We start from the raw sequence: 42,335 nt of genomic DNA, 5'->3' as shown, positions 1-42,335 counted from the left end.
TGGGCGCTGCTCCTTGACACCTCAACAGGCCGGCCCGGCTCGTACTCCTCGGCAGGCTGGTCAAGAAGTGGCAAAGCCGTCAGAACGGTGCAGGTTGTGAAGGGTCCTGCCCGCGAGCGCGGGGGTCAGCCGGGCGAGCTGGGCCGATGGTGTGGGTCGAGCCGGTCCTCCCCGCGAGTGCGGGGGTCAGCCGTCGGTGCTTCGCAGCATCCGGGACGTGCTGCCGTCCTCCCCGCAGGCGCGGGGGTCAGCCGGAGTCCGGACCAGGTCGTCTGCATGAACAGGTGTCCTCCCCGCAGGCGCGGGGGTCAGCCGCAGGAGAACTTCTCGTCCGCGCGGTCCGCGAGGTCCTCCCCGCAGGCGCGGGGGTCAGCCGGGCCACGAGCCAGGAGAAGTGGTCGTCGTCGCGTCCTCCCCGCGAGCGCGGGGGTCAGCCGCGGTGGTCGGGGCGTTGAGTTCGGCGTCGCTGGTTTTCCCCGCGAGCGCGGGGGTCAGCCGACCGTCAGGAGAGCGGTGAAAACGTCGAAGAGGTCCTTCCCGCAGGCGCGGGGGTCAGCCGCAGCTGCAGGCCGCGTTCCTGGAGATCTACATGTCCTCCCCACAGGCGCGGGGGTCAGCCGTCCGCTCGCACGACCTCTTCATCCTGGACGCCGTCCTCCCCGCAGGCGCGGGGGTCAGCCGTTGGTCTGCTTCGCCAGTGTGACCGGCCCGCCGTCCTCCCCGCACGCGCGGGGGTCAGCCGGCTTCGGCGGTGACGGTGTCGAGCGGGGTGGGGGAGTCGGCGGTGATGCGCAGACAGCGGGTGGTCGGGTCGTAGCCGGCGAGGTGCCAGTGGGCGGCCGCGTCGGGGCCGACGATCGAGGGCCAGTGGTCGCGCAGGCCTCCGCCGGCGGTGCCCAGGGTCCAGCCGTGCGCGGCGACCAGGGCGAGGAACGCCTCCGCGAGGGGTGCGGGTTCGCGTGGACCCCGGTGTACGGCCGCGGCGGGCCGGACCGGGCGAACGGTACGCCGGGCGGGGGCGGTGCCGTGGGCGCGGGCGTGGTCGGCTCCGGTCTGGGGCTGCGTCATCAGGCGTTCACCACCTCCCGCGTGCGGATGCGGTCGGCGCGCTCGCGCAGCGCCCGGACGGTGCCCAGGCGCTGGAGGAGCAGGTGCCGGGCGGTTGTGGTGCGGGCCTGGCGGGCTGCCTGGTCGGCGGCGTCCCGGGCAGCGGCGCGGGTGGAGTGGCGGTGGGCGGAGCGCATCGCGGCGGCATGGGCGAGTTCGGCTTCGGCGTCGGCGAGCGGGGAACAGGCCAGCAGCGAGAGGGCGCTGGCGCGGTACTCGGCGACGGCGTTCTGGGCGGTGAGCAGGTTGGACGCCCGCAGGCCGGCCGGATCGGCGCCGGCCGGGCGGGGCCGGCGCATCTCCTCGCGGAGCTCGTTGTGGACCTGACGGGCAACGGCGTTGACGTCCTGGTGGTCGGCAAGGTCCGCGGATCCGGCGAGCGCCAGGTCCACGCACTCGCGGACGGCGGTGCGGGTGGCCCGCACGCTCCAGCACCCGGCGCACAGGCCGGCCGCGTCCTCGGTGCCGCAGTCCTCGCACGGCGCCGCCCGGCGAGCGGCCTCGGCCGTCTCGGCCTGCGCCTGCCGTACGGCCCGGCGTGCGTCGGCCTCGGCCCGCCGTTGCGCGGCACGCTGACGGTCGAACACCTGCTGTTCGGCGCGCAGCATCGCGTGCCGGTGCAGGTGCTGGTCGACCACGGCGCGGCGCTGGTCGCCGGTGGCGCCGGCCGGGAGCTGGGCGACGGCCTCGCGGACCAGGGCTCGGCGGTTCGAGCGGCGGTCGGTGAGCTGCTGCCCGCAGGTCATGCAGTCGGTACGGGTGTCCAGGCGGAGTCCGTCGTCGCAGGCGGGGTGGGCGCACTCGGCGCGCTGGGGCAGGCCCTTGGCGAGCAGCCAGCCGACCGGGTCGGTGACCAGCGCGCTGCCGCCCTGGTGGCGCAGGCGGTGCTGCAGCCGGTCGGCCAGCTCAGCCGCGGCGCCGGCGTTCCCGGTCCACTTCCCGATCCGGGCGAGCTCGGCCCGTACGGCGGCCACGATCCGGCGCCGTGACCAGGGACGATCCAAGCGCTCCCACAGGCACGCCACCGGGGCGAGGGCTTGGGCCAGGTCCTGCGGCGGCTGCGGCACCGGTCGGTGGCGCCCCGGCCCAGCGTGGACCTGCTGCTTCTGGTCGTGCTGGTCGATCGGGCTGGGGTTGGGCTTGTCCCCGCGCAGCGGGCCACCCGCACTACCGCCGACGGCCGGCCAGCCGTCGACCTGTGCGACCAGGGCAGTGCCGATGTGGTCCTCGCGCGCATCCGCGCGCTCCGGCCGACGTTGCTTAGCCACGACGGCGGCTCCGCCGGAAAAGCCACGATCCACCTCAAGATCACCACTTACCTCAACCACTGAAGGGTGAGAGGTGTGAAGGGGGGTCGTAACGCCGAGGTCTGAAACCTCGGCTCCGCCGGTCACGTCCGCCTCGCTGACCTGCGGATTCTTCTCCGCCACGGGAGCCCCACCCAGGGGGGTCGTAGCGCCGAGGTCGCCGACGAAGCCGGCAGGGGCCTTGCGGACGGCCTCCCGGCGGGCGGAAGCGCCCTGATCCGCCGACACCGCCGTCGGCGTCGCCCGGTGCGCGGCCGCCACCGCGGGCAGCACGATCCGCGACCGCGACAACAGCCCGCTCACGCCACGCCGCGGCCGCTCCACCAACCCGGCCTCCGCCAGCCGCGTGAGCACCTCCGCCGCCCCGGCCGGAGTACAGCCCAGCATCCGCGCCAGCGTCACCGCTGGCCGACCGGCCTCGGTGTCCACCACACCCCCGCACAGGCGCACCTGCCCGCGCTCGTTCGCCTCCAGCACCAGCAGCAGCGCCGCGAGCCGGTCCGTCGCCGCACCCCGGCCCGTCCGCCCGGCCAGCGGCCCGCCCTCGGTCACCGTACCGTCCCGGTGCGCCCAGCCCGGCGCGAACAGCGCCTCCACCAGGCCGTGCAGCACCGCGAGTTCCTTCTTCGTCAGGTTCAACGGGTGCCCCGTCACCCCGCGGGCCGCCGACACCGCGTCCAGCCGGCACTCCAGCGCCTGGTCGACCCGGTAGTCGTCCGAGAACGTCTCCACCGACACCGCTCCCGTGTCGCGCACCTGGCGCACCACCGCCTTCATCCGGCCCGCGGACAGCCCCAGCCACCGGCCCAGCTCGCCCTTGCGGATCAGCACCGAGCCGGTCTCCTCCGGTGTACGGGACAGCAGCACCACGGCCGCCAGCCGCACCGGATCCGGAGCGCTGGCCAGCCCGGGCTCGGCGAGCAGCGCCCGTACCGCGCCGCGCAGCCGTGACCGCATCACCGCCGTCAACGCCAACGGCGTCAGCACCGGACGCGGCCCGCCGGCCACTGGCCCAAAGGGCGTCCGGCGAGGACGCGGCGCCCCGTACCCGGAAGCGGGCCCCGACGTGGAGGGTGAGGGCGAGGGCGAGGGTACCGACTCGGCCAACGCAGCCGCCCGCTGGCTGGGAACGAGCGGGGCGGCCGGATCTACACCCGGGAGGCCGTCAACGGCGCCCCCGACGCACTCACCCGAACGTGTGATGTCCGCCACAGTCCCGGGGCTGTGGGCGCCCGGTTCGCCAATCGGTCCGCCAACCGGTCCCCCGACGAATCCCAAGGCAGGACGGGGGGAGGAGAACTCTCCCCCCGTCCCCCCGGCATAGTCCGAGCTCAAACCGGGGACACCATCCGCCGCGACGGGGACACGGTGGGACTGGAAAGGCCCGCTGACCTGCTGCAAAATGACAACGCTCCCTGCTGCTACATGGGGACGCAACGGCGCCCCCTCGGGGGTGCTCGCGAGAAGCACCCCCTGCGGGTGTTGGTAAGACCCCCTCCGGGGGGTGCCGAACTGCCTCCTCTCTGTCTCGCTCGGGTTCGTCTCGTGCGGGTCGGTCTCGGTGGTGGTGCGGTGCAGCCGAGGCCCCGGCAAGGGCCCCGACTGCGGAACTGCGAAGGCCCTGGGAGGGGCCGGCGTAGTGCGTACTGCGACCGGTCTTGGATGACCGGTGGTGGTGCTTGGTTCTGGCGAACCGGTAGTGCCGCTGGGGAATCGGTTGGAGTCCGATCTCCAGCAAGCCCGCTCAACGGTGTGGAAGCCCGAGAGCAGGTACAGCAGGACGGCCGCGTTGATCCGGGGTGGAAACCCCGGGGGAGCGGCCAGCGGAGCTAGACCCGTGGAACGGTCAGGCACCGCAGACGAGGGCTAGGTCACGGAACACCCCCACCTCAGGGGGCCGCCGTGGCCGGCCACACATACAGAGACGGCACCCCGCCGGAGCGAGACCCGGAACATCCCGGTCGACTCCACGGCGGGGTGCCGCGCGTTCATGGGGGGCCCGACACGGGTACCCTTCATCACGTCACCACCCCTTACGTGGTTGACCGGGACGGGCCCCTGGCAGGGGGCGCCGAGCCACTTGAACGCCGTCCGGACCCTCGGGTCCGGGCGGCAAAGCTCATTTTGGATCACTGACGATGACAGCCTACCCCTGTGGACAACGCGCAGAGTAGCCGTGAGTGCACCGTGTCGATCTGACGCGCCAGACCTCTGACGCCCAGACAGACCGGTCACGCAGCGCTGCTCTCGTTGGTCACGGTGCACTGGTCGGCGTGTTCCTTCGCCTGCTGGGAGATCAGCCGGTCGTCGAGTCGTTCCTGCGTGGTGGCGTCCGACCGGCGGTTGCAGCCCCGGCAGTGCCAGGTGTAGGCCTCCATCCAGCAGTCGGTCAGGACGAGGACCTCGTTCCCGGCCTGGGTGGTGAACTGATTCTCGATCTGCAACCGCATGGTGTTCCTCCGGGGCTCTTCGGCTTGGCTGTCAGGGTCGGATGGTGCAGAGCACGGCCGTGGCGTCGTCGTGGGTTTTGCCTCGGAACGTGCCAGCTTCCGTCGTCGACTCAGCGGCGCGGGTTGCGTCGATGATGTGCGTCGGTCCGTTAGACGCCAAGTCGGCCATGAATCGCTCCCAGAGCCAGCCATATCGTTCAGGGAGCCGGCTGGCGCCGTCGGACAACACGGCAACGGTGCTGACCTCCGCGACGGGGACCGACGCGAGCACCGCCCGGTCCGCTGCTTCCGGCTTCGTGCTGGCGACCCAGAACCCACCGTTGTCGTTGTTGCGGAACCCGCGGACGGCGTCTCGGGTGTACGACGAGAGGTGGGAGGTTCGGTCGTCGACCACGACCTGGACGCTGCCGTCCCTTCGTTGGACAGCGACCGGCGAGTCGGCCAGGGAGAGCACCTCCAAGACGTCGCCCCGCGCCCGGACCATGGCGACAGTCGACGACGGGCTGTCGGGGTTGGACATGTCGCACGTCTGGCCGTGGTCGGCCACCAGCTCGCGGATCGCCTCCCTCAGGATCTCGCGCAACTCCCCGTCGTTCGTCAGGAGAGCGGAAGAGAGGCGCGCCGCCAGCTGACGCACGTACCAGGCCACGGAATGGATGCAGCCGGTGGGCGCCCCGGTTGCGGTCGCTCCGTCGAGCACGACCGCGAAGCCCGGGCCCGTGACGACGGCGTCCTCGTTGATTCCGCCCGGCGTCGGGGCCGTGGCGTGGGTGATCTCCAGGCGTGTCATGATGCGTACTCCTACTCGGGTGCGTCGAACTCGTAGGCGAACGTGTGGCGGTCGCCGGCCATGATGGACTGGAAGACCTCGATCGGCCGGTCCCCGGCGAAGGCGACTCGGCGCAGGTGTACCACCGGAACCCCAGGGCGCAGCCGTAGAGCGGAGACCTCTGCCGGGGTGGGCATTTGGGTCTCCAGCTCCTCGCGGAACCGGGTGAGGTGGAATCCGCGCTCCTCGAGGCGGGCGTAGCCGCCGCCCGGCCCGGTGTTTTCCTCGCGGATGCGCGTGCCAGCCACGGTTTCCAGCTCGTAGTAGCTGTCGGCGAGCTGAGTGGGGGTCTGCTCGATCCACGTGCGACGGCGTCGAACGAAGACCAGCGCGTCCACGGGGATGCCGAACCACTCGGCGACCCATGCCGGTGCCGGCACGTCGGCCAGCTCGAGGACCTCCTGGCGCCACTGCAGGCCCATGAGCTCGACCTCAGCCTGGAACGGGGCCTTGCCAGCAGTCCGGAGGTGGCGGGCGTAGCGGTCCGACCCCACTCGGATCATCGGGGGGCGCTGGACGACGAAGACCCCGCGGCCGCGCCGCCCCTCGACCAAGCCTTCGCTTTTCAGCACGGCGATGGCCTTGCGTGCCGTCTGAGGTGCGGTCCTGTACTGCTCGACCAGTTCGCTCTCGGACGGCAGCCTCTCGCCTGCGGCGATCCGGCCGGCCTTGATGGCCGCCCGCAGGTCGTCGGCGATCTGCTGTGACGGCGGTCTGGGGTCGGTGGGGTCGATACTCATGGACACATCCTAACCTCGGTAGAGAGGTATTGAACAACCCCCACGCGGGGTGCTACGTTCGTCACGTCGGAACCTCGGTAGAGAGGTTGTGGGGTAGGGATACTGCCTGCTATGGCACATCTCTGACCTGCGACCTTCCCAACGAGGCTCCAACACTCAAAACAGCGGCGTCACCCGCCCTAGGGCGGTGGCGAGGTCGAGGGGTCGATGCTCTAGCTCCCCCAAGCGTCAGACGACCGCACCTCATAGCAACACCAGAACGATCTTTGAGCAGTGCTGCTGCACTGCCTGTCCGCCAGGGCCACCCGACATCGGGCCGGCCCTGACGGGCGGAGAGAGCAGCAACCTCTCCCCTCTCCCCTCTACCCCCTGGAGGATCCCGATGTCGACCCGTACCCGCTCCCGCCGCACCTACGGCCGCGAGCCCCTCCAGCTCAGCCAGCTCAACCCGGCCGACATCGACATGCTGCCCGGCCTGCAGATCTCCATCGTCTGCCGGAAGTGCAGCAGCTGGCACCGCCTCGTCGGCAAGACCGACATCAGGGTGATCCAACACGGACTCGGCAACGGAGAGCGCTGCCCCGGCAGCAACCGGCAGGTGCAGGTGGACCTCACCCCCGAGCGGTGGCTGGCCCGGCGGCGGCGCCAGCAGCAGGACGCGCTGCGGGCGGAGACCCGCCGCCCGACCACCGTGTTGAAGAAGGTCACGGCGCCAAGGCCGCCGGCGCTCCACCAGCTCGACCTCGCGAAGCCCACCGCGGACACCGCCCGCCGGGCCCTGGAGGCGCACCGCGCCAGGTGCGAGGCGGCGGCCTGCACCAGCAGCAAGGAGAAGAGGAACGACGACCGGCGCCGTGTCGAGCACTGCCCCGACGGGGAACGCCTGGCCCGCCGCTACCTCTCCCTGCTGGAGTACGAGCCCTACCGCCGTCAGGCCGCGGCCGTCCGGCGCGGTGAGCGTGAGCGCCTCGACCGTGAGTCGGCTGCCGACTTCCCCCAGCGCCGCAAGCGGGAGTGGGAGAACGTGCGGCGACTGGTCGAGGACGCCGACGCCGGGCGGGCCAAGCCGCTGGAGGGCGCGCGCGGTCCGATCGTCGCGCTGCCCCTGCCCGATGGCGTGGCCACCGAGCCGCCCCGGAAGCACCGGGCGCGGAAGGGCCGCCTCGCCGCCTGACCCACCAGCACGAACCAACACGGCCGCCGCCCACCCGCGATCTGCGGGGTGGGCGGCGGCCGTCGCTCTGCCCCGCACCGCATCCCCGCCCGCCCCGCGTGACCGATCCCGAGGAGACCGATGACCGACACCCTCACCCCCCAGGCCGCCGCGATGCTCGCCGAGGCCTACACCTGGTACTCGACCGGCCTGCGCGACCTGGTCGTCGAGCTGCTGGACGAGGCCGGCCTGGACGACACCACGGTGGACACGGCCGACGACCTGTGCGGTGACCTGTGCGGTGAGCTGTGGCTGCACGCCGCCGCGTTCACGGCGGTCCGCAGCCTGTCGTTCACCGAGATCCTGGACCTCCTGGACCGCACCGCCGACCTCCTCGTCGGCCGCCTCCAGCACCGACCGCAGCTGATCCTCGCGGGCCGGCTGGCCACCGCCGCCGACTCGGTCGACGTCGCCGAGCTCGCCGCCACCACGGACCACGGCCCCCTCCCCCGTCCCCGGAGCCGGTGGGCCCTCACGTACATGAGCGCGCTGCACACCGCGGCCTGATGCGCACCCACCTGGTCGCCTACCTGGCCCGTACCCGCGACGGCGCGGAGCACGGCGTGGCCCGCGTCCCGTCGGCACGCGACCAGCCGTCGTGGCACGAGTGCGCGGCCGTCGTCCCCGGATACCTCATCGGGCAGTACCTCGGCGCCGCCCCCGAGCCGGAGGAGAACCGGCCCGGACGCCGCTCGGCCTGACCCGCCACCAGCAGCACGAACCGTCACGACCGCCGACCCCGACCCGCCGGGGTGGACGGCGGCCGTCGCCTCGCCCTCGCCCTCGCCGCCTCGTCTTGCCCTGGAGGCAGACATGACCACCACGATCGAGACCCTCACCGGTACCACCCCGGACTCGCGCACCGAGACCTCTGCCGCCGCGGAGCCCGAGCCGTCGTTCCTGCTCCGCTACACCTACTGCTACGGCCCCGAGGACCGTCTGTCCGAGCGGCGGTTCACTCAGGAGCAGCTCGACCGGATCGGCCCGGCCGTGATGTGGTCCGTCAGCCGCGGCAGGGCGTGGGGCGTCGAGGTCATCGACGAGGCCGGCGCCGACGTCCCCGTCCCCTTCGCCTGGTTCTACGAGTCCTGACCATCCGGCTATCCGCCAGCGGCACGAACGACCACGGCGCCGCCCACCCCGAAGGTCGGGGTGGGCGGCGCCGTGGCTGTCCGTACGGCAGCCAGCCCACCCAGCCGAAGGGGATTCCCATGGCCAAGAAGATCACCAAGAAGCTCGCCGCGGCGCTCGCCCGGGACAACGACAAGGAGGACGCGGGGATGCACGCCGACGACCGCGAGACCTGCTTCACCCACCAGGCCTGGGCCAGCGACTGCGAGTCCCGGCACGTGCGGCCGACCGCCGAAAGCATCCTCTTCGAGGCCCTCTACCTGGACAGCATCCGCAACGACCGCGCCTGACCCGTCAACAGCACGAACGACCACGGCCGCCGCCGACCCCGCAGATCAGGGGTCGGCGGCGGCCGTGGCTGCTCGTACACGCGGCACAGAGCAGCAAGACGACCCCGGGGGCGCAACCCCGAGGCCATCGCCGGCCGCCCCACCCACCAGCAATAGACGAGAGGACAACGACCGTGAACACCATGATGGCACTCTCCGTCGACACCCCGGAGACCGCCGGCACCACCGACTACGACGAGCTGTACGGCCGCTACTCCAGCCGCCTGCTCGTGGCCGCCGCCGAGCACCTCGCCGACATCAACCCGGCCGCCACCGACCTCGACGAAGACCTCGCCGCCGCCGTCTGGACCGACGTCGCCGCCGGCCTCTACCCCGACCACGCCCGCGGCCTCGACGGCCTGCTCATCCTGCTGCACACCAAGGTCCGCCGGGTCCGCCAGCGCTCGACCGCCGCCGCCCACGCGATCCGCCAGGCCGTCATCGACCTGGACGACCTCGCCGACACCCCGCCGGTCACCGCGATCCCGACCCCCCGGCCGCTCCCGACCACCGTCTCCGCCGCCGTCGCGGCCCTCCGCACCCTCCCCATCGCCGGGTAGCGCCATGGCCTCCGACGCCCTGCTCAAGCTGCTCGCCGCAAAGGCCGCCGCCGCTGCCGCCAAGGCCGCCGCACGCGCCGCCGCCGAAGCCCTGAAGGCCGCGACCCCCGGAGGAAAGAAGTGACGATCACCCACCTCGCCGATTCCCGCTCGTACGGCGGCAGCAACGGCCAGGGCAGCACGCCCGCCCCCGAGAACCCGCCGATCACCTCCAAGCAGAGCGGGTCCGGCCGATGACCGCGCGCGTCCCCAGCTCCACCTACGACACCGACCTGATGCTGCGCCTCTCGGCGCAGGCCACGGCCCGCACCGTCCACCGCCGGCCGGACCAGGCCGCCCCGGCCCGGCCGACGCAGCCGGCGCCCGAGCAGCCGACCGCGAAGTAGCCCCGAACCCTGCGCCGCCGGGCACTCCCGGCGGCGCTCACCAGAGAGGACCCGCTCGTGATGACGACCGAGGAGTACGACGCCTGGCAGGCCGGGCTGGAGCAGATGCACCGCGACTACGAGGAGGACGACCAGGCCGAGCTGGCCGCGTACATGGACGAGCTCGACGCGCGAGACCTCGCGCGCTGGGCCGACCCGGTCCTGGAGCAGCCGGCCGTCGGCGGCGCGCTCCTGGAGCAGCGCCACGCGTTGTGCGAGGCCGCCCACCCGGAGACCGTCGCCGCGCTCCAGCGCCTCGCCGCCCTGGCCTGACCACGTCGGTTGGTTGTCGTTCGCCGCCGCCCCGTCCCGGACCTGCCGGGTGCGGGGCGGCGGTGTTCGTCGGTGCCCGACGCACCGGTTCGCAGACCTGAAGAGAAGGGGAACTCGCATGACCACCACCCGTACCCACACCGCGCCCGCCGGCCCCGCCGGCCTCGACCTGACCCAGCACAGCGGCCGGATCACCATCCGGGTCGACCGCGCCGCCACGCAGGCCGGCATCACCGTCAGCACCGCCGCCGAGTCGGGCCCGGTCGCCGAGGCGGTCCGCAACACCGGGATCGAGCAGGTCGGCCAGCGGATCACGGTGACCGTTCCGGAGGTCCCCGGCCTGTCGTCCTCCACCGGCGGCACGATCATCTCCGGCGGCGACATCAACATCAGCGGAGGCCGCGTCGGCGGCATGGACGGCTTCAACTTCTACGGCGGCATCAGCGGCCGGGTCATCATCAACGGCGTCGACGTCACCCAGGCCGTCAACGGCGGCACCCCCGCCGAGATCGAGACCACCGTCACCCTGCCGCCGACCTCCTGGGTGCGACTGACCACCCGCACGGCCACCACCCAGGCGACGGGCCCGCTGGAAGCCCTCGACTACTCCGGCTCCGGCACCCTCAGCGCCGACGAGGTCGGCGACCTGACGGTCGACCTCACCTCCGGCCGCGCGACGGTCGCCCGGGTCACCCGGAAACTGACCGCGGTCCTGACCTCCGGCCACCTCGGCGTGCACGCCTACGACGGCGACGACGCCCGCCTCACCCTGACCTCCGGCCACGCCCACATCGCCGCGACGCCGGCCAGCCGCGGCCGCCTCTCCGTCGGCCTGACCTCCGGCCACGCCACGCTCACCGGCACCCGGCACCTCGACGTCAGCCGCCGCGTCACCAGCGGCTACCTCAGCGTCAACTGACCGCCGCCGGGGTACTGCTGCCGTTCGCCGCCGCCCCGCGCCCGCACATCACCGGCCGCGGGGTGGCGGTGTTCGCCGGTGCCTGACGCACCGCCCGCCCCCTCTCCCCTTCTACAGGAGGACACCCAATGAGCGAGCTCGACGAGATGGCCGCGTACTTCGGCCTGACCTTCTCCCCCGACACCCCCGACCCGCTGGAGCCGCTGGCGGAGCTCGGCCGCCAGCTGGACGACCCGGCCCAGCGCCTGGCCCGGCGCGCCGCTCGCAAGGCCCGCGAGGCGGCCGCGATCACGGCCGAGCGCGAGTACGCCCGGGCCTGGCACGGGATCCGGCGGGCCCCGGCCGCCCGGGTCGTCGACCTGCGCGAGCAGATCGACCTGGCCCACGGCCGCGCCGGCCTGCTCGCCCAGGTCGAGGAGCTGGCCGAGCAGACCCGGCTGCGCGTCACCACCACCCTCCTGAGGCGCGCCTCCGACCCGCAGCTCGGGTCCCTGGCGCGGCGGATCAGCACCGGAATCCGGGTGCTGATCGCGGAGCTGGAGGCCGACTTCGTCCACCCCGACGAGGCGCACCGCATCGCCGAGGCCGCCCTCGCCGACCTGACCAGCCGCCACCTGGCGGCGCGGGCCACCGGCGGGCCCGCCGACCTGGGGGACTGGGCCGAGGCGGTCGAGCTCGCCCTCGCCGTCGTCCGCACCGCGACCACCCGCGCCTGACCGCCGGCCGCACCTCCGCCCGACGGGCCTGACACCCCACCCCTGGAAGAGAGGACAGCCCTGGTGCTGACCATCACCAAGAGCAGCGAACTCCAACGGCTGCGCGCCCGCTCCGCCGAGGCCGACGACCTGGCGGCACAGCTCGCCGAGACCGCCGTGCTGCTGGCGGCCGCCGCCGGGATCCAGCAGAAGCTCGCCGAGGAGAACAGCCTGCTGCGCCAGGACCTGGGCCTGAAGCCCGCACAGGACCTGCACGACAGCGTGGAGGACCGGGTGGCCGAGCTGACCGCACGGAACACGGCCCTCCGCCAGCGCAACCTCCGGACCTCGGGCACCGCGCTGCGCCGGTTCGACCAGGACGCGGAGGCCATCAGGCAGCTGCGCCTGGAGCTGGCCCAGGTCCGCGGCCGGGCGGCGGCTGCCGCTCCCGCCGCCGAGCCGGAGTGCACGGTGCTCCGGTTCCGGACCGCCGGCGGTGGCCTGGCCGTGGTGACCGCGGAGCCCGGGACGTACGGCGCCGACCCCTACGACTACACGCTGGCCGAGGGACGCCGCCACGCCTGGCAGTGCCTGGCCTGCGGCGCCGACAGCGACGGCCACACCATCCGGGACCGCGACGACATGCGCCGACGGGCCAACGAGCACGCCGCCGACTGCCGGGCGATCCCGGCCGCCACCGGCGACACCACGACGACGAAGGAGGCGAGCAGGTGACGGACAGCGTGTACGTGGCCCGCGAACAGCAGGAAGCGCCGGCACCGGTGGAGCAGCAGATCGTGCTGGCGCGGTGGGAGAAGTGGCTGGCCGGCATCGGGGCCGCGTTGGCGGTCGGGGTGTCCACCATCGGCCTGGTCGCCTCCTACCAGGCGGTCGAGGCCAAGGCCGCGCTGCCGGCGAAGGACGGCGGCTGGGGCTGGGAGGAGCCGTGGATGCTGCCGGTCGCGGTCGACCTGGCGATCCTCGCGTTCAGCATCGTCAACCTGCTGCTCGTCCGCTGGGAACGGGAGGCCGCCTGGGTCAAGTGGGTGCCGCGCGCCCTGACCGGGCTGACCATCTGGCTGAACTGGCAAGCCGGCACCTCCGGCACCGCCGCTGCCGGACACGCCGGCCTCGCCGCCCTCTGGGTCGTCTTCAGCGAGATCGCCGCCCACCTGTATGCCGGCCACATCGGCCGCCTGCGCGGCCGCCAGCGCATGGAAGGCGTCCGCCCCTCCCGCTGGCTCCTCTCCCCCATCTCCACCGCCCGCATCGCCCGGCAGATGAAGCTGTGGGAGATCCGCTCCTACGAGACCGCGCTGCGCCTGAATCAGGAGCGGATCGTCTACCGCGAGTTGCTCACCCAGCGTCACGGCAAGAGGTGGAGGAGGGCGGCCTCACGGGAGGAGATGCTGCCCCTCACGCTCGCGCCGTACGGCATCACGGTCGAGGACGCGTTGAGCGTCCCGTCGCAGCGGGCCGAGCAGGACGCGGTACGGAGCCACGAGGCGGAGGTACGGACCCGGGCACTGGCCCTACGGATGCAGGAGGAGCAGGCTACGGAAGCCCTCCGCGCCGTTGAGCGGGAGGCGGAGATCGCCGCCGCGAAGTCCGCCGCCGATGCCAGGCGCCTGCTCGCCGAGGCCGAGCGGAAGGCCGCCGCAGAGGAGGCCCGTACGGCCGCCGACGCGGTGGTACGGAAGCACGAGCTGGCCCTGCGGGTCGCCACCGCGCAGGCCGACGCGGAGGCGGCGCAGGCCGCCGCCGAAGCCGAGGCCGCTGCCCTGAAGGCCACCGCGCAGGCCGAGGCCGACGCCGCCGAGATCCGCCGCGGTGCGGAGGAGGCCCAGCTCAAGGCCCGGATCGAGCGGGAGAAGCTGGAGCGTCAGGCGGCCGAGGAGGAGCGCCTGGCGAAGCTGGAGGCGACCCGGAAGGCGGAGGCGGTCCAGGCCGAGATGGCCAAGTCCGCAGCCGCCAGCGACGCCGAGCTCTCCCGGCTGAACCGGCAGCGCGAGGAGGCCGCCGAGGCCGCCGCCGAGGCCGCCCGTAAGAAGGCCGTGGCCGAGAAGGAGAAGGTCGTAGCCGAGAAGGAGACAGCCGTAACCCGCGCGAAGGCGGCTGTGACCCGGGCCGAAGCCGAGCGCCGCGAGGCCGAGGAGAAGCAGCGCGCGGACGCCGCCCGGGCGGCGTCCGCCCGGCTGGAGCAGGAGATGGCCGTAGCCCTGGAGGCCGCGGCCGTAGCCCACGAGAACGCCAGCCGTAGCCCGGCCGAACGCCAGGCCCTGGCCATCGCCGACATGATCGAGAAGTTCGGCGAAGAGGTCGTGACGCTCCGCTACATCGAGCGGGCATTCGGCATCACCGGCGGCACCCGCCAGGACCGCCGCGACCGCGCCCGGGAGATCGTCACCGCGCGCCGCACCCAGCAGGCCGGCCACGACGGCGATGCCCTCGCGGCCTGACCATCCCTCAGCACCACCAGATCCCGGCCTCTCCGACGGCCACCAGGGCGCGGCTAACGCCCTGGTGGCCCGCGAAGGTGCCGAGGCACCGAGGCGCCAGCGGCGCCGACCACCACCGTACCGAGCACAAGGAGCCCCCGATGCACCTGATCAGCCTCGTCCTGGCCATCGCGACCCTCCCCCTGATGGCCGTGATCGTCGTGGCCACCCCGCTGTTCCTGATCCACGCCCGCACCGAACACGACCACGGCCCCGACTGCTGGTGGTGCCACCCCTGACTGCGCCGCCGCCGCTGACCGGCCGTCCCGTCCACCGAGATCCGGGCCTCTCGGCCGGCCCCCGGCACACCCTCTGACCAGGGGTGTTCCGGGGGCGGGCGAAGGCGTCCGGCCCCGGCGCCGAGCACCACCGTAGCGACCCGGCCATCCGGCCGGAGTCCGGGTCGACAGCTCATCACCTGGAGGACACGTGTCCCAGTACCACAAGAACGGATGGACGTCGGAGCACCTGCTCAAGCCGCAGGGCACCGCCCTGTACGCCGCCCAGCAGCGCGAGCGGTTGCGGCAGATCGCCAACGAGGTCCAGGGCCTGCTGAGCGAGTACCGCGCGGCCCTGGAAAACATCCGGATCGACGGCGACAAGCCCCTGGAACCCAAGGTCAGGGCGTTCCGGGCGACCCGGCCGATGGCGGCCCTGGAAAAGCACCTCCGGGAGGCCCTGAACGACGCCGGAGACATCGACGCGGAATACACCCGCTTCTACAAGGAGCTCCCGGTCAAGCGCGAGCAGCGCGCGGCGGCGAAGGCGCTCAGGAAGGCCCGAAAGGCCGAAGCGAAGAAGGGTCGTGGAATGCAGGCCGTGGACACGGCGGCGGGCCTCCATGGAATCGCTTCCGGATTCTCCGAAGGTCAGAGTGAAACCGGCGTGGAAAAGGTCCAGGAAAAGTCCGCCGCGACGTTCCTGGATTTCTTGAAGGAGGCGTGAATTCGTGGCGTTCACACCGGGGCAGGCCGCCCACTGGAACCAGCGCATCGCGGCGACCGCGACGAATTCCGACCGCGCGCAGGCGTTGTGGGACCTGGCCCGCACGATGGCCGGCCGGGACGAGGCGGCGTGGATGGACCTGGTGCGGATGCTCACCGCGTGGACGCAGGCCCGGGCCGGCTCCTGACGGGCCGGTCGGCGGCGTGACTCTTCGCGCTCACCGAAACCGCTGCGATGCCGTCATCCGGGGCCCCCAAGTGCGCGCACGGTGCGCGCACGCGAGAGGCCCCGATTCGGTGACGGACAGTGACGAACGATCGGAGGCGGCCGGATGGCCGACGACACCACGGGGACCGTGCTCGGCTTCCCCGGCCTGACCCTGCCGGGGGTCGTGGGCGAGGACGGCCCCGGCGACGGCATGCCGACCCTGGCCCCGCTGACCACCGAATTCGCCCCGCCGGCGTCCCTTTCCATTCCCGAGGCCCCCGTCCTCGGCGGGGAAACGGAAACCGCGGCCAGCGGAATGGAGGCCGCCCCGGCCGCCGGTTCCGGATCGCTCGCCGGGGTCGCCTCGATGTCCACCGTGATGATGGCCGGGATCACGGTCGCGGCCCTGCGCGGCGCCTATCACACGGTCGAATACCTGAAGGCCCGAGCCGAGCACCACAAAGCCGTCCGGGACCAGCAGGGCGCGACCACCGGAAAAGCGAACACCCAACTCGAAAGGGCCCGCTCCGCCGCCCTCGCGGCGCAGCAGCCGGGGCGCGGGCAGGCCGGTCCGGAATTCGGCCGGGGCTCGCGGAATTCCGGTTCGAATTCATCCCCGAATTCGGCGAGGATGAATGGCGGAACGCCTTCGACGTTTCGTTCCACCGGGCAGTCTGGGCCTGGTGGCGCGTCGCAGCGGAGGTCCGAGACGGGCCGTGGGGCGGGGCAGGACGGCCGTCCGGGTCCGGCGGGCACCACCGGGCCCGAGAGGGTCCGGGAGGCCCGCAGGAGGGCCCTGGAGGACTCCGGGCGAAAGCGCGGTCCGGAGGGCAATTCCGATGACCGGAAAGGCCGCGGGAACGGCGGTGGAAACGGCGGTGGAAACGGCCCGTCGGACACCAGCCGGGACCGCCTCGGTCGGCAGCCGGCCGGGCCGGACACGATCCGTGGAGCGGCCCGCCAGCGTGCCGCCGGACGGATCCTGAACGGTCCGGCGGACAAGCGGCAGGGCCCCGGCCCGAAGGACCCCGCCGACCGGAGGAACAAGACCGACTGGAAGGACAAGGCCGACCGGATGGACCGGCCGGGGCGGCAGCCGGCCGGAGCGGACACGATCCGCGGAGCGGCCCGCCGCCGGGCCGCCGACCGGATCACCACCGGCACCTGGAAGCCCACCGGCGCCCACGGCGGCGACGGCGCCACCCCGGCCACCATCCGCGGCGCGCTCCGCAAGCGGGCGGTCGACCGGATCCTCAACGGCAGGAAGCCCAAGGACCCGACGGACCCCGGCGTCACCACGGAGACCGGGGCGACGAAGCCGGGCACCCCGGGCACCGAACTCGCCGTTCGGCCCGCATCGGCCAAGGCCGGCGACAACGCCGGCACCACCTCCGGTGACCACGCGGGGAACGCCGCCTCCCCCGGCGACGGTCCGACCACCGGCCGCCGCGCCAAGAGGCTGTTCACCCCCGGCGGCGCCACCGGCTCCAGGCCCTGGCGCGTGCGCAAGCCCGGCACCACCGCCCCCGGCACCACCGCCCCCGGCAGCCCCGCGGACAGGAAGCGCAGGAAGCACGACGAGAAGCAGGAGCACCGGGCGCGGCGGGCACGGGCGCGGGCCGAGCGGGCCGGCGCCAGCCGCGCCCGGAAGGGCCGGCAGGACGACGCCGAGTGGCGTGAGGCGTACCGCAGGTGGCGGTGGGACAGCTGGTGGAGGCACTACAAGAAGTACATCTGGCCGGGTTCGCCGTTCGGGGACGACGGGTTCGACGAGGGCGCGGACCCGCTGGGACCCCGGCCGGGAACGCAGCACTATTCGTGGGTGTGCAGGTGCGTTGACTGCAGTCGGACCCAGCCCGGTGAAACTTTCGGGCCGCCGCCGGGGTGGGTCCACAGCCCGGGTACCACGGTGCGCCGGGCGGACCGGCCCGATCCCGACGCGGACGCTCCCGCGATCGGCCGGGGCCAGGCCGCGCTTCCCCGGGCCCCCTACAACCCCCCGCACGCCCGGCCCGGCACCACCCGCCCGATCCCGATGCCCCCTGCCCCGCCCGCTCCCGGAGGACGACCCGTGACCATCCCCGTGCCCAGAGCGGCGCACGGCACCCAGTACGCCGACGCGGACCTGACGATCTACGACGTCATCGAGGCCGACGCCGACATGGCGGAGGAGATCCTGGCCGGCGCCGACGAGGCCCGCCTGGCGGCCGAGGGCTGCGAGAAGCTCCTCGGCCGCCTGGAGGCCCTGCACGCGAAGGTCACCGACCTGAAGGTCCCCGGCGTCCTGGAGGGCATGGTCGCCGCCCTGATCGAGAAGGCCGAGACGGTCAAGGCGAAGGCGGAGGCCGTCGCCGAGACCATCCCGGCCGCCTCCGAGGCCATCGCCCAGGCCGGGGCCAACGCCGCCCGCCGTGACAAGGCGTTCGCCGACACCGTGCGCGACATGGGCCACACCGCCCCCGCCGAGCGCGAGTACCACGGCAAGTAGAAGGAGAGCCGTTCATGTCCGACAGCGACAGCGACCTCGTGCCGGTCACCAGCAGTACCCCGGCCACCGTCCACGACGCCCCCGCCGACCTGCCCGCCGAGCGGCCCGGCCCGGCGGACCCGGCCGGCGGCGGCCTCATGGCCTCCGCCGGCCGGGCACTGGCCGCCGCCGGCGGGCTGATCCACGACGCCGTCCAGTACGCCGTGGTCGTCAGCCAGCTCGCCATCGCGGCCGTGCGCCTGGCCGGCCTGTCCGAACAGGTCACCGGCACCTACGAGTACGTCCAGGACTGCGCCGAGTCGGTGCAGCGACTCGCCGACCAGGCCGCCTCCCTGGACGTCGACCCCGACACCGTCGCTGAGCACCGCGACGCCGCGACGGTCATGCTCTCCGTCCTCGCCGAGGCCGAGGCCATGGCGGAGGCCACCAAGGACCTGTCCACCGCGTTCCAGGCCACCGCCGACGCCCACGAGGCCGACTACGGCCCGGTCGACGAGGCCGCCGCCAACAAGGAGGGCCAGATGGCCGTCCGCGAGTTCTACAGCAACCGCTGACCCCGCCCCGGGGCGGCCGGTGCCGCCCCAGGTGACGGGACGGACCGGCCGCCCCCTTCCACCGAAGCGCCGCCCACCTCGGCGGCGCCCGCGAAGGAGCCCCCCGTTGTTGTCCCTCGGCCCGCTGCGCGGGCGCATCGCCGTCGCCCGCGGCCACGTCGGGCGCGCCGCCACCCTCGCCGGCACGGCCGGACTGGCCGCCGGCGCCCTCACCACCGACGTCCTCCCCCTCACGGTCACCCTCGGCGGCGCCGGCACCGCCACCGCCTGGGGCCTGCTGTGGTCCGCGACCCTGCCCAAGGGCCGCGTCCGCGACGCCGCCACCGCCCTCTACCTCGTGGCCCCCGTCAGCGCGGCCGCACTGCTCGTCACTGAGCGCCTGGTCCACGGCCTGCACTGGTGGGAGCTCGCGCTCGACGCCACGTGGGCGGCCGCCACCTGGAAGGCCCGCCCGGCCCGCACGGCCCGCGTCCTGGCCGGCCGCGAGCGGTCCCTCACCCCCGAGGCCGTCCAGCAGACCCGGGACCAGCAGGCCGCCACCCTTGCCCCGGCCGGCTCCACCCACCCGATGTCCCTGTGGTGGGCGCAGCGGGTCGCCGTCGAGGGCGGCGTCGCCCCCGGCACCGTGCTCACCGACGTCGAGCGCACCGGGGAGAAGGCGATGGCCGGGCTGATCCGCGCCGCCCACCCGGGCGCGCCGGTGCCCACGATCTCCATCACCGCCCTGTCGGCCCTCCTGGACTGGGACGAGGCGGAGATCACCGTCGCGAAGGTCGCCGGCCGCGGCGCCGGGGTGCGGCGCCTGACCGTCGGCACCGCCGACCAGGCCACGGACCCTTACACGCACTGGGTGAAGAACATCGCCCCCAAGGGCATGCCCGGCACGGTCATCACCGGCGTGCGCATCATCGACACCGACACGAAGGAACTGCGCTGACGTGGGCCTCATCTACGAACTGACCGTCAAGGCGCCGCCCGGCGACGTCATCGGCTACGACATGGCCCGCTTGGCCGACGCGATGAACATCAAGGACCCCGCCCGCCTTGCCGTCGAGACCCAGGGCAGCGAGGGCCTGGTCACCATCTACCCCGAAGACCCCCTCACCGACGTGATCCTGCCCGGCCCCGAACACCTGACCATGGACTCCACCGGCCGGATCTGGGTCGGCCTGCACCACAACGGACGCCGCACCAAGGTGCGCCTGTACGACCCGAAGTCCGGGTCGGCGCAGCGCATGCTGCTCTTCGGGACCACCGGCGCCGGGAAGTCCACCGGCGGGCAGATCATCCTCGCCGGGATGAAGCGCTCCGGGGTCGGCGTGTTCTACTCCGACCTCAAGGGCGGCCAGTCCGCCCCCGAGGCCCGCGGCAACTGCGACTGGTGCGTCTACACCCAGGAAGGCGCCATCGCCCAGCTGCGGACCTTCTGGAACATCATGAAGGCCCGCGAGATCAGGTACGCCGCCGCCGGCCGCTCCAAGTTCCTGATGGACCGCCCGGACCCGCTGATGTACATCATCCTGGACGAGGCCAACCGCCTGCTGGAGAAGGGCGCCCCCTACAGGGACGAGGCGACCTTCTACATCAAGGACATCGGCCGCACCGGCCGAAGCCTGGGCATGGGCATCGCGCTGTTCGCCCAGGCCGGCCACCTCGAGGAGCTCGGCGGATCCGACACCCTGCGCTCCATGCTCAAGGAGGGCGAGGTGATCCTGCTGCGCTGGACCAGCAACCTCATGCGCCAGCTCGTCTCCGACGGCCTGCTCCCGGCCGGGCAGAAGCTTGCCCAGATCCCCAAGTACGCCGGCGCCGTCGAGCTCGTGTCGCAGTTCGACGACACCGAGGCGGACGAGGACCGGCCCGGCACCCAGGGCAGCGGCTACCACCTCTCCGGCCTGCACCCCACCGCCCGCATGCGGTTCTTCAAGGTCGGCTCCGAGGTGCCGACCGAGGGCCTGGACCCCGAGATGCTCGCCCTGTACGGCGACGGCCCGCACGCCGTGCTGGAGAAGGAGTCCTGGCAGGACGCGGGCGAGGCCTACGCCGGGAAGCTGGACGGCATCGAGGCCTACCAGGCCGCGTGCCCGGAGAAGTTCGAGGAACCCGAAAACGGAGCGGGCGGCCGGGGCCGGGGCGGAGGCCAGGGCGCGCGCAGCGCGCCGGCCCCCATGATCCCCGCCTCCGCCTCCGAGCCGCGGACCGCCTCCCGCCTCAACCTCACCGACCGCGTCCTGGCCGTCCTGGAGCACACCGAAGGCGAGGACCTGGACGACCTCGAGGTCCTCGCCGCCGTCAACGCCGACGGCGGCCGCAAGGTCAGCCTCGGCGGCGTCCGCAACGCCCTGCGGGGCCTGCGCGGCTGACCACGCGCCACGGCGGGACGCAGCGGCGGTCAGTCGAAGGAGAAGTTCTCCGCGTCGCAGTCCCAGCAGGACCACGACTCCGGGATCTCCACGACATCGCAGCAGTCGCAGCCCTCACCGTGCACACGGTTGTCCGCACCGCAGTTCCAACAGCTGTAGTGCACGTGCGCCATAGCGCCCCCTCGTCTCCAAACCCCGCACCAACCGGCGCGGGGCGCAGCCCGAACCTGACGTACCACCAGGCCCGGCCAGCAAACACCAGATCCGGCCCGCCTGTCCGCCCGCCTACGAGACCCGCCAGGAGCCACCGTGGCCGTCACCGTCTCCCTCGCCGCCCTCTTCGGCGTCATCACCGTCGTCCTCTACCGGGGCCGCGCCGTCGGCTTCTGGCCCGCCCTGGCCCTCGTGCTGTTCGGCTTCACCCTCGCCAGCACCGGCCTGGGCCCGACCATCAACCAGTTCCTCACCGGCCTGGGCCACCTCGTCGGCAGCATCCGCGTCTGACCACCCGCCCGCCCCGCCCGCCAGCACCACGCCCGGAAGGACCCGCCCGTGAACACCCCCGCCGCCCACTCCCCGCTCATCACCGGCCAGGTCAGCTCCATCGACCTGTTCCTCGCCGAGGCATCCCTCGACCCGCGCGTGCGCCGGCGACCGATCGGCGAGAGCACCGTCGAGGAGACGCTCACCGCCTTGCGGGCGGCGATGGAGCTGCGCCGCCGCCGGGTGCTGCCCGCTGCCCCTCGGCGCCCCGAGCTGCCGCGCCAGGTCGTCTTCGTCCTCGACGAGGCCGCGTACCTGGCCGGGCAGACCCGCGCCGGCAAGCAGTCCCCCGAGACGGCCCGCCTGCTCCGCGAGATCCTCGCGCTCGGCCGCGCCAGCCGCATCAACGACTGACCACCCTCGCCCCCCGACCGTGCCCGCCGCCCCATCCCGGAGCGGCGGGCACGACCGCATCCCGAAGGGACACCACGCCATGACCTCCGCCCACGCCGCCGAGCGCTACGCCGAACTGACCCGCCAGCACGAGGAGACCGCCCAGCTCGCCGATCCGGCGCCCCGCCCGCCGGCCGACCAGCTCATCGACACCGCCACCGGCACCGTCGCCATCGGCCGCTACGCCGACGGCACCGTGGCCCGGGTGCCGCTGTGGAAAAGCAACGGCGCCGTGCACCTGCACATCAGCGCCCGCGCCGGTGCCGGGTCCAGCACGCTGATCGACCACCTGGTCGCCGCCGAGCACGCCTGCCCGCTCACCGAGCCGTGGGTCGCCGACCCCTACGGCGCCCGCCCGGGCTTGGCCGCCCGCACCGCCACCACCAAGGCCGACACCGTCACCCTGCTGCGCGAAGCGGTCGGCCTGCTGCGCGGCCGCCTGGGCGAGACCGGCGACAACACGGCCTACTCCCCCAGCCCCGAACACCCGCTGATCACCACCACCCTCGGGGACTGGCCCCACCTGTCCACCTGCGAGGAGACGGTGCGCCTGGTCGAGGAGATCGCGCTCACCGGCCGCCCGGCCGGCATCGGCCTGCGGATCGAGACCTGGGGCGTGGTGTTCCAGCCCCCGCTCCCGCTGACCACCACCGCCCTGCGGCACACCCACCAGGTCACCATGACCGCCCGCCTCACCCCGGGCCTGGGCACCCACGCCCCCCACCCGGCCGCCCCCGCCCGCCTGTTCCGCACCTGGACCCCCGAGCAGTAACCCGCTCCCGGCCTCTCCGAGGGCCGCCGGACCCCGCCGCCACCCGGCGACAGGGGCCCGGCGGCCCCAGAAGGCGCCCGGCGCCCCCAGCCCCGCACGCCCCAGCCCGCCACCCCTTGGAGCACCCCGTGGACAGCATCTACACCGGCCCCGCCACCGCCGCCGACCAGGTGGTCGACCTCAACGCCTACCTCCTCCAGGAGGGCTTCGTCCCGGCCTCCCTCGACGGCCAGGTCGTCGCCGTCCCGCTCCAGCCCTCCCCCACCACCCCCGCCCTGATCCCCGCCCTGGTCGACGGCAAGGTCATCGCCGTCCCCGTGCACAACCCGCTCGCCGCCGCCGCGGCCGCCGCCCAAGCGCAGCCCGCCCCGACTCCGGCCGTCCAGGCGCAGCCCGCCGCCGAGCAGGGCCTACCGCTGGCACTGCGTCAGGGCATCCTCTACAGCTGCGCCGGCGCACTCGCCCTCGGCGGCCTGACCTGGATGGTCGGCGCCGGTGTCGGCGAGGTCGCCCCGTACGCGGACCAGATCGGCAAGGTCCTGATGTGGGCGGCCGCCACGGTGGCCGCCGTGGCGATCGGTGTCGCCGCGCTGCTCGGCAAGCTCCGCTCCGTGGCCTCCAGCGCCGGTGCCGGGGCCTCCGCGACTACCAGCGGCGACGGCTCCAGCGCGACCGGCACCGTGCTGGCCCTGGTCCACCGCACCCACCAGACCCACATCGGCAAGCAGAGCGCCGGATGGCGAGGCTCCATCACCAACAACAACGGCTGACCGACACCGACACCACCGCAAAGGAGAACCGGCATGGGCAACGCCCACTACACCGTCCGACGCGCCGACGGCACCGAGATCGAGGCCGGCTACGGCGTCCCCACGGTCTGCGGCCAGGACGAGTGCCCCACCGAGATCGACCGCGGCCTGGCCTACCTGTGCGGCGACGAGCCCGGCGGCGGAGAGCACGGCTGCGGCGACTACTTCTGTGGCGAGCACCGCTACATGGCCCCGGAGGGCGAGAGCGGCGACCTGTGCGGCGGGTGCCTGCCCGAGACGGACGACGACGGCCGCCGCCTCTACCGCTGACCGGCCGACCAGCCTCGCCCCCGGCCACACCCGCCCACCCCGCCGAACGCCGGCCGGGTGGGCGGGCCCGTGCCCGGGGCCGTCACCGGCCGACCGGCCCGCACCACCCGACCACACCGGAACGGAGAGCAGCAGCGTGCGCGCAATCGACCTCGACCCCGAAGGCCGCCACCACGGCGGCCTCCCCACCTTCCCCTGGAAGTTCGGCCCCGAGGGCCTGGCCACCCGCCGCCAGCTGCGCGCCATGGGCCTGCGCCCGGCCGCCCAGGAGCCCGCCGCCCAGGTGGTGTGCCATCGCGGCCGCCGCCACGGCTACCTGTACCGGATCGACGCCGCCAAGCCGGTGCGACCGATGACGCCGGGCCGCGCAGCCGCCCTCGACCGGGCGATCGCCGCCCGCCAAACGTGCCCGCTGTGCCTCGTCCGCTACGACGCCTGCCTCCCGCTCAAGACCCTCGGCTCCTGCCTGCCGTGCTCGGAGCTGTCCGACGACGAGCGTGACCAACTCGCCGCCCTCACCACCACCAGAGCCTGACCCACCCCCACCGTCCTGGAGGACCCCGTGAAGCTCCGCGTCTTCGCCAACGTGCTCGCCGAGGCCGTCGCCTTCGCCGCCCGCGCCCTGCCCACCCGCGCCCCCGTCCCGGTCCTCGCCGGCATCCTGCTGCGCACCGACGAGCACGGCCTGCACCTGGCCGCGTTCGACTATGAGACCGCGGCGACCACCCGCGTCGACGCGGAGATCGCCGACGACGGCACCGCGCTGGTCTCCGGCCGCCTCCTCAACGAGATCTGCAAGACCCTGCCGAAGGCGGCCGAGGTCGACATCGAGCTGTCCGGCTCCCGGCTGCTCCTCACCTCCCGGACGGCGCGCTTCACCCTGCCGACCCTGCCGGTCGAGGAGTACCCGCAGCTGCCCGGCGTGCCGGACACCGTGCTCACTGTCCAGGCCGACGCGCTCGCCGACGCCGTCGCCCAGGTCGCCGTCGTCGCGAGCACCGAGGAGAGCCTGCCGGTGCTGACCACCGTGCAGCTGCTCCTCGAGGACGACCGGATCACGCTGGCCGCCACCGACCGCTACCGCTTCGCCGTGCGCGAGCTGACCGTCCAGCCCACCGGCACCCTCCCGGCGCTGACCCCCAAGACCGGCAAGAAGAAGGACAAGCCCGACGACGGCGCCATCCTCATCCCGGCGAAGTTCCTCGCCGAGGCCACCCGCGCGATGACCGGCGAGCACCCGGTCGCCGTCGGCTGGTCCGACGGCCAGCTCACCCTCACCACCGCCGGCTCCTCCATCGGCACCCGGCTCCTCGACGGCGACTTCCCGCGCTACCGAGGCGTGTTCCCCGCCCCGGCCGACGCCGAGCTGACCGTCACCGTCCCCACCGACGAGGCCCTGGCCGCCCTCAAGCGCGTCGCCCTGGTCGCCTCCGACAAGACCCCGGTCCGCCTGACCGTCACCGACGACGGACGGCGGCTGCTCCTGGAGGCCGGCCACGGCGACGACGCCCACGCCGTGGACCGCATCCCCTGCGACACCACCGGCCACCTCGACGGCGGCACGATCGCGTTCAACCCCGGCTACCTCGCCGACGCCCTCAAGGCGCTCACCGCGCCCGAGGCCCGCCTGCACGCCACCTCGGCCACCAAGCCCGCCCTGCTCACCGGGCACTCCGGCGCCCTCGCCGACACCGACTACCAGCACCTGCTGATGCCGATCCGCCTCAACGGCTGACCCAGCACCACCCGGCCCGCCCCGCACCGCCGGGGCGGGCCCCAGCATCCAGGACACCGACCCGAACAGGAGCAGCACCCCCGTGAACCAGCCCACCGCCCCCCAGGACCAGCCGAGCGTCAGCGTCCGTGAGTCGGCCCGGCGCCGGACCCGCGCCCTGACCGCCCCCGGCGGCTGGTACGACCGGCGCCGCCGCGAGCTGGCCGCCGGCCTGGACGACTTCACCGGCGCCGAACCGTGGGTGCGCGCCCTCGCGTACCTGGTTGCGATCACCCTTGCGGTCCTGGTCCTGGGCACCGTCGGCGGCATCCTGTTCAACGCGGCCGGCGCCGTGATCGGCGCCGTGCACCTGCCGCAGAACCTGCCCGCCGGCGGCGACGGCCTGCGCGCCGCGATCACCGGCCCCATCCACGCCTACCTCGGCACCCACACCGCCGACCCGATCACCCCGGCCACCGCCTACGACGTCTGGAAGACCGTCGGCCTGATCGCCGCGCTGCTCGCCTTCATCACCCGCGGTGCCATCGCGCGCGCCAGCTGGACGGCCTGGTCCACCGCCACCCTCGCCATGGTCTGGTCCGCCGCCCCCGAGACCGGGCGCCCGGTCGCCGTCGGCCTGACCGCCGCCGCCATCACCGGCATCTCGCTGTTCGCCCTGCGCGGCCTGACCTTCTCGCTGCGCCCGATGGTGATCAACCGCACCGACGTCCAGCCGCAGATCACCATCCAGGCCCCCGAGCCCAAGACGGCCCGGCCCGCCCGGCCGACCGTCCCGGCACCGGGCTCGCCCTTCGACCAGCACTGAACCTCCCGGGTGGGCCGGTGCACCGAGCACCGGCCCACCCCTCCCTTCCCCATCCCGCACCGCCGACCGAGAGGCACCCGCCGTGGCCCTGGCCATCTCCCGCGACGCACAGATCGCGGCCCTGTACGAGAAGCTCCACCACCGCTCCGCGATCCTGTCCGGCCTCACCCCCGGCAGCAAAGCCCACAGCGGGATCCAGGCCGAGTGCGACGCCATCCACGCCGAGATACGACGTCTGCAGTCCACCACCAGCATCTCGCCCAAGGCCGTCCTCGTCGGGCTCGCCGTGATCCTGCTGCTCATCTGGAGCGCCGCCCACTGACGCCCGGGCACTGACGCTGCCCACCACCGCGCCCGCCGCCCCCGAGCCATCCAGGCCGGGACGGCGGGCGCCGTGGTGCGCGGCGCGGCCGCCCGGCCGGCACCGACCAGATCGGAGAACCCGTTGAGCCCGCACGACAGCACCCCGGCCGTCCCGCAGCACCGGGCAGACCTGCGCGACCTCGAACCCCTCGCCGCCAGGGTCGCCGCCGCCCGAGACGGCCGTCCCGCTCCCGCCCTCGACCCCGCCGCCCGCCAGGCCCTCATCCGCCTCCTCACCGAGGCCGCCGCCCGGGGCGCCGCCATCAACCCCCAGGCCGCTCTGGCCGCCCAGACCCGCGCCGACGAGCTGCGCGCCGGGCTGGACTGACCCGTCCGCCCGGACACCCGGCACCGCCCACCCGACACCACCGGAGAGGACCCACCGCCATGCCCCGCCGCAACCTGCTCCAGCTCCTGCCCGCCCGCCTGCTCCGCCGCTTCGGCTACCACCTCGCGCTCCATGACCCGGCCGCCTTGGCGGCCGTGCTGGAGAGCAACCTCGACGCCGCCCGGGCGGCCCGGCCCGCGGACCTGCGCAGGGCCTTGGCGAGGTCGACCTCGCCGATGGAGTTCCAGCCCGGCCTGGTCGGCCTGCACCGCGAGGCGGCCGGCATCGTCGTCTACCTCTGCAACGCCGCGGCCGCCTCCGAGACCAACCTCGACCTCCACGACCCCGACCAGCGCCAGCTCTACCGGGACCTGCTGGCCGCCGTCGGTGCCGCCGAGGAGCTCCGGCTCCGTGTGGCCACCGCCGCCGCCCACGCGCTGCCCGCCCTCGCCGAGAGCGCCTCCGAGCTCCAGCACAGCTGACCGCCCGTCCGGACAGCGACGCTGCCCACCACCGCGCCCGCCGCTCCCGAGCCATCCAGGCCGGGGCGGCGGGCGTCGCGGAGCGCGGCGCGGCCGCCCGGCCGACACCGACGAGATCGGAGAACCCGTTGAGCACGACGACCGCAGCCGGCCACCTCGCCGCCGCGTCCTTCGAGATCACCACCTTCGGCACGCTCCACCAGGACCCGCCGCTCGGCGACGCCCTCACCGTAGATCTGACGACCGCTCTGAGGAATCCGCCGGAGGACCCCGCCGTGCGCGAGCAGATGATCCGCTCCACCGGCCTCGACCAGCACGTCCTCGACTACGTCCTCGCCACCCCCGGCGCCCGCGAGATCGTGGAGCGCACCGTGCGCCGGGCCCTGGCCCAGCACACCGCGCTGCCCGGAGAGACGGTCCGCATCCATGTCTATTGCCGCGGTGGCAGGCACCGCAGCGTCTCCGTGGGCCGCGAGGCCGGCCGACTGCTCCAGGAGCTCGGCGCGGCCGTGACCGTGACGCACCGCCACGTCCACCTGCCGGTCAAGGAGACCGCCCGGTGACCGCCACGGCCGCACACGACAACGGGGCCGGTGGCGGGTGCGTGTTCTGCGCGATCGCCGCCAGCCTCGCACCCGCCCAGATCGTGGCCCGCTGGCCCGACGCGCTGGCCATCGTCCCGCTGAACCCGGTCACCGACGGGCACCTGCTGGTCCTGCCGACCAGCCACACCCCCGACGCCGCGTACGACCCGGACGTCACCGCCGCGACGATGCGCCGCGCCGCCGAGCTCGCCCAGGGCGCCGGCCCGGCGAACCTCATCACCAGCATCGGCCCCGAGGCGACGCAGACCGTGGCGCACCTGCACATCCACCTCGTCCCCCGCCGGACCCACGACGGCCTCCACCTCCCCTGGACCGTCCCCACACCCGTCGCCGCCGAAGCGCAGACCACCAGCGACGACCCCACCGGGGCCTGGCTCTGACCCGCTCCGGGCACTGACGCTGCCCACTACCGCGCCCGCCGCCCCGGCCAGCCAGGCCCGGACGGCGGGCGCCGTGGTGCGCGGCGCGGCCGCCCGGCCGAGCACCCGACGCCGGAGGACTCCATGACCACCGACACCACCACGCCCGCCCAGACCGCCGCTGTCTACGAGCCGTTCAACCAGCCCGGGAGGCCCTTCCGCCAGGACAGCGCCCTGCCCGACACCACCGACTGGGAACTGGCCCGCATCGCGCTCGACCGGCGCAGCTTCGCCGCCCTCGCCGCCGACCCGCGCGCCGACGAGGCCCAGCGGATCGGCGAGGAGCTCACCGCCGAGGAAGCCGCACGGGTCGACGCCTTCCTCGCGGCGGGCGTCCAGGACGTCCACCGCCTGGACGCCGTCGCCGCCACCCAGGCACTCACCGGCGAGGACCGCACCTGGCTCATCGACCAGCTCCGGCTCGCCTGGGACCGCCTGGACCGCCTGCACGACTGCCTCGACGACTCCGGCAGCCTCCTCACCAACACCTACGCCGCGAGCTCCGTCGACTACGTCCGCTGGTCCCGCACGCCGCGGGCGCTCTCGCCCTTGAACGGCCCGCGGCGTGCCCGCCCGACCACCTCCGGCTGACCAAAGCCACCCCCACCGCGACGAAAGGAGAACGATGAACACTACCCTGACCGTCGAGGAGCAGCTGCGGCTGGCCGTCGAGTTCCGCGTGCCGATCCCCCAGAACCCGGTCGGCGGGTACGACGAGGTCGTCGTGCGCCGCGACGAGACCGGCACCGGCTGGGCGGTGACCGACGGAGCCATGGTCGGCCTGCGCGCCTGGACCGAAGGCGAGGACTGGCGGCCGGTGCGGGACATCGGCCGCGCCGCCGCCTACCCGCACACCCGCGAACAGGCCCTGACCCTGGCCCACCGAGTCGCCGAGATCGAGGCCGCCAACTACCAGGCGCTGCTCGCGGTCACCGCCGACCCCCTCGCCCACGCCCGGGCCCGCGCCCGGCAGTACACGATCACCTGCCCCCGCTGCCACACGCCCGGCGCCCAGGAGTACGGCGAGCCGGCCCTCACCAGCGACGACTTCGCGGACTGCGCCCGCTGCCGCTCCTGCGGCCTGGAGTGGGCCCTCGACCCCGGAGCCGACGCCTCCTGCACCACCTGCGGCGGCAGCGGCACCCCCGGCGCAGGTCCCATCGGCCGGCGCACCCCCGACGGCTGGGAGCCCGCACCGGCCTGCGGCTGCCACGAGCAGCACGAGGAATCCGGGCACTGACGCTGCCCACCACAGGGCCCCGCCACCCAGCCGTCCAGGCTGCGGAGGCGGGGCCCTGTGGTGCGCGGCGCGGCCGCCCGGCCGTCACCCCATCCCGGAGGCACCCGTGAACACCGCTCGCACCGCCCGCTTCGCCGCCGCCTACGCCCTGCTCCGCGCCGGGGCGGACGTCGGCGACCACCTCGTCCAGTCCGACCACTGCGCCCGCACCAAAGGCGCCACCGACGCCGCCCCCGCCGAAGTCCTCGACGAGGACGGACACGTCATCGCGACGTACGGCACCGCCGCCGGCCGCCGCTCCTGCGCCCTGCACTGCCTGACCTACACCGCCACCCAGGCCACCGCCCTTCTCCTCGGCGCCCGCGCGCTCGGCCTGCGCCTGCGCCCCGGCCAGGTCGCCGCCGCCCTCGCGATCTCGGGACTCACCCACTACGCGATCGACCGCCGCGTGCCCGGAGGCCTGCTCCAGAAGTTCGCCGACGCCACGGGCAAGGGCAACTTCTACCGGCTCGCCGACCACGGCATCAACGGCGCGTACTGCATGGACGGCGCCGTCCACCACGCCTTCGAGACCCTCGCCGCGGCCGTCCTCGCCCGCTGACCGCCGCTCACCGGCTCCGGAAGGCCAGCCCATGAAGCACAGCACCACCCCAGACAGCGTCCTCGCCCCCATCGAGCCCGGCGACCTGGTCGTGATGATCGGCTGCGCGGCGAGCGGGAAGTCGAGCCTGCTCTCCGACATCCCCGCGCACCAGATCATCAGCCTGGACCGGCTGCGGGCCGTCGCCTCCGAGCCCGGCGACCAGGCAAGCACCGCCGACGCCGTCCTGCTCCAGCACCAGATCCTCGGCATGCGCCTGCGCCGCAAGAAGACGTCGATCGTGGACAACACCTCGGTCGAGAAACTGCACCGGCTGCAGCTGGTGGAACTGGCCCGCCAGCACGGCCGTCGCGTCGTCGCGGTCTGGGTCGACGCCCCGCTGCCCACCTGCCTGGCCCGCAACGCGCGGCGCCCGGACCGCGAGCGCGTGCCCGAGGACATCCTGCGCTGGCAGCACGCGATGGCCCGCGCCGCCCGCCAGACCCTCCCGGGCGAGGGCTTCGACGAGATCCGCCACCACCGCACCGGACACTGACGCTGCCCACCACGGCGCCCCGCCCGGCCATCCAGGCCCAGCGAGCGGGGCGCCGTCGTGCGCGGCGCGGCCGTCCGGCCGGCAACTGGACCGGCGCTACCGACGGCACCGCTGAGTGGTTGCTCACCACCGCAGTCTTCAGATGGTGGCCGTCGGAGCAGGCGAGCCCGCAGCGGTTGGCGGAGCCTGGCAGGGCAGAGTGACGACAACGGCCACGCCCTGGCCGGGCTTCGCCTTGCCCGCCCGAACGGTGTAGCGGTCGGGCTCATGGACGGCCTCGAAATCCCAAGCGGGCTGATCGGCCGAACCCGGCTCGTTCGAGGTGATCTTGAATCCTTCACCCGCAAGCTTCTCCCGCAGGGCTCGAACCACCTCGGGACGCTGGTCATCCGTGGCCTTCAAGCGGATCGCCGAGCTGAGCTCGTACGCCTCACCGTCGTCGGCGATACCCATGCCCCGCCCCGAGCACCTGTAGTAGGCGATGAGCTTGGTCCACGGATCCCGTTCAAGGCCTGCCAGCTCGCCCACGTGGCCCTGCACCTGGTTAGCCCGGGTCAGAGCGTCCGCCCGCGACTCGACACGTACAGGCTGGCTCGGTGTTCCCGATCCTCCAACCATTGGTTCCACGAGCGAGCACGAGCCGAGCACCAGGGCGCCCGAAACCATCAGTACGGCCGCGCGGGCAGTCCGTGCCGCCTTTCCGGACAGCATGGGTATCGAGCTCGTGAACAACGTGCGGTACTCCCCCGTGACCAGGTGTGTGTTCTGCCGTCCGGATGCTACGGCACCACAGGGGACACGCCGCACCCGAAATTACCCGTCGCCCCATCGGACGGAGACCGACAATCCTCCTGCCCGACCTCCTACCGCACGCCTCGGAGACCACACAACCGCGAGCGGGCCAGGCACCGGGACGAACCGCGGCTTCGGGGCCAGGCCGACCCACAACCCGGTTATAACGGAGCAGTCAGGAGCCACGGCAGGACCAGCCCGGTCTGGGTCAGCGTGCTCGACCCGCTCCCGGACGAACATGGTGCTCACGATCCAGGTGATCCGGCTGCAACCTTCACCGTCGTCCGAGCCAGTGGTCGGCGGTGCCTCAGGCGTTCTGCATAGTGAAGGGCCCGCTCCCCCGGCTTTGACGCCGGAGGGAGCGGGCCCTTTCGCGTTTCGGGGTCGGTGGCGCCTGCTCTTTCAGCGTGATCGGACATGTCGGACGGTGGTGCGGCGGGTTCTACTGACTGGTCCAGCCGTTGAGGTTCTGGAAACCGGTGTCGCTGGTGCCGACGAACGCCAGCGCCTCACGGCCGATGCCGAGAACGCGGAGCAAGACATCGAGGGCCGCCTCGATGTCGATCGTCGAGCGATCCAGCCAGACCGCCGTGTAGAGGGGACTCCCGCCCTCGAACTGGCTCAGCGCGAAATGGAGCCGGTCGATGCGAAACATGGCCACATGGACGTAGCCGAGGTCCTCCCAGGTCCGTTCCACGGTCAGCCGCAAACGTGCCGCGAGTGGCTCCAGGCGAGGCTGCAGGCCGGCGACGACACGGTACGCGCCAGTTGCGACCTCCCACGTGCTCTCCTGAAACGCGGGATTGCGCTTTCCGCCGTGGTACTCCGGAGCGGTCTCCCACTCCGCCTCAGGTCCTGGCACCTCAATGTTCGCCACGTCGCTCCCCGTCAGGCCTCAGCTCGGTTAACCCTGATCGAAGCATCTCCATTGCGAACTGAGGCGGTCAACAGAACGGGGAACGAGAAGCTACGACTGGACTGCCCGCCACGCACAGCAGAGGGATCCCCAGCGTGAAGACCGTTGAGTTCCCGCGGCCCAGGCGATCGAAGGAAGGTGGAGGAGCAGTCCTCCTCCATGACGAGGCCAAGCGCACTGGGCGGCCCCTCTCGCGTTCGGGGCTCCCTCAGAGATGCGGCTCGGCGGCGCTGATGACCTCGGGTCGGCTTACCCGGCGTGGCTGGAGCCGTCGGTGTAAACGGCGTTTACTCCGCAGCGGGCCACGAGCCTGACGGCACCGGCGTGCCGGATGTGCCCGAATCAGGCACACGCCACTAAGGTGACGTCATGACCTCTCAAAAACCCGGAGGCGAGCGGGAAAAGGTTGCGTCCAAGCTCCCTGCCGCCCTCCGCCAGGAACTCAAGACCCGCGCGGCGCAGCTCGGCATCGACATGCAGGTCGCCGTCACCCAGGCCGTCGAGCAGTGGCGCGCCCGACCCGCCGACAGCAACCCGACCATCGACACCTCCGGGGCCGAGAGCTGGAACACGCACCTCCCCGCCGGCCTGTACGAGGCATTCAAGAACGACTGCGACAACCGAGACGGCACGTCCTATGTCCAGGGCTTCGCCCAGGCGGTCCGGGCATGGATCGACTCCCACAACGTCTCCCTGGCCGAGCTGACGATCCCCCGCTACACGCGACGCCTCGTCGTCTGCAACCAGAAGGGCGGCGTCGGCAAGACCACCATCGCCGCCGGGACCGGCCAGGCCATAGCGCTGGGCCTCCCCGCCACCACCGGGGCCTCGAAGCTGCCCGCCCTGCCCGGGCTGCGCACCCTGCTCGTCGACTACGACCCGCAGGGCCACCTCACCTCCCAGCTCGGCGTCAAGCAGATTCCGCCGGGCGAGGAGAGCCTGGTGACCCACATGGTTGACCGGGACCGCGTCGCCGGTGCGCTCCTCGACCAGGTCGTGGAGATCGAGTCGGACCACTTCGAAGGACGACTCAGCCTCCTCCCCTCGAGCTTCGACGCGTTCCTGCTCGACTCCCGGCTCGGGTCCGTCCGCGGACCCCGCGAGACCAGCCTCCAGCGAGCCCTCGCCCCGCTCGAGGAGCACTTCGACGTCATCGTGATCGATGCTCCGCCGAACCTCGGCCTGGCGATGGACGCCGGCCTCTACTACGGGCACCGCCGTAAGAACGAAGCGGCCGGAGCCTCCGGCGTGCTCGTCCCGGTGGAAGCGGAGGACTCCTCCGCGGACGCCTACGCCATGCTCGACAGCCAGATCCGCACCGTCAGCCTCGACTACGAGGTCGACATCGACCGCCTCGGACTCGTCGTCAACAAGTTCGACAAGCGCAAGGGCTACGTCGCCACCCACTCCCTCTCCGAGTGGGAATCGCTGGGCACCCCGCCCGTCGTCGCCATCGTCCCCGACCTCAAGGAGCAGCGCGAGTCCGTCCACGTCAAGCAGCCGCTGCTCATGTACGCACCCACATCCATCCAGGCGCAGCGCATGCGAGAGATCCGACGGAGGCTCGCATGAGCATCGCCAAGAAGCTGCAGGCCGGCGGAGGGTCGTTCGGGTCGCTGGCGCAGGGCGGCGCGGTCCGCGGGGACGAGGTGCGGGCACGCAGCGAGGCACTGGACGCGACGGGTCGGGTGCGACGTGCTTCGTCGGCGCCGGTGTCCTCGATCGTGTTTAACCCGCTCAACCCGCGTAAGACCATCGACAGCGAGTCGATCGACGAGCTCGCCGAGAGCCTGACCCGGCGGCAGATCGTTCCGGTCACCGTGGTGAGCCGCGGTGCCTTCCTTGACGCGCATCCGGATCAGGCGGAGGCGATCGGTGAGGCGGACTTCGTCGCGCTCGACGGGAACCGACGCCTGAAGGCCGCGCAGCAAGCGGGACTCAAGACCCTGCGTGTCGACCTTAATGACGACCTGGTCTCCCGCGCTTCGGACATGGTCGAGGCGGCTCTGGTCGCCAACGCCCACCGCGAGGACGTGTCGCCGTTCGAAGAGGCCCAGGCGATCGAGCAACTGCTGAACTCGGTCTACGACGGTAACCAGGCCGCAGTGGCGCGGGCGCTGGGCAAGTCCCGTGCGTGGGTGGGACAGCGGCTGGCGCTGCTGCACCTGTCCCCCGAGCTTCAGGAACAGGCGGGGGCCGGGGAACTGGCCATCGAGGATGCGCGCAGGATCGGAGCTGAGGCACGGTCAGGGAAGATCACCCCGGCGGAGCAGCTCGAGCGGGCCGAGTCCGCGAAGAAGACGGCAGCCGACAAGTTGGCAGCGAAGACAGCCCGAGCCGGTAAGCGAGCGGACCGTCCGGCAGAAGAGAAGGCGGACCGCGCCTCGACACCTACCAGCGGGGACAACGGCGCCGAGGTCGGTGTAAACGGCGTTTACACGCCAGCCACGGCCCAGCCCTCTACGGATCGTTCGCCGGAAGGGACCTCGGGTGTAAACGGCGTTTACGTCTCGGGCCTGCCGGACCAGCGTGACGCTCACACCCACGATGCCTCGGCGGTCACGGTCCGCCTGGTCCCGTCCGACCCCCGGGGGTCCGCGCAGTTGCTTTTTGACGCGCTGGACCATCGCCAGGCCGTTCTGGTGGCGGCTGAGCTGCTTGAGCTCCTGAAGAGCGAGGCCGAGCCCCAGGCTCGATGATCACTTGATCAGTGCGTGCGGCGTCCGGTTCCAGCCGGGCGCCGCACGCGCTTCCGACATCCTGCCCCACCGCGGACAGATCGCCAGCGGTCCGGCAGCGCCCCCCGTCGGGGCGCAGCCCGATCCGGACCCACAGGGAAAGGGAGACCAGCATGCCGTCGTCGTGACGCTGGCGGTGGACGGGGCGCTCGTCACGGGGACCGTGATCCCGGCCGCGGCCTGGGAGGACCTCTACTTCCGCCAGGTCGCGGACGCCGACTACTACGGGATGCGGAAGGTCGTGCGGGAGGTGATCGGGCGCCTGGACCAAGCTGCCGAGGACGGGCGTCGCCGTCGGGCGCCCGACCTGCGGTTCCTGCACCTGAAGGACGTCACCGTCCGCTCCGGCCGCGCTGCCCGGAGGCTGCCGGCCTGGCGCGGGCCGCTCGCGGTGGTCAGCGGCTGGAGCCTGGTCGAGCCGGACGAGCGCTGACGGTACGTCGCCTGCACAGCAGACAGGGAAGGACACCAGGCCGGGACCGCCGGACGTGAGCCGTCCGAAACTGGCCCGTGGCTTTGTAGGCGCGCACCGAGAGTGCCCCGCTACGTGCGAAGACGGTGTCGCCGAGTTTCAGCAGCACCTGGATGCTTGACTCTGGACGGTTGTCGGATACTGCCCGCGCGGGGGTGGACGCCGCGTCCGGGTGCGTGCCGCGTACGGTCAGCTCATGCACGAACAGCGAGACCAGGGGCAGGTCGACGGCGAGGAGAACCGCGGGCACACCGCGCCTGCCGATGTCACCGACGCGAGCGCCAAGGCCGAAGCGGTGGTATTCGTCTGCGCGACGTGTGGTGTCCCACTGACGGGGCCGCTCACACGGCTGCCGGCGGTTCCCGAGGCACCGTTTTACGCGTGGTGGGACGCCGACGAACCCGGTCCATCGCCGGCGACCGTGCCGTCAGGCCACTATGCGGTCGAGACCGAGCCGTACGGCGCGCCCCTGGTCGTCGCCGACGTGCCCGGCCCGGTAATGCCGCGCCACGGCGTCCACTACAACGCGGACGGCAAGCCGCTGGTGTCGAAGGGCCCTCGAGGCAACTTCGTCATCAACCCTGACGACGCCCGCGGCCTCGAATTGCGGCACGTGTCCGCCGCCTGCTGCGGAGCGACCCCGAACGGCGGCATGAACCAGCGGTGCGCCTGTGGAAGCCTTGTGGCGACCCTTTGCTCCGACTGCTGCCTGCCGTACGAACTTCACCTGTCAGCCGACCACGTCCGCGCCGTTCACACCTGAGGCCGACGCGCGCTGCTGCTACTTCGCGCTGACATTTCACCGGCTCCGGGCTCCGACTGGCGCTGAAACCCGCCGACATACGCTGCCAGGTCTCGCCTATACAGCCAGGCCCGCCTGATCGAGCAGCAGATCGTACGGCTGGCGCTCCACTCCATGCTCCGGCTAACGCCGGAAGGCCGCCTCGTCCCTCTGCTGCCCGGCCGGCCCGCCCACCGCCTCCACGCCAAACGACACCGAGCGCCTGAGGTTCTGGGATCCTGCCGGGAACAGCTAGTCGATGATGGGGTCGACGTGGGTGAGCAGGAAGCTCGGGCCCTCAGCCAGTACCACCACGCGATCCTGGCCGACGCGACTCGTGAGGGGATGAAGCTGTACTTCGGCGACGGCACGGTCGAGCAGGTCACCCCCGAGGTCCGGGAGAAGGCCCGCGCGTTCATGCAGCAGACCCTGGAGCGGGACTGGCCCGGCTACATTGGCAGCCTGATCGCCGACGGGAAGATCCGCACAGCCTGACCGGGCACCGGGCCCGAGAAGGCAGCTCCTCTCGGGCCCGCCCCGGCCGGCGCGTGCCGCCCGTCCGCGCCCGCGCGCTCTTGACGGCCTGTCGGCCCTGCGGAACGGTGGCTCGCAAGTGACCGCAACCGGCTTGGTACCGGAGGGTGTCGTGGGGCTAGATTTCATCGGGATCGACCCCGAGACGGGGGACAAGGGCTCGCCCACGGTGTGGCTGGACCGCGCCAAACGCAGGCTCGTGTTCCAGGCAGTGAAGGCTGAGGAGGACCTGGAGACCGAGGTCGGCGAGCGGAGCTGGGCACCGGGCCACGAGGCCGGCATCCCTGAACACGAAACCGTGGTGTGGATTCCCACCCGGATGATCCCGATCCTGCGAAAGGCATGCGATGACGCAGAGCGCGACGGGCTTCTCTGACCTGCTGGCCGGCGCCCGGCACTCGGCGGTCCACCTGGAGATGCGCGACACCTACGCGGTCGCCGACGAGGCCGAGCGAATCGAGCAGTGGAGGGCCGGGCACCGCCTCGACCCCACGGACCGGGCCTCGTGGTGGCGGCCGTGGCTGGACACGATCGCCACCACCGTTGCCTGCGGCGTGGTGGTGCGCCGGGCCCGGATCGTCTCCGAGCCGGTCAGCGAGTACACCCGCTACCTGCACTCGATGACCTTCACCAACGTCGCGGCCGGCGAACAGGTCCGCTGGCTGCCCAGGATGCACGCTTCCACCATCGCGCTGCCCGGCGCCGACTTCTGGCTGTTCGACGGCAAGGTCGTGATGTTCAACCACTTCACCGGCGAGGGCGACTGGGCGGACCCGGAGGACACCGTCAGCGACGACCCGGCCGTGGCCAAGCTGTGCGCCGAAGCCTTTGAGACGGTCTGGGAGCGGGCCGTCCCGCACGAGCAGTACACCGTCTGAGCCCGTAGCGCCGAGCCGACAGCCCATGCCCGCCTCGCCCTCGTCCAGCGCCCAGGCCGCCCGCGCCGCGCTCGCCGCCCGGCTGCGCGAGCTGATGCTGGACGCCGGGATCGACGGCAAGGAACTGTCCGCCCGGTGCGGCTGGCACCCCTCCAAGACCTCCCGGATCCTCGGCGGGAAGTCGGCACCGTCCGAGACCGACCTGCGTACCTGGTGCACCGCGTGCGACGCCGGCGCCCAGGCCGGCGACCTGATCGCCTCACTGCGCGCGGTGGAGCTGATGTACCTGGAGTGGCGCCGCGTGCACCGCATCGGCATGCGCCAGGTGCAGCAGGAGTCGCTGACCCTCCACCACCGGACCGCGGTCTGCCGGGCCTACGTCTCCAACGTCGTCCCCGGCTTCCTCCAGACCGCCGCCTACGCCACCGCCCTGATGCGCTCGATCACCGAGTTCCAGGGCACCCCCGACGACGTCGCCGACGCGGTCGCCGCCCGCACCGAACGCGGCCGGCTACTCCACGACGGCCGCCACCGCTTCGTCATCCTCATCGAGGAGACGGTGCTGCGCTACCGCATCGGCGACGCCGAGACGATGGCCGGCCAGCTCGGCCACCTCCTGGCCGTGATACCGCTGCCGTCGGTCTCCCTAGGCATCATCCCCTTCACCGCGCAGCGCCGGATCTGGCCGCTGGAGGCGTTCTACCTCTTCGACACCGACCAGGCCTGCGTGGAGACGCTGACCGCCGAGGTCACCGTGACCCAGCCCCGCGAACTCGCCGACTACCACCGCGCCTTCGCCGAACTCGCGAAGCTGGCCGTCCACGGCGCACCAGCCCGGACCCTCATCACCACCGCGATCGACACCCTCGGGTGAATCCCCGCAATCACCCGCAATCGCATTGAACCCGCCCGCAGCTGCTCCCTACCGTCGTGTCGTCGCCCGCCGTGACAAACCGGGCACCCGGACCCGACGAGCGAGCCGGGGCCGCCGCGCCCGCCTGTCCCCCCCGTCAGATAGGCGCAGCCGTCACCGCCGACGAGAGAGCGGAGTACCGCCGTGGCCGCGCGCCCCATCACCCGCCCACCCGACACGGCCGCAGCCGCACCTGGGCGGTGCCGGCAGGCGCGAGGTACCCGGTGACCGCACCCGTCGAGACCTCGGCGCAGCCCCCAGCCGTCGGCGCCACGAAGGTGCTGCTGCCCTACGAGCCGCAGTCCGCCGCCGTGGCCCGCCGCCTGGTGCGCACCACACTGCGCTTCTGGGAGCTGGAGTACCTGGTAGAGGCCGCCGAACTCATCGTCAGCGAGCTGGTCGGCAACGCCGCGAAGACCGGCTGCCAGCTCCGGATGAAGGTCACCGTCGAGCGTGTCACCGACAGGTGCGTGCGGATCAGTGTCCGAGACGGCTCCCGCACCCTGCCCTGCCTGATCGAGGCGGGCCCTGAGGCCGAGTCAGGCCGCGGCCTGGCCCTGGTCCACCACCTGACCGGCGGGCGCTGGGGCGCGACGTTGGAGACGTTCGGCAAGACCGTCCACGCGGACCTATGCACCCACCCGACGTAGCCCACCGCTGCCCTGGTGCGCCGGGTGGCCCTCAAGGGAGGTCGGTATGGACGGCGGCGGAGGTTCGGGCGGTAGTAGCGGAGAGGGGGACGGGTCCGGGTGCCAGGTGACCGCCGCCGTCCGAGCCACGGCTCTTTCGTGCCCGCGGGGTGGTGTCGTAGAACTTGTACGGGCGGGCGGTGACTTCGGCGCGCCGTGGACGGAACGGAACCGACAAGGGGACGGATGTGCACGCACACGAGCAACAGCCGCAGGGCAGGCCTGGGGACCCGGCGCGGGTGAACAGGCGCAAGGCCGCGGACGAGGCCTCCGCGAGGGGGGCACGCGTCTCCCCGGCCGGAGGCCTGCTGGCCGCAAACACGGTGCCGGCCCTGCAGCGCACCATCGGCAACGCCGCCGTGACGAGGCTGCTGGCGCGGCAGCGGTACGCTGCTGATCCCGAGACGGGCGCGAAGGTACTCGCTCCGACGGTCGCGGGTCCGGGGGCCGCTATTCAGCGCATGATGCCGGCGGGAGGCCGCGGCACGAAGCGAGAGGCCGAGGACGAGATCGGCGGGCGGTCCAACAGGCAGCGAGTCGAAGGGGAACCGTCGGCCGACGTGGACTCCTCGTCCGAGAGCAGCCAGTCGTCGCGATCGAGCACTCCCGCACTCGGGCTGGGTCCGGAGGCGAAGAACCAACTGGACGACGAATTGACCGACATCATGCAGAAGCTCGAGGACTACGACAACGGAAGCCGCGATGAAGAGGATCTAGGAGAGACCGTGGCGGAGCTGGGTGACCGTCAGTCCGCCTACTCCATGCTACGGAACCTGGTGCCCATCACCTCGGTCAACACGGTCGATGCCGTGACCGCCTTCATGACCGCGAGGGTCCCGGCGGACGACCAGTGGCTCGCCGCCCTGACGAACCTCCGGGCCGAGCTTCAGGGAAGCCAGAACCAGGAGGCGCCCACAGCCGACTTCGTAAAAGACCTGTGGCCGATCATCCAGGAGCTCCCCAGCGTGACCAAGCTGAGCCCTGAGGCGGACGAATGCGAGAAGCGCGCCCACGACATCTGCCAGGCCCTTGCCGGTTCTCATCCGGAGGTGGCCAACCGCCACCTGTTCAAGCACTGGGCAATGCGTACCACCCAAACACCGATCCACCCGAGCTATGGGTGGCGGCACCACGTAGCCGCCACGGTAGTCGTCGAAGGCGGCCAGCAACTGGTGCTCGACCCCTTCCTCTTCCGGGACGGGCCGGTGCCGTTGTCCTCCTGGGAAGCGGAGATGACGGGGCCGAAGTCCGTGTACAGGGTCGCCTGGGAGTTCCGGGGCGCTCCGGGAGCGGACGGCCAGCCTGACCAGAACAGTGCCATGGAGTTCTCCTAACGCGGCGAGCAGGTCCGCTGGCTACCCAGGTAGAGAGCGAGATGCTGGCTCACAGGCGGCTGGGGTGGGGTTGTTGTGGGGCTTCGTTGTAGCCGGGCAGGTGGACTGTCGGCGGGTGCTGTGGGCGTGGCGGGACGGGGCCGGCCGGGGGGCCGCGGGTACGACGGCTGCAGGTGGGGCGAGAAGGTAGTCGCCGGGCTCCGGGACGGGGTGCCGGGCCGGTGCGGGGCCGGGGTTCTTCGCGGTCTGCGATTCGGCGGGCGCACCCGGCGGGGTCACGGCCAGCGGCTCGTGGTCCTGCCCGGGGAACGGCCGGGTACCGGCAGGCGGGTGCGTGGCCAGGATGCGAGTGCCGGGGGCCGTGGCGGTGGGCAGGGCGAGGGGTGCCGCGGGTGCTGCAGTGGACGCGGCCGGTGGCAGGAGGGGTGTGCCGGACCGGCGCCCGGTGCTGTCGTTCGGTGCCGGGGCGGGCCGGGGCCGCGCGGCGGGGTGCGGGCGTACCGGCGTCGTGCGGGCCGCTGCGGGGTGGTGGCCGGGCGCCACGGCGCGGGGCGGGCGGGTGGGGACGGTCCGGGCGTTGGCCGGGAGCGGGCGGGGGCAGGAGATGCCGCGGGGCGCGCCGGTGGCGGGGTCGGTGTCCCAGTAGGCGAGTTGCCAGTGGGCTTCCAGCCAGAGGCGGACCTCGTGCGCCTGCGGCCAGAGCTTCCAGGTGCCGATCGCGAGGATGTGCCGACCGGGGCGCAGCTGGTTGAGCAGGGCGGGGTGCTGGGTGCGCAGGCGGACGCTGAAGGGCCGGCCGCCGTCGTGCGGGCGTTGTCCGGTGGCGAGGGTGGCGTACGCCGTGCCGCCCTTGTCGTCGGTCTTGGTGACGGTGCCGTAGAACGCGACGGGGTGGTGCGGGGGCGGGCCGTCGGCGAGGACCTGGTGGAGGTCGGCGGCGGTGCCGGGGTGGTAGCAGAACCGGTGCCAGGGGATCGGCTTGGCGGCGTCGCCGTAGAGGACGGAGAACATCTCCACCGCTTCCTCGTCGAAGCCGTGGAGCTGCAGGAAGTGCACGATTTTCGCGGCGGAGTTCAGTGCCGGCGGGATCAGGGGCCGCGTGGTGGTGAAGGTGAGCGATCGGGCGCCCGCGGCGGCCTCGCCGTCGGCGGGCTGCGGCGCCTTCACCATGGACGAGCCGAGGTCGCCGGGCACGACCAGGCGCAGCCGGCCGCCCTCCTTGGCTTGGGCCAGGCCTTGGGAGCCGCGGGCGATGGCCTTTCCACCGCTTCCTCGTCGAAGCCGTGGAGCTGCAGGAAGTGCACGATTTTCGCGGCGGAGTTCAGTGCCGGCGGGATCAGGGGCCGCGTGGTGGT

Annotated in this window: 54 protein-coding genes, 1 pseudogene and 1 CRISPR repeat array; of the genes and pseudogenes, 46 read left to right on the top strand and 9 right to left on the bottom strand. The window is 72.9% G+C overall.

Features of this window, described 5'->3' with window-relative positions:
* Positions 1-103: 103 nt before the first annotated feature.
* Positions 104-742: direct repeats of the CRISPR family, unit length 16 nt; unit sequence GCGCGGGGGTCAGCCG.
* A 325-nt stretch (positions 743-1,067) separates the two neighbouring features.
* The 4 genes from ACFRQN_RS07645 to ACFRQN_RS07630 all read right to left on the bottom strand — a co-directional run bounded on the left by ACFRQN_RS07645 (position 1,068) and on the right by ACFRQN_RS07630 (position 6,433).
* Positions 1,068-3,401 (bottom strand): hypothetical protein, encoded by a 2,334-nt coding sequence (locus tag ACFRQN_RS07645; RefSeq protein ID WP_380739017.1) that lies wholly within the window; start codon positions 3,399-3,401, stop codon positions 1,068-1,070.
* Positions 3,402-4,645: 1,244 nt separating this feature from the next.
* Positions 4,646-4,858 (bottom strand): hypothetical protein, encoded by a 213-nt coding sequence (locus ACFRQN_RS07640; protein ID WP_380739015.1) that lies wholly within the window; start codon positions 4,856-4,858, stop codon positions 4,646-4,648.
* A gap of 37 nt (positions 4,859-4,895) precedes the next feature.
* Positions 4,896-5,654 carry a protein phosphatase 2C domain-containing protein gene (locus ACFRQN_RS07635; protein ID WP_380739013.1) on the bottom strand — a complete coding sequence of 253 codons (759 nt, stop codon included), beginning with the start codon at positions 5,652-5,654 and terminating at the stop codon, positions 4,896-4,898.
* Between the two features lie 11 nt (positions 5,655-5,665).
* Positions 5,666-6,433, bottom strand: a complete 768-nt coding sequence (locus ACFRQN_RS07630) for a GntR family transcriptional regulator (RefSeq protein ID WP_380739011.1) — start codon at positions 6,431-6,433, stop codon at positions 5,666-5,668.
* Positions 6,434-6,815: 382 nt separating this feature from the next.
* Between ACFRQN_RS07630 and ACFRQN_RS07625 the strand changes: the two genes are divergently transcribed.
* From ACFRQN_RS07625 to ACFRQN_RS07535, 19 genes are all read left to right on the top strand, one after another.
* Positions 6,816-7,607: a hypothetical protein gene (locus ACFRQN_RS07625; RefSeq protein ID WP_380739009.1), complete on the top strand. Its 792-nt coding sequence runs from the start codon at positions 6,816-6,818 to the stop codon at positions 7,605-7,607.
* A 120-nt stretch (positions 7,608-7,727) separates the two neighbouring features.
* Complete coding sequence (locus ACFRQN_RS07620) at positions 7,728-8,153, top strand: hypothetical protein (protein WP_380739007.1); 426 nt, start codon at positions 7,728-7,730, stop codon at positions 8,151-8,153.
* Positions 8,153-8,347, top strand: a complete 195-nt coding sequence (locus ACFRQN_RS07615) for a hypothetical protein (RefSeq protein ID WP_074006168.1) — start codon at positions 8,153-8,155, stop codon at positions 8,345-8,347. The genes ACFRQN_RS07620 and ACFRQN_RS07615 overlap by 1 nt, the downstream gene beginning before the upstream one ends.
* A gap of 112 nt (positions 8,348-8,459) precedes the next feature.
* Positions 8,460-8,738 (top strand): hypothetical protein, encoded by a 279-nt coding sequence (locus ACFRQN_RS07610; RefSeq protein ID WP_380739005.1) that lies wholly within the window; start codon positions 8,460-8,462, stop codon positions 8,736-8,738.
* A 119-nt stretch (positions 8,739-8,857) separates the two neighbouring features.
* A complete protein-coding gene (locus tag ACFRQN_RS07605; protein WP_380739003.1) occupies positions 8,858-9,067 on the top strand; it encodes a hypothetical protein in 210 nt (69 codons plus the stop codon).
* Between the two features lie 173 nt (positions 9,068-9,240).
* Complete coding sequence (locus ACFRQN_RS07600) at positions 9,241-9,666, top strand: hypothetical protein (RefSeq protein WP_380739001.1); 426 nt, start codon at positions 9,241-9,243, stop codon at positions 9,664-9,666.
* 233 nt (positions 9,667-9,899) lie between these two features.
* Entirely contained in the window at positions 9,900-10,052 is a 153-nt protein-coding gene (locus ACFRQN_RS07595; protein ID WP_380738999.1) for a hypothetical protein, read from the top strand.
* Positions 10,053-10,112: 60 nt separating this feature from the next.
* Positions 10,113-10,364, top strand: coding sequence for a hypothetical protein (locus ACFRQN_RS07590; RefSeq protein WP_380738997.1), 252 nt, complete (start codon positions 10,113-10,115; stop codon positions 10,362-10,364).
* 118 nt (positions 10,365-10,482) lie between these two features.
* A complete protein-coding gene (locus tag ACFRQN_RS07585) occupies positions 10,483-11,283 on the top strand; it encodes a hypothetical protein (RefSeq protein ID WP_380738995.1) in 801 nt (266 codons plus the stop codon).
* Positions 11,284-11,411: 128 nt separating this feature from the next.
* Positions 11,412-11,999, top strand: a complete 588-nt coding sequence (locus ACFRQN_RS07580; RefSeq protein ID WP_380738993.1) for a hypothetical protein — start codon at positions 11,412-11,414, stop codon at positions 11,997-11,999.
* A 63-nt stretch (positions 12,000-12,062) separates the two neighbouring features.
* Positions 12,063-12,713 (top strand): hypothetical protein, encoded by a 651-nt coding sequence (locus tag ACFRQN_RS07575; protein ID WP_380738991.1) that lies wholly within the window; start codon positions 12,063-12,065, stop codon positions 12,711-12,713.
* Positions 12,710-14,437, top strand: coding sequence for a DUF2637 domain-containing protein (locus ACFRQN_RS07570; RefSeq protein WP_380738989.1), 1,728 nt, complete (start codon positions 12,710-12,712; stop codon positions 14,435-14,437). Before ACFRQN_RS07575 ends, ACFRQN_RS07570 begins: the two co-directional genes overlap by 4 nt.
* A 140-nt stretch (positions 14,438-14,577) precedes the next feature.
* A complete protein-coding gene (locus ACFRQN_RS07565; RefSeq protein ID WP_380738987.1) occupies positions 14,578-14,715 on the top strand; it encodes a hypothetical protein in 138 nt (45 codons plus the stop codon).
* 190 nt (positions 14,716-14,905) lie between these two features.
* Complete coding sequence (locus ACFRQN_RS07560; RefSeq protein ID WP_380738985.1) at positions 14,906-15,421, top strand: hypothetical protein; 516 nt, start codon at positions 14,906-14,908, stop codon at positions 15,419-15,421.
* Positions 15,422-15,425: 4 nt separating this feature from the next.
* Complete coding sequence (locus ACFRQN_RS07555; protein ID WP_380738983.1) at positions 15,426-15,608, top strand: hypothetical protein; 183 nt, start codon at positions 15,426-15,428, stop codon at positions 15,606-15,608.
* A 144-nt stretch (positions 15,609-15,752) separates the two neighbouring features.
* Positions 15,753-18,116 carry a hypothetical protein gene (locus ACFRQN_RS07550; protein ID WP_380738981.1) on the top strand — a complete coding sequence of 788 codons (2,364 nt, stop codon included), beginning with the start codon at positions 15,753-15,755 and terminating at the stop codon, positions 18,114-18,116.
* A gap of 14 nt (positions 18,117-18,130) precedes the next feature.
* Complete coding sequence (locus ACFRQN_RS07545; protein WP_380738979.1) at positions 18,131-18,670, top strand: hypothetical protein; 540 nt, start codon at positions 18,131-18,133, stop codon at positions 18,668-18,670.
* A 109-nt stretch (positions 18,671-18,779) separates the two neighbouring features.
* On the top strand, positions 18,780-19,607 hold the full coding sequence (locus ACFRQN_RS07540; RefSeq protein ID WP_380738977.1) for a hypothetical protein: 828 nt from the start codon (positions 18,780-18,782) through the stop codon (positions 19,605-19,607).
* 1 nt (position 19,608) lies between these two features.
* Complete coding sequence (locus ACFRQN_RS07535) at positions 19,609-21,033, top strand: transfer protein (RefSeq protein WP_380738975.1); 1,425 nt, start codon at positions 19,609-19,611, stop codon at positions 21,031-21,033.
* Between the two features lie 29 nt (positions 21,034-21,062).
* Here the strand turns inward: ACFRQN_RS07535 and ACFRQN_RS07530 are convergent, their stop codons facing one another.
* Complete coding sequence (locus tag ACFRQN_RS07530; protein ID WP_380738973.1) at positions 21,063-21,206, bottom strand: hypothetical protein; 144 nt, start codon at positions 21,204-21,206, stop codon at positions 21,063-21,065.
* A 136-nt stretch (positions 21,207-21,342) separates the two neighbouring features.
* Between ACFRQN_RS07530 and ACFRQN_RS07525 the strand changes: the two genes are divergently transcribed.
* The 17 genes from ACFRQN_RS07525 to ACFRQN_RS07445 all read left to right on the top strand — a co-directional run bounded on the left by ACFRQN_RS07525 (position 21,343) and on the right by ACFRQN_RS07445 (position 30,933).
* Positions 21,343-21,537: a hypothetical protein gene (locus tag ACFRQN_RS07525; RefSeq protein WP_380738971.1), complete on the top strand. Its 195-nt coding sequence runs from the start codon at positions 21,343-21,345 to the stop codon at positions 21,535-21,537.
* Positions 21,538-21,585: 48 nt separating this feature from the next.
* A complete protein-coding gene (locus tag ACFRQN_RS07520) occupies positions 21,586-21,930 on the top strand; it encodes a hypothetical protein (protein ID WP_380738968.1) in 345 nt (114 codons plus the stop codon).
* 79 nt (positions 21,931-22,009) lie between these two features.
* Positions 22,010-22,741, top strand: a complete 732-nt coding sequence (locus tag ACFRQN_RS07515; protein WP_380738966.1) for a hypothetical protein — start codon at positions 22,010-22,012, stop codon at positions 22,739-22,741.
* A 128-nt stretch (positions 22,742-22,869) separates the two neighbouring features.
* Positions 22,870-23,511 carry a hypothetical protein gene (locus ACFRQN_RS07510; RefSeq protein ID WP_380738964.1) on the top strand — a complete coding sequence of 214 codons (642 nt, stop codon included), beginning with the start codon at positions 22,870-22,872 and terminating at the stop codon, positions 23,509-23,511.
* Between the two features lie 33 nt (positions 23,512-23,544).
* Positions 23,545-23,820: a hypothetical protein gene (locus ACFRQN_RS07505; RefSeq protein WP_380738962.1), complete on the top strand. Its 276-nt coding sequence runs from the start codon at positions 23,545-23,547 to the stop codon at positions 23,818-23,820.
* A gap of 136 nt (positions 23,821-23,956) precedes the next feature.
* Positions 23,957-24,355, top strand: coding sequence for an RRQRL motif-containing zinc-binding protein (locus ACFRQN_RS07500; protein WP_380738960.1), 399 nt, complete (start codon positions 23,957-23,959; stop codon positions 24,353-24,355).
* Between the two features lie 27 nt (positions 24,356-24,382).
* Positions 24,383-25,555, top strand: a complete 1,173-nt coding sequence (gene dnaN / locus ACFRQN_RS07495; RefSeq protein WP_380738958.1) for a DNA polymerase III subunit beta — start codon at positions 24,383-24,385, stop codon at positions 25,553-25,555.
* Positions 25,556-25,637: 82 nt separating this feature from the next.
* Positions 25,638-26,360 (top strand): hypothetical protein, encoded by a 723-nt coding sequence (locus tag ACFRQN_RS07490; protein ID WP_380738956.1) that lies wholly within the window; start codon positions 25,638-25,640, stop codon positions 26,358-26,360.
* Between the two features lie 82 nt (positions 26,361-26,442).
* Positions 26,443-26,682, top strand: coding sequence for a hypothetical protein (locus tag ACFRQN_RS07485; RefSeq protein ID WP_074006152.1), 240 nt, complete (start codon positions 26,443-26,445; stop codon positions 26,680-26,682).
* 123 nt (positions 26,683-26,805) lie between these two features.
* A complete protein-coding gene (locus tag ACFRQN_RS07480) occupies positions 26,806-27,051 on the top strand; it encodes a hypothetical protein (RefSeq protein ID WP_074006151.1) in 246 nt (81 codons plus the stop codon).
* A 59-nt stretch (positions 27,052-27,110) separates the two neighbouring features.
* Positions 27,111-27,533 carry a hypothetical protein gene (locus ACFRQN_RS07475; RefSeq protein WP_074006150.1) on the top strand — a complete coding sequence of 141 codons (423 nt, stop codon included), beginning with the start codon at positions 27,111-27,113 and terminating at the stop codon, positions 27,531-27,533.
* A gap of 128 nt (positions 27,534-27,661) precedes the next feature.
* Positions 27,662-28,096 carry an RNase adapter RapZ gene (locus ACFRQN_RS07470; RefSeq protein WP_241853207.1) on the top strand — a complete coding sequence of 145 codons (435 nt, stop codon included), beginning with the start codon at positions 27,662-27,664 and terminating at the stop codon, positions 28,094-28,096.
* Positions 28,093-28,518 (top strand): HIT family protein, encoded by a 426-nt coding sequence (locus ACFRQN_RS07465; protein ID WP_380738954.1) that lies wholly within the window; start codon positions 28,093-28,095, stop codon positions 28,516-28,518. The genes ACFRQN_RS07470 and ACFRQN_RS07465 overlap by 4 nt, the downstream gene beginning before the upstream one ends.
* A gap of 123 nt (positions 28,519-28,641) precedes the next feature.
* Complete coding sequence (locus ACFRQN_RS07460; RefSeq protein ID WP_380738952.1) at positions 28,642-29,148, top strand: hypothetical protein; 507 nt, start codon at positions 28,642-28,644, stop codon at positions 29,146-29,148.
* 34 nt (positions 29,149-29,182) lie between these two features.
* On the top strand, positions 29,183-29,797 hold the full coding sequence (locus ACFRQN_RS07455) for a hypothetical protein (protein WP_380738949.1): 615 nt from the start codon (positions 29,183-29,185) through the stop codon (positions 29,795-29,797).
* A 106-nt stretch (positions 29,798-29,903) separates the two neighbouring features.
* A complete protein-coding gene (locus tag ACFRQN_RS07450; RefSeq protein WP_380738947.1) occupies positions 29,904-30,398 on the top strand; it encodes a hypothetical protein in 495 nt (164 codons plus the stop codon).
* 31 nt (positions 30,399-30,429) lie between these two features.
* Positions 30,430-30,933: an AAA family ATPase gene (locus ACFRQN_RS07445; RefSeq protein ID WP_380738945.1), complete on the top strand. Its 504-nt coding sequence runs from the start codon at positions 30,430-30,432 to the stop codon at positions 30,931-30,933.
* Between the two features lie 138 nt (positions 30,934-31,071).
* Here the strand turns inward: ACFRQN_RS07445 and ACFRQN_RS07440 are convergent, their stop codons facing one another.
* Positions 31,072-31,461: a hypothetical protein gene (locus ACFRQN_RS07440; protein ID WP_143204744.1), complete on the bottom strand. Its 390-nt coding sequence runs from the start codon at positions 31,459-31,461 to the stop codon at positions 31,072-31,074.
* A gap of 706 nt (positions 31,462-32,167) precedes the next feature.
* A complete protein-coding gene (locus tag ACFRQN_RS07435) occupies positions 32,168-32,602 on the bottom strand; it encodes a hypothetical protein (RefSeq protein ID WP_380738943.1) in 435 nt (144 codons plus the stop codon).
* 408 nt (positions 32,603-33,010) lie between these two features.
* Here ACFRQN_RS07435 and ACFRQN_RS07430 point away from each other — a divergent pair, with 408 nt between their 5' ends.
* From ACFRQN_RS07430 to ACFRQN_RS07385, 10 genes are all read left to right on the top strand, one after another.
* The gene (locus tag ACFRQN_RS07430) at positions 33,011-34,213 is read left to right on the top strand and encodes a ParA family protein (protein ID WP_380738941.1); all 1,203 of its coding nucleotides are present in this window, start codon (positions 33,011-33,013) and stop codon (positions 34,211-34,213) included.
* The gene (locus ACFRQN_RS07425; protein WP_380738939.1) at positions 34,210-35,340 is read left to right on the top strand and encodes a ParB/RepB/Spo0J family partition protein; all 1,131 of its coding nucleotides are present in this window, start codon (positions 34,210-34,212) and stop codon (positions 35,338-35,340) included. Before ACFRQN_RS07430 ends, ACFRQN_RS07425 begins: the two co-directional genes overlap by 4 nt.
* A gap of 163 nt (positions 35,341-35,503) precedes the next feature.
* Positions 35,504-35,812 carry a hypothetical protein gene (locus ACFRQN_RS07420; protein WP_074006137.1) on the top strand — a complete coding sequence of 103 codons (309 nt, stop codon included), beginning with the start codon at positions 35,504-35,506 and terminating at the stop codon, positions 35,810-35,812.
* 235 nt (positions 35,813-36,047) lie between these two features.
* Positions 36,048-36,614, top strand: a complete 567-nt coding sequence (locus ACFRQN_RS07415) for a hypothetical protein (protein ID WP_380738936.1) — start codon at positions 36,048-36,050, stop codon at positions 36,612-36,614.
* A gap of 291 nt (positions 36,615-36,905) precedes the next feature.
* Positions 36,906-37,127, top strand: a complete 222-nt coding sequence (locus ACFRQN_RS07410; RefSeq protein WP_380738934.1) for a hypothetical protein — start codon at positions 36,906-36,908, stop codon at positions 37,125-37,127.
* Between the two features lie 118 nt (positions 37,128-37,245).
* Positions 37,246-37,542, top strand: a complete 297-nt coding sequence (locus ACFRQN_RS07405) for a hypothetical protein (protein ID WP_241853206.1) — start codon at positions 37,246-37,248, stop codon at positions 37,540-37,542.
* Positions 37,514-38,044, top strand: coding sequence for a DUF6879 family protein (locus ACFRQN_RS07400; protein WP_380738932.1), 531 nt, complete (start codon positions 37,514-37,516; stop codon positions 38,042-38,044). Before ACFRQN_RS07405 ends, ACFRQN_RS07400 begins: the two co-directional genes overlap by 29 nt.
* 25 nt (positions 38,045-38,069) lie before the next feature.
* Complete coding sequence (locus ACFRQN_RS07395; RefSeq protein ID WP_380738930.1) at positions 38,070-38,918, top strand: DUF5753 domain-containing protein; 849 nt, start codon at positions 38,070-38,072, stop codon at positions 38,916-38,918.
* Between the two features lie 263 nt (positions 38,919-39,181).
* Complete coding sequence (locus ACFRQN_RS07390; protein ID WP_380738928.1) at positions 39,182-39,607, top strand: ATP-binding protein; 426 nt, start codon at positions 39,182-39,184, stop codon at positions 39,605-39,607.
* A 278-nt stretch (positions 39,608-39,885) separates the two neighbouring features.
* Positions 39,886-40,980 (top strand): protein-glutamine glutaminase family protein, encoded by a 1,095-nt coding sequence (locus tag ACFRQN_RS07385; RefSeq protein ID WP_380738926.1) that lies wholly within the window; start codon positions 39,886-39,888, stop codon positions 40,978-40,980.
* Positions 40,981-41,001: 21 nt separating this feature from the next.
* Here ACFRQN_RS07385 and ACFRQN_RS07380 read toward each other — a convergent pair whose 3' ends face one another.
* Together ACFRQN_RS07380 and ACFRQN_RS07375 are read right to left on the bottom strand one after the other, a co-directional pair.
* Positions 41,002-42,150, bottom strand: a complete 1,149-nt coding sequence (locus ACFRQN_RS07380) for a hypothetical protein (RefSeq protein ID WP_380738924.1) — start codon at positions 42,148-42,150, stop codon at positions 41,002-41,004.
* A pseudogene (locus ACFRQN_RS07375) lies at positions 42,144-42,335 on the bottom strand (hypothetical protein); the annotation flags it as partial. The gene ACFRQN_RS07380 and the pseudogene ACFRQN_RS07375, both read right to left, overlap by 7 nt.

It is taken from the genome of Kitasatospora sp. NPDC056800, from assembly GCF_042789775.1.
In the GTDB taxonomy this organism is placed as follows: Bacteria; Actinomycetota; Actinomycetes; order Streptomycetales; family Streptomycetaceae; genus Kitasatospora.
This window is presented reverse-complemented; position numbering and strand designations above follow the sequence as displayed.

Coding starts and splice junctions, on each gene's coding strand:
- ACFRQN_RS07635 (WP_380739013.1), bottom strand. CDS start 5,654: ATGACACGCCTGGAGATCACCCACGCCACGGCCCCGACGCCGGGCGGA.
- ACFRQN_RS07630 (WP_380739011.1), bottom strand. CDS start 6,433: ATGAGTATCGACCCCACCGACCCCAGACCGCCGTCACAGCAGATCGCC.
- ACFRQN_RS07625 (WP_380739009.1), top strand. CDS start 6,816: ATGTCGACCCGTACCCGCTCCCGCCGCACCTACGGCCGCGAGCCCCTC.
- ACFRQN_RS07620 (WP_380739007.1), top strand. CDS start 7,728: ATGACCGACACCCTCACCCCCCAGGCCGCCGCGATGCTCGCCGAGGCC.
- ACFRQN_RS07615 (WP_074006168.1), top strand. CDS start 8,153: ATGCGCACCCACCTGGTCGCCTACCTGGCCCGTACCCGCGACGGCGCG.
- ACFRQN_RS07610 (WP_380739005.1), top strand. CDS start 8,460: ATGACCACCACGATCGAGACCCTCACCGGTACCACCCCGGACTCGCGC.
- ACFRQN_RS07605 (WP_380739003.1), top strand. CDS start 8,858: ATGGCCAAGAAGATCACCAAGAAGCTCGCCGCGGCGCTCGCCCGGGAC.
- ACFRQN_RS07595 (WP_380738999.1), top strand. CDS start 9,900: ATGACCGCGCGCGTCCCCAGCTCCACCTACGACACCGACCTGATGCTG.
- ACFRQN_RS07590 (WP_380738997.1), top strand. CDS start 10,113: ATGACGACCGAGGAGTACGACGCCTGGCAGGCCGGGCTGGAGCAGATG.
- ACFRQN_RS07585 (WP_380738995.1), top strand. CDS start 10,483: ATGACCACCACCCGTACCCACACCGCGCCCGCCGGCCCCGCCGGCCTC.
- ACFRQN_RS07580 (WP_380738993.1), top strand. CDS start 11,412: ATGAGCGAGCTCGACGAGATGGCCGCGTACTTCGGCCTGACCTTCTCC.
- ACFRQN_RS07565 (WP_380738987.1), top strand. CDS start 14,578: ATGCACCTGATCAGCCTCGTCCTGGCCATCGCGACCCTCCCCCTGATG.
- ACFRQN_RS07550 (WP_380738981.1), top strand. CDS start 15,753: ATGGCCGACGACACCACGGGGACCGTGCTCGGCTTCCCCGGCCTGACC.
- ACFRQN_RS07545 (WP_380738979.1), top strand. CDS start 18,131: ATGTCCGACAGCGACAGCGACCTCGTGCCGGTCACCAGCAGTACCCCG.
- ACFRQN_RS07530 (WP_380738973.1), bottom strand. CDS start 21,206: ATGGCGCACGTGCACTACAGCTGTTGGAACTGCGGTGCGGACAACCGT.
- ACFRQN_RS07515 (WP_380738966.1), top strand. CDS start 22,010: ATGACCTCCGCCCACGCCGCCGAGCGCTACGCCGAACTGACCCGCCAG.
- ACFRQN_RS07505 (WP_380738962.1), top strand. CDS start 23,545: ATGGGCAACGCCCACTACACCGTCCGACGCGCCGACGGCACCGAGATC.
- ACFRQN_RS07475 (WP_074006150.1), top strand. CDS start 27,111: ATGCCCCGCCGCAACCTGCTCCAGCTCCTGCCCGCCCGCCTGCTCCGC.
- ACFRQN_RS07460 (WP_380738952.1), top strand. CDS start 28,642: ATGACCACCGACACCACCACGCCCGCCCAGACCGCCGCTGTCTACGAG.
- ACFRQN_RS07455 (WP_380738949.1), top strand. CDS start 29,183: ATGAACACTACCCTGACCGTCGAGGAGCAGCTGCGGCTGGCCGTCGAG.
- ACFRQN_RS07445 (WP_380738945.1), top strand. CDS start 30,430: ATGAAGCACAGCACCACCCCAGACAGCGTCCTCGCCCCCATCGAGCCC.
- ACFRQN_RS07430 (WP_380738941.1), top strand. CDS start 33,011: ATGACCTCTCAAAAACCCGGAGGCGAGCGGGAAAAGGTTGCGTCCAAG.
- ACFRQN_RS07425 (WP_380738939.1), top strand. CDS start 34,210: ATGAGCATCGCCAAGAAGCTGCAGGCCGGCGGAGGGTCGTTCGGGTCG.
- ACFRQN_RS07415 (WP_380738936.1), top strand. CDS start 36,048: ATGCACGAACAGCGAGACCAGGGGCAGGTCGACGGCGAGGAGAACCGC.
- ACFRQN_RS07400 (WP_380738932.1), top strand. CDS start 37,514: ATGACGCAGAGCGCGACGGGCTTCTCTGACCTGCTGGCCGGCGCCCGG.
- ACFRQN_RS07395 (WP_380738930.1), top strand. CDS start 38,070: ATGCCCGCCTCGCCCTCGTCCAGCGCCCAGGCCGCCCGCGCCGCGCTC.
- ACFRQN_RS07380 (WP_380738924.1), bottom strand. CDS start 42,150: ATGGTGAAGGCGCCGCAGCCCGCCGACGGCGAGGCCGCCGCGGGCGCC.